Source organism: Marinomonas arctica (assembly GCF_003259225.1).
Classification (GTDB): domain Bacteria; phylum Pseudomonadota; class Gammaproteobacteria; order Pseudomonadales; family Marinomonadaceae; genus Marinomonas; species Marinomonas arctica.
Window position 1 is genome coordinate 1 of the sequence record NZ_QHJF01000032.1, and the last position, 57671, is coordinate 57671.

The 57671-nt window shown below is 45.1% G+C and carries 60 protein-coding genes and 4 tRNA genes (1 of these 64 running past the window's edge); 57 read left to right on the forward strand and 7 right to left on the reverse strand.

The genetic code is table 11. From position 1 onward, the window contains the following. Window positions 1-847 precede the first annotated feature (847 nt). A complete protein-coding gene (locus DK187_RS17375) occupies window positions 848-2083 on the reverse strand; it encodes a uracil-xanthine permease family protein (RefSeq protein ID WP_111608608.1) in 1236 nt (411 codons plus the stop codon). An 82-nt stretch (window positions 2084-2165) separates the two neighbouring features. Beyond that, complete coding sequence (locus DK187_RS17380; RefSeq protein ID WP_223232261.1) at window positions 2166-4265, reverse strand: EAL domain-containing protein; 2100 nt, start codon at window positions 4263-4265, stop codon at window positions 2166-2168. Between the two features lie 472 nt (window positions 4266-4737). On the opposite strand from DK187_RS17380, the gene DK187_RS17385 reads away from it, so the two are divergent. Then, window positions 4738-6405, forward strand: a complete 1668-nt coding sequence (locus DK187_RS17385; RefSeq protein WP_223232260.1) for an OpgD/OpgG family glucan biosynthesis protein — start codon at window positions 4738-4740, stop codon at window positions 6403-6405. A gap of 96 nt (window positions 6406-6501) precedes the next feature. Here DK187_RS17385 and DK187_RS17390 read toward each other — a convergent pair whose 3' ends face one another. After that, entirely contained in the window at window positions 6502-7845 is a 1344-nt protein-coding gene (locus tag DK187_RS17390; RefSeq protein WP_111608611.1) for a GH1 family beta-glucosidase, read from the reverse strand. A gap of 139 nt (window positions 7846-7984) precedes the next feature. After that, entirely contained in the window at window positions 7985-8368 is a 384-nt protein-coding gene (locus tag DK187_RS17395; protein WP_223232259.1) for a GNAT family N-acetyltransferase, read from the reverse strand. Between the two features lie 155 nt (window positions 8369-8523). Between DK187_RS17395 and DK187_RS17400 the strand changes: the two genes are divergently transcribed. From DK187_RS17400 to rplQ, 49 genes are all read left to right on the forward strand, one after another. Then, window positions 8524-9720: an alpha/beta hydrolase gene (locus tag DK187_RS17400; protein WP_111608613.1), complete on the forward strand. Its 1197-nt coding sequence runs from the start codon at window positions 8524-8526 to the stop codon at window positions 9718-9720. Window positions 9721-9731: 11 nt separating this feature from the next. Next, window positions 9732-10619 carry a phytanoyl-CoA dioxygenase family protein gene (locus tag DK187_RS17405; protein ID WP_111608614.1) on the forward strand — a complete coding sequence of 296 codons (888 nt, stop codon included), beginning with the start codon at window positions 9732-9734 and terminating at the stop codon, window positions 10617-10619. A gap of 32 nt (window positions 10620-10651) precedes the next feature. Continuing rightward, window positions 10652-11605 carry a biotin--[acetyl-CoA-carboxylase] ligase gene (locus tag DK187_RS17410; protein ID WP_111608615.1) on the forward strand — a complete coding sequence of 318 codons (954 nt, stop codon included), beginning with the start codon at window positions 10652-10654 and terminating at the stop codon, window positions 11603-11605. Beyond that, window positions 11589-12323, forward strand: a complete 735-nt coding sequence (locus tag DK187_RS17415) for a type III pantothenate kinase (protein WP_111608666.1) — start codon at window positions 11589-11591, stop codon at window positions 12321-12323. The genes DK187_RS17410 and DK187_RS17415 overlap by 17 nt, the downstream gene beginning before the upstream one ends. Then, window positions 12320-13024, forward strand: coding sequence for an SPOR domain-containing protein (locus DK187_RS17420; RefSeq protein WP_111608616.1), 705 nt, complete (start codon window positions 12320-12322; stop codon window positions 13022-13024). Before DK187_RS17415 ends, DK187_RS17420 begins: the two co-directional genes overlap by 4 nt. Before the next feature lie 74 nt (window positions 13025-13098). After that, a tRNA-Tyr gene (locus DK187_RS17425) sits at window positions 13099-13182 on the forward strand. A gap of 3 nt (window positions 13183-13185) precedes the next feature. Next, window positions 13186-13260, forward strand: a tRNA-Gly gene (locus DK187_RS17430). A 1-nt stretch (window position 13261) separates the two neighbouring features. After that, a tRNA-Thr gene (locus DK187_RS17435) sits at window positions 13262-13337 on the forward strand. Between the two features lie 116 nt (window positions 13338-13453). Next, window positions 13454-13529: transfer RNA gene (locus DK187_RS17440), tRNA-Trp, on the forward strand. A 40-nt stretch (window positions 13530-13569) separates the two neighbouring features. Further along, complete coding sequence (gene secE, locus DK187_RS17445; protein ID WP_111608617.1) at window positions 13570-13938, forward strand: preprotein translocase subunit SecE; 369 nt, start codon at window positions 13570-13572, stop codon at window positions 13936-13938. 9 nt (window positions 13939-13947) lie between these two features. Continuing rightward, complete coding sequence (gene nusG / locus DK187_RS17450) at window positions 13948-14481, forward strand: transcription termination/antitermination protein NusG (RefSeq protein WP_012071948.1); 534 nt, start codon at window positions 13948-13950, stop codon at window positions 14479-14481. A gap of 49 nt (window positions 14482-14530) precedes the next feature. Beyond that, window positions 14531-14965, forward strand: a complete 435-nt coding sequence (gene rplK / locus DK187_RS17455) for a 50S ribosomal protein L11 (protein ID WP_111608618.1) — start codon at window positions 14531-14533, stop codon at window positions 14963-14965. Further along, on the forward strand, window positions 14965-15666 hold the full coding sequence (gene rplA / locus DK187_RS17460) for a 50S ribosomal protein L1 (RefSeq protein WP_111608619.1): 702 nt from the start codon (window positions 14965-14967) through the stop codon (window positions 15664-15666). Before rplK ends, rplA begins: the two co-directional genes overlap by 1 nt. 229 nt (window positions 15667-15895) lie before the next feature. After that, window positions 15896-16396 (forward strand): 50S ribosomal protein L10, encoded by a 501-nt coding sequence (rplJ, locus tag DK187_RS17465; protein ID WP_111608620.1) that lies wholly within the window; start codon window positions 15896-15898, stop codon window positions 16394-16396. An 82-nt stretch (window positions 16397-16478) separates the two neighbouring features. Next, the gene (gene rplL / locus DK187_RS17470) at window positions 16479-16850 is read left to right on the forward strand and encodes a 50S ribosomal protein L7/L12 (RefSeq protein ID WP_111608621.1); all 372 of its coding nucleotides are present in this window, start codon (window positions 16479-16481) and stop codon (window positions 16848-16850) included. Window positions 16851-17038: 188 nt separating this feature from the next. After that, the gene (gene rpoB, locus DK187_RS17475; RefSeq protein WP_111608622.1) at window positions 17039-21139 is read left to right on the forward strand and encodes a DNA-directed RNA polymerase subunit beta; all 4101 of its coding nucleotides are present in this window, start codon (window positions 17039-17041) and stop codon (window positions 21137-21139) included. 65 nt (window positions 21140-21204) lie between these two features. Next, complete coding sequence (gene rpoC / locus DK187_RS17480; protein ID WP_111608623.1) at window positions 21205-25407, forward strand: DNA-directed RNA polymerase subunit beta'; 4203 nt, start codon at window positions 21205-21207, stop codon at window positions 25405-25407. A 137-nt stretch (window positions 25408-25544) separates the two neighbouring features. After that, window positions 25545-25916, forward strand: coding sequence for a 30S ribosomal protein S12 (rpsL, locus tag DK187_RS17485; protein WP_111608624.1), 372 nt, complete (start codon window positions 25545-25547; stop codon window positions 25914-25916). Window positions 25917-26015: 99 nt separating this feature from the next. Further along, entirely contained in the window at window positions 26016-26489 is a 474-nt protein-coding gene (gene rpsG / locus DK187_RS17490) for a 30S ribosomal protein S7 (protein WP_111608625.1), read from the forward strand. Between the two features lie 21 nt (window positions 26490-26510). After that, the gene (gene fusA / locus DK187_RS17495) at window positions 26511-28604 is read left to right on the forward strand and encodes an elongation factor G (RefSeq protein WP_111608626.1); all 2094 of its coding nucleotides are present in this window, start codon (window positions 26511-26513) and stop codon (window positions 28602-28604) included. A gap of 35 nt (window positions 28605-28639) precedes the next feature. After that, window positions 28640-29863 carry an elongation factor Tu gene (tuf, locus tag DK187_RS17500; protein WP_111608627.1) on the forward strand — a complete coding sequence of 408 codons (1224 nt, stop codon included), beginning with the start codon at window positions 28640-28642 and terminating at the stop codon, window positions 29861-29863. Window positions 29864-30070: 207 nt separating this feature from the next. Continuing rightward, entirely contained in the window at window positions 30071-30382 is a 312-nt protein-coding gene (gene rpsJ / locus DK187_RS17505) for a 30S ribosomal protein S10 (RefSeq protein WP_012071937.1), read from the forward strand. A gap of 128 nt (window positions 30383-30510) precedes the next feature. Continuing rightward, complete coding sequence (rplC, locus tag DK187_RS17510; protein ID WP_111608628.1) at window positions 30511-31149, forward strand: 50S ribosomal protein L3; 639 nt, start codon at window positions 30511-30513, stop codon at window positions 31147-31149. A 12-nt stretch (window positions 31150-31161) separates the two neighbouring features. Then, the gene (rplD, locus tag DK187_RS17515) at window positions 31162-31767 is read left to right on the forward strand and encodes a 50S ribosomal protein L4 (protein ID WP_111608629.1); all 606 of its coding nucleotides are present in this window, start codon (window positions 31162-31164) and stop codon (window positions 31765-31767) included. After that, window positions 31764-32060: a 50S ribosomal protein L23 gene (gene rplW, locus DK187_RS17520; RefSeq protein WP_012071934.1), complete on the forward strand. Its 297-nt coding sequence runs from the start codon at window positions 31764-31766 to the stop codon at window positions 32058-32060. Before rplD ends, rplW begins: the two co-directional genes overlap by 4 nt. 14 nt (window positions 32061-32074) lie before the next feature. Continuing rightward, window positions 32075-32899, forward strand: a complete 825-nt coding sequence (gene rplB, locus DK187_RS17525; RefSeq protein WP_111608630.1) for a 50S ribosomal protein L2 — start codon at window positions 32075-32077, stop codon at window positions 32897-32899. A 15-nt stretch (window positions 32900-32914) separates the two neighbouring features. Then, window positions 32915-33190, forward strand: a complete 276-nt coding sequence (rpsS, locus tag DK187_RS17530) for a 30S ribosomal protein S19 (RefSeq protein WP_012071932.1) — start codon at window positions 32915-32917, stop codon at window positions 33188-33190. Window positions 33191-33204: 14 nt separating this feature from the next. Continuing rightward, window positions 33205-33537 (forward strand): 50S ribosomal protein L22, encoded by a 333-nt coding sequence (rplV, locus tag DK187_RS17535; RefSeq protein ID WP_110577367.1) that lies wholly within the window; start codon window positions 33205-33207, stop codon window positions 33535-33537. 14 nt (window positions 33538-33551) lie between these two features. Then, window positions 33552-34232, forward strand: a complete 681-nt coding sequence (gene rpsC / locus DK187_RS17540; protein WP_111608631.1) for a 30S ribosomal protein S3 — start codon at window positions 33552-33554, stop codon at window positions 34230-34232. A gap of 10 nt (window positions 34233-34242) precedes the next feature. Then, a complete protein-coding gene (gene rplP, locus DK187_RS17545) occupies window positions 34243-34656 on the forward strand; it encodes a 50S ribosomal protein L16 (protein WP_012071929.1) in 414 nt (137 codons plus the stop codon). Further along, window positions 34657-34848 carry a 50S ribosomal protein L29 gene (rpmC, locus tag DK187_RS17550; protein ID WP_012071928.1) on the forward strand — a complete coding sequence of 64 codons (192 nt, stop codon included), beginning with the start codon at window positions 34657-34659 and terminating at the stop codon, window positions 34846-34848. Between the two features lies 1 nt (window position 34849). Further along, entirely contained in the window at window positions 34850-35110 is a 261-nt protein-coding gene (gene rpsQ / locus DK187_RS17555) for a 30S ribosomal protein S17 (RefSeq protein ID WP_111608632.1), read from the forward strand. Between the two features lie 51 nt (window positions 35111-35161). Further along, a complete protein-coding gene (gene rplN, locus DK187_RS17560) occupies window positions 35162-35530 on the forward strand; it encodes a 50S ribosomal protein L14 (RefSeq protein WP_067020125.1) in 369 nt (122 codons plus the stop codon). Window positions 35531-35547: 17 nt separating this feature from the next. Beyond that, complete coding sequence (gene rplX / locus DK187_RS17565) at window positions 35548-35865, forward strand: 50S ribosomal protein L24 (protein WP_111608633.1); 318 nt, start codon at window positions 35548-35550, stop codon at window positions 35863-35865. Window positions 35866-35882: 17 nt separating this feature from the next. Then, window positions 35883-36422: a 50S ribosomal protein L5 gene (gene rplE / locus DK187_RS17570; RefSeq protein WP_111608634.1), complete on the forward strand. Its 540-nt coding sequence runs from the start codon at window positions 35883-35885 to the stop codon at window positions 36420-36422. 12 nt (window positions 36423-36434) lie between these two features. Then, window positions 36435-36740, forward strand: a complete 306-nt coding sequence (gene rpsN / locus DK187_RS17575; RefSeq protein WP_012071923.1) for a 30S ribosomal protein S14 — start codon at window positions 36435-36437, stop codon at window positions 36738-36740. A 129-nt stretch (window positions 36741-36869) separates the two neighbouring features. Continuing rightward, window positions 36870-37262 (forward strand): 30S ribosomal protein S8, encoded by a 393-nt coding sequence (gene rpsH, locus DK187_RS17580; RefSeq protein WP_111608635.1) that lies wholly within the window; start codon window positions 36870-36872, stop codon window positions 37260-37262. Window positions 37263-37270: 8 nt separating this feature from the next. Continuing rightward, complete coding sequence (gene rplF / locus DK187_RS17585; RefSeq protein WP_111608636.1) at window positions 37271-37804, forward strand: 50S ribosomal protein L6; 534 nt, start codon at window positions 37271-37273, stop codon at window positions 37802-37804. Window positions 37805-37814: 10 nt separating this feature from the next. After that, window positions 37815-38165 (forward strand): 50S ribosomal protein L18, encoded by a 351-nt coding sequence (gene rplR / locus DK187_RS17590; RefSeq protein WP_111608637.1) that lies wholly within the window; start codon window positions 37815-37817, stop codon window positions 38163-38165. A 10-nt stretch (window positions 38166-38175) separates the two neighbouring features. Further along, complete coding sequence (gene rpsE / locus DK187_RS17595) at window positions 38176-38676, forward strand: 30S ribosomal protein S5 (RefSeq protein WP_111608638.1); 501 nt, start codon at window positions 38176-38178, stop codon at window positions 38674-38676. 6 nt (window positions 38677-38682) lie between these two features. Then, the gene (gene rpmD / locus DK187_RS17600) at window positions 38683-38868 is read left to right on the forward strand and encodes a 50S ribosomal protein L30 (RefSeq protein WP_111608639.1); all 186 of its coding nucleotides are present in this window, start codon (window positions 38683-38685) and stop codon (window positions 38866-38868) included. Window position 38869: 1 nt separating this feature from the next. Then, window positions 38870-39304: a 50S ribosomal protein L15 gene (gene rplO / locus DK187_RS17605; protein WP_111608640.1), complete on the forward strand. Its 435-nt coding sequence runs from the start codon at window positions 38870-38872 to the stop codon at window positions 39302-39304. Then, complete coding sequence (gene secY / locus DK187_RS17610; RefSeq protein WP_111608641.1) at window positions 39305-40636, forward strand: preprotein translocase subunit SecY; 1332 nt, start codon at window positions 39305-39307, stop codon at window positions 40634-40636. 20 nt (window positions 40637-40656) lie between these two features. After that, a complete protein-coding gene (gene rpmJ, locus DK187_RS17615; RefSeq protein WP_012071915.1) occupies window positions 40657-40770 on the forward strand; it encodes a 50S ribosomal protein L36 in 114 nt (37 codons plus the stop codon). Between the two features lie 128 nt (window positions 40771-40898). Beyond that, window positions 40899-41255, forward strand: coding sequence for a 30S ribosomal protein S13 (rpsM, locus tag DK187_RS17620; RefSeq protein WP_111608642.1), 357 nt, complete (start codon window positions 40899-40901; stop codon window positions 41253-41255). Between the two features lie 64 nt (window positions 41256-41319). Next, window positions 41320-41712, forward strand: a complete 393-nt coding sequence (rpsK, locus tag DK187_RS17625; protein ID WP_009836290.1) for a 30S ribosomal protein S11 — start codon at window positions 41320-41322, stop codon at window positions 41710-41712. Window positions 41713-41728: 16 nt separating this feature from the next. Further along, window positions 41729-42349, forward strand: a complete 621-nt coding sequence (rpsD, locus tag DK187_RS17630) for a 30S ribosomal protein S4 (protein ID WP_111608643.1) — start codon at window positions 41729-41731, stop codon at window positions 42347-42349. 33 nt (window positions 42350-42382) lie between these two features. After that, on the forward strand, window positions 42383-43387 hold the full coding sequence (locus tag DK187_RS17635) for a DNA-directed RNA polymerase subunit alpha (protein WP_111608644.1): 1005 nt from the start codon (window positions 42383-42385) through the stop codon (window positions 43385-43387). 42 nt (window positions 43388-43429) lie between these two features. After that, entirely contained in the window at window positions 43430-43807 is a 378-nt protein-coding gene (gene rplQ / locus DK187_RS17640; RefSeq protein ID WP_111608645.1) for a 50S ribosomal protein L17, read from the forward strand. A gap of 136 nt (window positions 43808-43943) precedes the next feature. On the opposite strand, the gene uvrA is transcribed toward rplQ, so the two are convergent. Beyond that, complete coding sequence (uvrA, locus tag DK187_RS17645; protein ID WP_111608646.1) at window positions 43944-46766, reverse strand: excinuclease ABC subunit UvrA; 2823 nt, start codon at window positions 46764-46766, stop codon at window positions 43944-43946. 157 nt (window positions 46767-46923) lie between these two features. Between uvrA and DK187_RS17650 the strand changes: the two genes are divergently transcribed. The 7 genes from DK187_RS17650 (at window position 46924) to DK187_RS17680 (ending at window position 56294) form a co-directional block, all read left to right on the forward strand. Then, a complete protein-coding gene (locus DK187_RS17650) occupies window positions 46924-48282 on the forward strand; it encodes an MFS transporter (protein ID WP_111608647.1) in 1359 nt (452 codons plus the stop codon). Between the two features lie 38 nt (window positions 48283-48320). After that, window positions 48321-49058: a single-stranded DNA-binding protein gene (gene ssb, locus DK187_RS17655; RefSeq protein WP_111608648.1), complete on the forward strand. Its 738-nt coding sequence runs from the start codon at window positions 48321-48323 to the stop codon at window positions 49056-49058. A gap of 369 nt (window positions 49059-49427) precedes the next feature. Then, entirely contained in the window at window positions 49428-50381 is a 954-nt protein-coding gene (locus DK187_RS17660) for an NYN domain-containing protein (RefSeq protein WP_162623551.1), read from the forward strand. Between the two features lie 272 nt (window positions 50382-50653). Next, window positions 50654-51232, forward strand: coding sequence for a DNA endonuclease SmrA (gene smrA / locus DK187_RS17665; protein WP_308422571.1), 579 nt, complete (start codon window positions 50654-50656; stop codon window positions 51230-51232). Between the two features lie 168 nt (window positions 51233-51400). After that, on the forward strand, window positions 51401-54328 hold the full coding sequence (locus tag DK187_RS17670) for an insulinase family protein (protein WP_111608650.1): 2928 nt from the start codon (window positions 51401-51403) through the stop codon (window positions 54326-54328). Window positions 54329-54413: 85 nt separating this feature from the next. Then, entirely contained in the window at window positions 54414-55520 is a 1107-nt protein-coding gene (locus DK187_RS17675; protein WP_111608651.1) for a 1-acyl-sn-glycerol-3-phosphate acyltransferase, read from the forward strand. 3 nt (window positions 55521-55523) lie between these two features. Beyond that, window positions 55524-56294, forward strand: coding sequence for a lysophospholipid acyltransferase family protein (locus DK187_RS17680; RefSeq protein ID WP_223232258.1), 771 nt, complete (start codon window positions 55524-55526; stop codon window positions 56292-56294). Window positions 56295-56366: 72 nt separating this feature from the next. Here DK187_RS17680 and fabB read toward each other — a convergent pair whose 3' ends face one another. Both fabB and fabA read right to left on the reverse strand, forming a co-directional pair. Further along, window positions 56367-57581 carry a beta-ketoacyl-ACP synthase I gene (fabB, locus tag DK187_RS17685; protein WP_111608652.1) on the reverse strand — a complete coding sequence of 405 codons (1215 nt, stop codon included), beginning with the start codon at window positions 57579-57581 and terminating at the stop codon, window positions 56367-56369. A gap of 26 nt (window positions 57582-57607) precedes the next feature. Further along, window positions 57608-57671, reverse strand: the 3' end of a protein-coding gene (gene fabA / locus DK187_RS17690) for a bifunctional 3-hydroxydecanoyl-ACP dehydratase/trans-2-decenoyl-ACP isomerase (RefSeq protein ID WP_111608653.1). 452 nt of this gene lie beyond the right edge of the window; 64 of the gene's 516 nt are visible here — the last part of the coding sequence; its start codon lies beyond the right edge, outside the window; its stop codon occupies window positions 57608-57610.

Here is a 57671-nt window from a genome sequence, read left to right on the forward strand (position 1 = left end):
GCTTTATATTAAGAGAAACCCCATCCTACTCAGTAGGGTGGGGTTTTTTCGTTTCAGGGACGTAACATGATCCTTCCCACATGCGTGTGGGGCTCTTTATCACAGACAAGCATGTGATAATCCCGCAAGGGGATAAGCATCCCGCAAGGGGATAAGCATAGGTCGTCATCAAGCTTTACATTTAAGAAGCCCTGATAGCTAACGCTGTCGGGGCTTTTTTTCGTCTGTAGAAAATGCCATCTTGTCATTGCATTTGCTTGCGCCTGTTTCGCACGCTCAACGCGTCAGCGCGACTCCAACACCAAGGTGAAAATAAAGCCTCGCTGCTTTTTGTCGGCTTACTATTTTTCAGGGTAAATCACGGCCTATATTAATGAAGGTGAAGGCTTCAATAAGCGCCCGTTTTTCGTTAAATTCATTTTGTTACGATCAAAAAAATGAAATGAACAAAAGAGGCCTATGGATACTTTGAAAACTAAATTTAGCTCAAACGCAAGTTGTGGTTGATCAGCTAACTGTCGTGGTCTAATAAAACCGCCCAACCTGATGACTTAAAGAAGTCCATGGAGATAGTGTTCAAGAGTTTGATGAGGTCTGAGCGATCCGCCTATCTTGAAGCTGCTCAATCCGGTAATAAAGCCAATGGCTATCGTCCTATCATTTGTATGGATTCGGTATCGGATTCATTGGGACTGCAAATACCAATTGACTGTCTGAGTCTCTTTGAAACGAGGTTACTCGATACTAATTATTGCATAATGAATGTCTTGTTAACGCTTATTTGTATAAAAATCGCATAAAAAACGGCCCATTTAGGACCGTTGAATTTGAACTGTTTCTTATAGTGCTAGTTTTCTATTTGTGCTTTATCGACGATGTGGTTATCACCAATGTCTTTTGGCAGTATTAAGTTCAGCACAATGGCGACGATACCACATAGGCTGATGCCTTGTAGGCTGAATTCGCCAATGCCAAAGGCCATGCCGCCGATACCAAATACCAGCGTTACACCAACAATAATTAAGTTGCGTGATTTATGAAGGTCGACTTGATTTTTGATTAGGGTGTTTAGACCCACTGCAGCGATAGAACCAAACAATAGAATCATAATGCCACCCATGACAGGTAATGGTATCGTTTGCAGGGCTGCGCCTAGTTTCCCTACCCAAGCCAGTACAATAGCGGCAATGGCGGCCCATGTCATGATGACAGGGTTGAATGCCTTGGTGAGCATCACTGCGCCAGTGACTTCACTGTAAGTCGTATTTGGTGGTGCGCCTACCATAGCGGCTGCCATGGTAGCGATACCATCACCGGTAATGGTGCGATGTAGTCCCGGCTTTTTAAGATAGTCTTTTCCCGTTACGTTCGAGATGGAGAGAATATCACCTACGTGTTCAACCGCTGGTGCAATTGCAACAGGTAGCATGAATAATATAGCGTTAATGTTGAACTCGGGTGCGGTAAAGTTTGGCATAGCAAACCATGCTGCATTATGAATGGGTTGGAAGTCGACAATGCCGAAGAATAAACTTAATGCGTAGCCGACGATAATACCACCGAAAACAGGCAGTAGCCTAAATAGCCCTTTTGCAAAAACACTTATTAGTATGGTGGTCAACAAAGAAGCAAGGGCTATCCAAATAGCAATGTCAGCGTCAATAGCTTGTACGTCACCTGCTTTTCCAAGGGCCATATTGACCGCAACAGGCGCTAAACCAAGACCTATTACCATAATGATTGGGCCGATAACAACGGGTGGTAGTAGGGTGTGAATGAAGCCTGCACCTTTCAGTCGAATCAAGCCACCGAGTACAACATAGACAAATCCTGCTGCGATTAATCCTCCCATTGTAGCTGGGATTCCCCATGTTTGAACGCCGTACATGATGGGGGCAATAAAAGCAAAAGAAGAGGCTAGAAAAATGGGGACAGTGCGTCGTGTGGTTAATTGAAATAACAGTGTTCCAACGCCTGCACCAAAAAGAGCGACGCTAGGGTCCAGGCCCGTTAATAGCGGGACAAGCACAAGAGCGCCAAATGCAACAAACAGCATTTGAATGCCTAAGACGGCATTTTTCATAATTTTAATCCTTGGAATGGTTTAAGTACGGGAATTTTATAGACAAGTCGATGCGAGCGCCATGGCGATTTAATCCCATCTGTCAATTCTTGGATTTGATATTTGCTTCAAGAAAGTGGCGGGTAAATTCGTCGGCAGGAATGGGACGACTAATGTGGTAGCCTTGAATGTCATCACAGCCAAGCTGTTTGAGTAAATCGAGCTGTTCTTTAGTTTCGACGCCTTCTGCAATGGTGGTCATCTCTAACTGTTGAGCCAAAAGAATAATAATGCCAACAATAACATAGTCATTTTTATTGGTTGTCATATTGCGTATAAAAGATTGATCTATTTTGAGTTTATAAACAGGGAAGCGTTGTAGGTAGCTTAAGGATGAGTAACCTGTACCAAAATCATCAATGGCAGTTTTTATACCGTATTGCTGGAAAGATTCTAGTATTGTAATAGTGTGCTTGGGGTTTTTGGTGGCAATACGTTCTGTTAGTTCCAGTTCTAGATATTTTGCAGATACGTCGTATTCATTGAGAATAGCGCTCACAATCAAAGGAAGGTCATTTGCTTGGAATTGGGCATAAGATAGGTTGACTGCTATTCTAACAGGCTCGATTCCGTCATCGAGCCATTGCTTAATCTGACGGGCTGTTTCTCGTAACACCCATTCACCAATGGCCAAAATTTGTCCACTTTCTTCTGCAAGCGGAATAAATTCAGCAGGGCTTACATCACCAAGTGTCTTGCTATGCCATCTAATGAGAGCCTCTGCGCCTATTATTTTGCCTGTTGATAGGGAGACTTGTGGCTGGTAATACAAGGAAAACTCAGCTTGATCTAAGGCGTCATGGAGAGCGTTGCCTAGAGTGAGGGCGCGTGTGGAAATAGCCTGCATTTCTTCGCTAAAAAAAGCGTACTGATTTCGGCCCGAGCGTTTTGCATAGTACATTGCTGTGTCTGCTCGTTTATACAAGGTATCGAAGTCTTTGCCGTTTTTTGGGTAAAGACTCACACCAATTGAAGGTGTGATGAAAAATTGATGTTGATCAATATGATAACGAGCAGCCAAGCTCTCTTTAATTCGAGTGATTCTTGTGATGAGTTGTGTTTCTTGTTCAGCGGGTAGCAGAATAATGAATTCATCTCCACCTTGCCGAGCAACATAGCCGTCAGAAGCGACTAAGATACGCATCCTGTCTGCCGCGGCAAGTAAAAGTTGATCACCGATCGAATGACCAAGGGAATCGTTGATGTTTTTAAAGTGGTCTAAATCGATAAACAGTAAGGCCAGCTTGGTATCAGGCGTCATAATTTTATGGAAGGTCTTATGGAGTGCGACTCTATTGAAGAGTTTGGTTAGGGGGTCATGATGAGCCAGCCATTCTACTTGAGAGTGTGCTTTTTGAATATCGTCAATATCGATACGAACACCCAGCATACGTGATGGTTTGTCTTCTTGATCAAACTCAGTCACGATACAGCGTACGCTAATCCAGCGATAGTCTCCGTTATTGTGTCGAATTCGGGCTTCGTATTTGTAATAGTTCGGAGTGGCTTTGCTGTTTAAGATACTTTTAATGGTATTGAATACGCGCTCACGATCGTCTGGGTGAATTTTTTCCAATTCAGCTTGTCTATCTGCTGGACCTTTAATCGGTACATAGCCAAGCATGGTAAAATAAGAAGGCGTTGCAAACCAAACATCTGTTGCCACGTTCCACTCCCAAATGCCAACTTTGGTGAGTTTGAGTGCTTCATTTACTCGAATCTCTGCTTCAATAAGTTCACTTTCTCTTTCTTTGAAAGAGGTGGTTTTTTGCGCGTGGCCGATGGATGAAAAAAATTGTCCGGATGCATTGTAGGTTTGAGCGATTTTTATTTGAAAATAATCTATTCTTCCGCAGGGTAAGCAGACATATTCTTCCGTTGTGCCTGTTGTCTTTTTTGAGGTTATATTAGGAATGATGTGTTGGTTGTTCTGGGAGTAAATATCTTCGTCTTTATAGCCGATTATCTCGGTTTTTGAGAGATCAAGTAGGCGTTCAAATGACGCGTTACAATATAGATAGGCTTGGTTTTCATCTTTGATCCAAATCGGATCAGAAAGACTATCGAGAGACGATGTTAATTGGTTTGCATAATGCTCGTAGTGCGCAAGCTTTTGCAGAATAGTACCATTGTGCGTTTTCATCCTAAGGTAGGTTTTTACAAATGTAAATATAAAACATAAGGTTAAAAAGCAACCTAATATTGCTATCCAATGATATAGCGTCATTTTTCACCTTAAGGATTTAATTGTATAGTAGAAGCCGTGTTCGAAGTGCCTACTTGAATGATTTTGTGGTCAGTTTAATCTAAAGTAGGCTTATCGGTTGTATAGCATGTGATGCTACTCTGTAGTCTTATGTAACCTGAGTGGCTGTTTTGAATTAATAAGAGCGTGTTGTCATAAAACATAATATTGATTAGCACAGACAAAGATCCCAAACAAACTGTAAGGTTTTATGCTGAATTTTCCATATGAATATATTAAATATTTACTCTATCTGAACACTCGGTATGGTCGTAATTAGCTAATATAGATATTAATTTTTTAATTGATAGGGTCATGTTATATGCTTCCTCATTGTTTCTCTGAGTCCACGAAGGATTCAAGTTCGGTTGTGCCACAGATAATGCATAATCCCCATAAAATAGATGCCTCTAATCGTTTACAAAGATTAGTGAGTCGGTCACTGGTTGCCGTTGGCGTGTTGTTTAGTCTCACAGCTTGCGCCGCTCAGTCACAAACGTCACTGTCTCAGGCCTCACAATCTGCCGCTCAGCCGGAAGAAGGGCAGGCATTCAGCTATGCTTGGTTAAAAGGATATGCCCGCCAATTGGCGACAAAACCCTATCAAAGTCACCAAGGTGAATTGCCAGATAGCTTAAAGCGCCTTGACTGGGATGATTACCAAGAGATTCGTTTTAACAAGGAAGCGGCACTTTGGCGTGATCAAAAGTCAGAATTTCGTACAGAGCTTTTTCATCTTGGTTTAGGTTTTGATACGCCCATTCATATGAATGAGTTGGAAAATGGTAAATCAACGCCGATTCCTTACATGCCTTCTGAATTTACCTACGGTAAGTCTAAAGTGGATGGTAATAAGCTTCCTAAGGATCTTGGCTTTGCCGGTTTTAGAATGCAATTTGCCACAGACTGGCAGCGTGATGTTGTCGCCTTTTTAGGGGCGAGTTACTTCCGTGCGGTAGGTAGCGAAATGCAATATGGCCTTTCTGCTCGTGGTCTAGCGATTGATACGGCGATGCCGCACCCTGAAGAGTTTCCAATTTTTACGGACTTTTGGTTAGAGAAGCCAACGCCAGGCTCGGATCTAGTGACGGTGTACGCATTAATGGACTCTCCAAGTGTGACAGGTGCCTATCGTTTTGATATGTCACCAGGTGAACCGTTTAAAATGCGAGTAGATTCGGCCGTTTACCCACGTAAATCGGTTGAGCGTTTGGGTGTTGCGCCAATGACCAGTATGTTTATGGTCGGCGAAAATGATCGTAGAACCAATTACGATTGGCGTGCAGAAATTCATGACTCCGATGGCCTTGCTATGCAAACAGGAAGTGGGGAATGGATCTGGCGCCCGTTAGCGAATCCTGCCAATTTGCAGTTTAATGCTTACAGTGATGAAAATCCTAAAGGGTTTGGGTTATTGCAACGTGATCGTAACTTTGACCATTACCAAGATGACGGTGTTTTCTATGAGAAGCGCCCAAGTTTGTGGATTGAACCGATTGGTAATTGGGGGAAAGGATCTGTGCAATTGGTAGAGATTCCAACGCTCGATGAAACGTTCGACAATATTGTCGCTTTCTGGAATCCAGCGGCACCAGTTGAAGCCGGACAAGAGTTGCTTTACAGCTATAATATGTATTGGGGCAGTCATCCTCCTGTACAATCTAACCGCGCTCGTGTTGTCGATACCTTTACAGGTATTGGCGGTGTGATTGGTAAGAAGCGTCAGTATTACAGCAAGCGCTTTGTGGTCGACTTTGCTGGCGGCTCTTTAGCAATGCTAGGCAATGACACGAAAGTAAAAGCCGTTATTACCTCTTCTGAAGGACGAGTAGAGATTGAATCTGCTCGACCGCTGCATTCTATTGATGGTTATCGAGCGATGTTTGATTTGGTGCCACCAAAAGGTGAGCCTAAGCCGATTAACTTGCGGGTTTATTTAGAAGCCAATGGTCAGCCGTTGACTGAGACTTGGCAGTACCAATGGACTCCGCCAGCAGAGAATGACAGAGAGCTTCATAATGCAGGCCATTTGAAGTAGTTTTCTATCAAATACTCATTGCTAATGAAGTGATAAATAAAAACGCCCGATGTCATACGTCGGGCGTTTTTTATTCAATAATATGTGCCTTAATTGCTAACCTTTGCGGCTATTTAGAAAATCACGGTATGCATAACCACTCTGTTTTATGGTTCTTTCCTGAGTTTGATAATCAACGTAGATGAGGCCAAAACGCTTGCTGTAGCCCTCAGCCCATTCAAAGTTATCCATCAAGCTCCAAGCAAAATAACCTCGAATATCAACACCATTTTCAATGGCTTTATTCACCGCGTTTAAATGGCCATCTAAATAGCGTACGCGTTGCTCGTCGTTGACTTCGCCATCCACTATGTGATCCGCGCAAGCGGCGCCATTCTCGGTAATGTACATAGGCGGTAAGTGATATTGTTTGTGTAGATTCACTAATAGTTCGGTAAAAGCGTGTGGTGCGATTTCCCAGCCGATATCAGTGTACTCAACCGCTTGGCTATTTTTTACATTTTTGAACAGGTTATCCGCGTCGTAAGCGTTATGATTACAGGTGTAGAAGTTCATGCCCAAGAAATCAATCGGTTGAGCAATGATGTCCATGTCACCTGGCAAAACCGTTGGTAGGTACTGCGGTGCGACGGTCTTGAGTAATTTTGGGTACTGGCCTGTCATCAGAGGCTCAATGAAGAATTGGTTGTCCAAAGTGTCACGCATTAAGCAAGCGAATTGATCTTCGGCCTTTTCGCTGGCGGCATAGGAGCGATTCATATTGAGCACAATGCCCACTTGTGAGTTTGGGGCGTTTTTACGGATGACGGGTAAAGCCAAACCATGGGCCAGTAAAATATGGTGAGCGGCTTGTCTGCCGTATTCTGGCTTGCTTAAACCGGGGGCGTGTATGCCCAGTTCATAACCTAAAATGGCAGCGCAGAAAGGTTCATTGAATGTCGCCCAACTGTCGACCCATTCAGCGAGTTCTTGGGTCACTAAATCGGCGTATTTTTTGAATTGATAGGCGGTTTCTCTATTTAACCAGCCACCTTTGTCTTCTAAGTGTTGTGGCAGGTCCCAATGGTAGAGAGTGACAAAGACGGTTAGTCCTTCTTCTTTAAGTTTTTTGAGTAAATGGCGATAAAAGTCGAGCCCAGCTTGATTCGCTTTGCCGTTTTCGTCCATGACGCGAGGCCATGCAATCGAGAGCCGATAAGCATCAACACCGAGTCGTTTGATCAACTGGATATCTTGCTCCCACAATTGGTAGTGATTGCAGGCTATGTCGCCATTATCCATGTCTTTTACTTTGCCGGGCGTAGCGCAAAATGTGTCCCAAATAGAGGGCAGACGATTATCAGATTGGGTCGCGCCTTCGATTTGAAACGCCGCTGTCGCTACGCCAAAAATAAAATCTTGGCTTAGCATTTTCGAGTTTGTAGGTAAGGTGATAGACATGATTTCCTCGGTATTCTTATTGGTTTCTTATGGCAAGGTCAGTAATGTTCTCAAAGGTACTGGAGGATAGGAAAAAGGGTCAACAATGATCGAAGTATTTTAGTAATTTAAGGTATTTTAAGTGCTTTTTAAGTCTGTTTTAGCGGAGAATATAGCGCATAGGTGTAATGCTTCTGCCTTGAGCTGTGTAGGCTTGAAAACGTTTTTGGAGTTCTGCTGGTAACATTTCGACGCTGATAGTCGTAAAATGATTTGCATGATAAAAAGGCACCAAATGGGTGAAGGCGAAGCAATAAGTCGGTCTGTCACTTAACGCAGAATGAATGTTGTTGATTAGGTGACTGCCGAGGCCGATGTTTCGATGGCTTGGTTCGGTCACCATGGCGGTGAGCAGTTGATATTCTGCAATCCGTTTGAGCCGAAGGGCACAAAGAATGGCGTTTTTATGGTTGCGTATGACCCAAATTGGGTCTGCTTTATTAGGTTTTCCACTTGGGTAATGGGACTGGTAAAATTTTTTCACCAGTGGAAACCAAAGAGAAAGTACTTGTTCAGCATCAGGGTAAGGTCTTTTCATATGGAATAGATGTGATGATCAAATATTGAATGTTAGCATAGTTTGCTGTGTGCAAAAAAAACATGGGTTAGATTGAATTACTTAATAATGAGAGGATTGGTATGTGGCAAAAAGTTATGTTGTGGAGCGTGTGTCTTTTGACATTGCCCATTTCTGGGATGTTAAATGCGGCGGAGAAACAAACAGCATTTGTTTTTGCAGCAGGCGAGTCATTTGAGCAATACCTAGTGCGTGCAGAAGAGTATCTTATAAAAAATAAGCGATGGCTCAATCCTGCTAATAAGTTTAGAGAGCTGGATGCTGTGATGCCTTTTGAATTGCTACCGGACCCAGAGTTGTGTGCTGGACGAGCTAATATTGGTGTACTTTTATCTCATGGCTTATCGGATTCTCCTTTTTCGATGCGTGACCCAGCCATTGCGTTACAAGCGGCTTGTTATCATGTTCGTGTGATTTTATTGCCAGGACATGGTACGAAAGCAGAAGATTTATTGGATATATCCCGTGATGATTGGCGTGCTACCTTCCAAAATGCGGCTGATGGATTCAGTAAGGAAGTAGATACCTTATATGTGGGCGGCTTTTCTACAGGTGGTGCATTGGCGACAGAGTACGCTTGGCAGCATGCTGATCAAGTTGCAGGGACTATCTTGTTTTCGCCCGTATTCAAAGTAAACAGCAGTATAGATTGGCTTGCGCCTTGGTTGGCGTTAGTGAAAGACTGGTTAGACAATGACCCCAGTGATGATTTTGCAAAATACGCTTCAATCCCTCTACCAGCCATTGCCGAGGTGTACGAATTATCAGCGGAAGTGCGTGATTTAGTGTTGGATCAACCTAAGCGTTTACCCGTATTCATTGCCTTGTCTGAAGATGATCAGACAGTTGATTCCTCTGTCACCGAGGAGGTATTTAATGAAGGGATGATAAGCTCCAAGAGTCAAATGGTGCTGTACAGTAAAGATCAAATGGGTGCGAATACTGACCGAATCAAGGTTTACAATACCAATTGGCCTAAGGATAGAATTCTCGGTCTGTCACATATGGCCGTACATGGTAATCCTGAGAACACGTATTATGGTGAGTCTGGTGTCTATCGTGTCTGTGGCTGGTACGTGTCGGATGAGGATTTATATCAGAGTTGTCGTACTGATCAAGCGAATTGGTTTGGCGAAAAATCGGATGCTTTGCTAGAAAAAAGCCCCCATGCCGCAAGGGTTTCTTGGAATCCTCATTTTAACACATTAATGCAAGAAATCGTGTTCTTCATAAAAGCCAATGCAGACAGCAATGGGTAAAGGGAAGGTATATGATGAATCAAATAGATCGTAAGCTTAACGCTATTAAACTTACTCAGTTCCAAGTGGATCAATATCATAATAACGGATACCTGGTATTGGAATCGGTTGTACCGGAGTCAATCTGTGATGCATTGAAATCCCGTATGGCACAGCTAATGACAGCGTTTGAGCCAGAAGTGGTGCGCTCTATTTTTACAACGAATCAACAGTCTCGTCATACCGATCGTTATTTTATGGAGTCAGCCGATAAAGTGTCTTTTTTCTTTGAAGAGGAAGCCTTTGACGAAAGGGGGGAGCTGAAACAGCCGCTCGAATTGTCTATCAATAAAGTGGGCCATGGTTTGCATTCCCAAGATACCTTGTTTAGCGCGTTTTCATTGTCTCCGGTATGGGCGGCTCTGTTACAACAGTTAGGCATGAAAGATCCGCGAGCAGCACAATCTATGTACATCTTTAAGCAGCCTGGAATTGGGGGAGAAGTCAATTGTCATCAAGACAGCACGTTTCTTTATACCTCGCCAATGAGTGTGATTGGGCTGTGGTTTGCTATCGAAGAGGCGACACTGGAAAATGGCTGTCTTTGGGGAATACCAGAAGGGCATAAGCAAGGGTTATTAAAACGATTTGAGCGTACGCATCCGAGGGCAATTGAAACCCAAATGGTGACGCTGAAAGAACATAGTTGGGATTCTGATTCCCTAGTAGCACTACCTGTCCCTAAAGGGTCTTTGGTCATCCTCAATGGTGAGTTTCCACATCTTAGCTATGCAAACCGTTCCGATCGCTCTCGTCATGCTTATGCTATACATGCTGTTGATCACGTTTGTGAATACCCTGAATTGAATTGGCTACAGGCACAACAGGGCCAATCGTTTTTGCCCTTTCGGCAGGTTTAGCCCTTAATATACAGACAAATTGGAGAGCGTCGATGCAAGCCGTTTTAGCGCTGCTTAGTGATAACGAATTTCACTCTGGTGAAGAGCTTGGGGCCGCATTAGGCGTGACTCGTGCTGCCGTGTGGAAAAAGCTGAAAAAGCTTGAGTCTATAGGGGTGAACGTTCACTCCGTAAAGGGACGTGGCTATCGGTTGCCATCACCTTTTGAATTATTGTCGGAAGAGGCGCTGCGTAAGAATGGTGTGCCGGATGAGGTCGCGATTAACCTAGCGTTTGAAACGGAATCTACAAATGGTGATGCAAAGCGTTATATTTCGCAGGGGGCTTCATTACCTGTGTTGATTTCGGTTGAGCGTCAGACTCAGGGAAAAGGGCGTCGTGGTCGACAATGGGAATCCGGTGTTGCTAAAAATATTACCTTTTCGTTTGTGTGGCGTTTTGATAATGGTCCAAGCGTTGTGGAGGGATTAAGCCTTGCGACAGGAGTGGCTGTTGCTCGGGTGTTAAAAAAACTAGGCGTACCAAACCCTGGATTAAAGTGGCCAAACGATGTTCAGGTTGATGGTCAGAAAATCTGCGGAATCTTACTAGAAATGGTTGCGGATCAGGATGTTTGCCATGTCATTATTGGCATCGGTCTTAATGTCGAGATGGATAAGAGTGTGATGACGCACGTCGATCAGCCATGGACAGATCTTGTTTCTCGATTAAAATCAAGGCCTAGCCGAAACCTGATATTGGCTGAGCTTACTAGGGAGCTTATCGATGTTTGTAAGCTCTTCGAAGAGGGGCACGGCATGAAGCACTTCCAACACCATTGGCAAGCATATGACGTGTTATTTAATCAATCAGTCACAGTAAGCAGTGTGTCTCAGCAACGCCAAGGCATTGCCAGAGGGATTGATCAAAAGGGTGCGCTGCTACTGGAAGAAAATGGTGAGCTGGTGGCGTTGCATGGGGGAGAAATTAGTGTCCGTCGAGTCTAATTTACTGGTGGTTGACGCAGGTAATACGAGTATTAAATTTACTGCTTTATTGGGTGGCCAAGTGTTATGGGTTAGTCGCGGTGACACTTATCCTGTTGATACAGACTTTGTGCCAGATGTGATTTATTTTGCCAGTGTTCGCTCCAAAGAGTTGAGCGCTTTGTTGCGTGCCGACATTCAGGCAGAGTTTCCGCAAAGCCAGTGGTTGACATTAAAGAGCCAAGATTACGCGTGTGGTGTTCGCAATGCCTACGTTGAGCCTGAGCGCTTAGGCATAGATCGTTGGTTAGGTGTTATTGCGGCACATCATTTGGTAAAAGGTGATGTGGTAATCGTCGATGCGGGAACCGCGATTAAAGTGGATGTCGTTAACCAGGCTGGTGTGCACCTTGGCGGCTACATTGCTCCAGGGCTCGCTATGATGGAAGATGCCCTACTTTCTAAAACAGCGCGTATTCGTTATGAGGCGCATGAAGTGGTCGCTGGGCAAGGCTTACCTAATTCAACGGCCAGAGCGGTAACGGAGGGATGCCATGAAATGGCACTAGGTTTCTTGGAGCGTATTTATCGTCGTTACTCTACCTTCAAATGGGTGGTGACGGGGGGAGATGCCCAAAGATTACTGGATGTATTGGGTGTTGCGTTGGAGTGTCAGCCCAATCTTGTCGCTCTGGGTGCGAAGCTGGTGGGTGATGAGCGTTTGAGAGGCGATAAATGAAGTGGCTATTTTTGTGTGTGGTGTTGCTTAATGCGGGTTTTCTTAGTTGGCATGGTTTTGTAAAAGATAGGCCAAAGGTGGCTCAAGAATCTATTTACGGTCCACCAGTAAGCGAGAAAATTCATTTATTGTCCGAGACGCCAGTGATTCATGAACAAGATTCCAGTGCGAATACGACTTCGAATGAAAGCTTAGAAGAGGCGCTGAATCGAGTCATAGATCAAACAGTTGCGAAGTCGCCTGCATTATTGTGCCCGCGTCTGGAGACAGAGCGACAAGAGGATAAAAAACAAATCACCCAAGTGCTGACAGATTTTGGTTGGGCTTATAAAGAGCAAGAAGCGACAGGTAAGCGCCCTAAGTTTTGGCTGTACATTGCGGCACCTGACACACCTGCCACAGCGGCAAAAATTGTCAAAGATCTTGCGTCCAAATCGGTTGATAGTTTTGTTATTAACCGTGCTGAGATGAAAAACCGCATATCGTTAGGTTTGTATTCTTCGCAGGAGAGAGCGGATCAAGCGAAGCAGCGAATACAAAATATTTCTGGTTACACTGTTGATGTCTATGAACATATGCGAAATGTATCCATTCAGCAGATTGATATAGCTCAGCCGGTCAGTGAGAAAGACTGGGAACGGTTTGTCTCACGCTTGGATCTGACCAAGATGATGATAAAATTAGAAAAAAATCCTTGCTAGTGCTTGCAATTGGCAAAGCGATTCATATAATGGCTCCCACCTTTTGGGGTGTTGCGTTGTAGCGCTGAGTACGTGGAGGGGTTCCCGAGTGGCCAAAGGGAGCAGATTGTAAATCTGCCACGAAAGTTTCGGTGGTTCGAATCCACCTCCCTCCACCAATTGCGGGTATGGTATAGTGGCTATTACCTCAGCCTTCCAAGCTGAAGAGGCGGGTTCGATTCCCGCTACCCGCTCCAGGCTCATGTAGCTCAGTTGGTAGAGCACACCCTTGGTAAGGGTGAGGTCGGCAGTTCAAATCTGCTCATGAGCTCCAGCATTTTCAATGCAAAAGATAGGTGGGTTAGCCGCCTTTTTTATTGTCTGTTTTTTGGGCAGATACCCTTGCTAAGTTTAGCTTGTTCAGGTATCATCCTCCGCCCATATGAATGTAGGCCAATAGTTCAATTGGTAGAGCACCGGTTTCCAAAACCGGCTGTTGGGGGTTCGAGTCCCTCTTGGCCTGCCATCTTTCGTATCCTATTTCTTAGTTAGGGATCACCTGAAGTATGAGTTCGAGTACTGAAGCTCAAGCGTCTCGCGGAGATGTGTTTAAGTGGGCAATTGTTGTTCTACTAGTTGCGGTAGGCGTGATTGGTAATAACTATTATTCTGCTGAGTCACTATTGTATCGTTTAATCGCTATTTTGGTGTTGGCCGGTGTCGCTGGTTTCGTTGCGTTACAAACTGTTAAAGGTAAGGCTTTTTTTACTCTTGCGAAAGAAGCTAAAACTGAAATTCGCAGAGTTGTATGGCCAACAAGACAGGAAACTGTGCAAACGACCTTGATCGTGTTAGCGGTTGTTGTTTTTATGTCTCTCGTGCTATGGGGGGTGGATTCGCTCCTTGGCTGGATCGTTTCCTCGGTAATTAGTTAGGAGTTGCTCGTGACCAAACGATGGTATGTAGTACAGGCGTACTCAGGGTACGAAAAGCACGTAATGCGTTCGCTTATTGAGCGAGTGCAGGTTATGGGGCAGGAAGAGAATTTTGGTGACATTTTGGTGCCGACCGAAGAAGTGGTTGAAATCCGAGATGGTAAAAAGCGCAAGAGTGAAAGAAAGTTCTATCCAGGTTATGTGTTGGTTCAAATGGATATGAATGATGCCTCTTGGCATTTGGTTAAAGGCACATCTCGCGTATTGGGTTTCATTGGTGGTACGGCTGATAAGCCATCACCCATTACCAGTCGCGAAGCGGATGCCATTCTGCAACGTGTTAGTGACGGTGTTGATAAGCCTCGTCCTAAAACCTTGTTTGAGGTGGGTGAGGTTGTTCGTGTTAACGAAGGCCCATTTGCTGATTTTAATGGTGTTGTGGAAGAAGTGGATTACGATAAAAGTCGAATCAAGGTGGCAGTGCTTATTTTTGGGCGCTCAACGCCAGTTGATTTGGAATTTAGTCAGGTTGAAAAAGCCTGATTTTGTTGAACGGGTAGCCTTCGGGCTGTGACCCAATTGGAGTTAAAAAATGGCTAAGAAAGTCCAAGCTTATATCAAGCTGCAAGTTAAAGCGGGTCAAGCGAACCCAAGTCCACCAGTTGGTCCAGCACTTGGTCAACACGGTGTGAACATCATGGAGTTCTGTAAAGCGTTCAATGCGAAAACTCAAGGTCTAGAGCCTGGTCTTCCAACGCCTGTTATTATCACTGTATACAGTGACCGTAGTTTTACATTCGAAACGAAATCTACTCCTGCTGCCGTGTTGCTTAAAAAAGCAGCTGGCTTGAAGAGTGGTTCTCCACGTCCAAACACTCAAAAAGTGGGTACGGTTACTCGTGCTCAACTAGAGGAGATTGTTGTTGCTAAGCAGGCTGATTTGACTGCTTCTAACATGGATGCAGCAGTTCGTACTATTGCTGGTAGCGCACGCGCTATGGGTCTAGAAGTTGAGGGTGTTAACTAATGGCTAAATTAACGAAACGCGCTCGCTTGATCGCTGAAAAAGTAGAAGCAACTAAGTTTTACTCTGTTGAAGAGGCTGTTGCTCTATTGTCTGAGCTTTCTACTGTTAAGTTCAAAGAGTCTATCGACGTATCTGTTAACCTAGGCGTTGACCCACGTAAATCTGATCAGGTTGTTCGTGGTTCTACTGTATTGCCTCACGGTGCAGGTAAAGATGTTCGTGTTGCTGTGTTTGCACAAGGTGCAAATGCTGAAGCGGCGAAAGCGGCTGGTGCGGATGTTGTAGGTTTCGAAGATTTGGCTGAACAAGTTAAAGCTGGTAACCTTGATTTTGACGTTGTTATTGCTTCTCCTGATGCAATGCGTATCGTTGGTCAGCTAGGTCAGATCTTAGGCCCACGTGGTCTAATGCCTAACCCTAAAGTTGGCACAGTAACGCCTGATGTTGCGACTGCAGTTAAGAATGCTAAAGCAGGTCAAGCTCGTTACCGTACAGATAAAAATGGTATCATCCATGCTGCTGTTGGCTCTATCGAGTTTGCTGCGGATGCTATCAGAGGTAACCTTGAAGCGCTTCTAACCGACCTACGTCGTGCTAAGCCAGCGTCTTCAAAAGGTGTTTACCTGAAAAAAGTGACTTTGTCCTCTACAATGGGACCTGGTCTACAAATTGATCTAGGTGCGCTTAACTCAACTAAGTAAGCATCTAAATCATGAGCTTTGGGGTCTGCCTTCATTTTTTGTTGAGCAGGCCGTCAAAGACCGCAGGAACCTAACGGTTTAATAACAACGTTGAAAAATGTTTGTCCTGCGCAGATGGTGTGGCCCGATTCAGATATACTTGGATCTAACTCACCAGCAAGTACTTCGAGTAATCGGAGAGTTGGTAAAAATAGGGGAATTTATTCCCTGCTAATCCAGGAGAAAACCAGTGGCATTAGGTCTAGAAGACAAAAAAGCCATTGTCGCCGAAGTTAGCGAAGCTGCTAAAACTGCATTGTCTGCGGTAGTTGCTGATTCTCGCGGTGTTACCGTGAGCAATATGACAGCGCTACGTAAAGAAGCGCGCGAAGCAGGTGTTTATGTACGTGTAGTACGTAACACTTTGGCTCGCCGTGCAGTTGAAGGCACTGACTTCGAATGTCTAACTGAGAGCTTTGTTGGTCCTACGTTAATTGCTTTTTCTAACGAACACCCGGGTGCGGCTGCTCGTTTGTTGAAAGCATTTGCAAAAACGAACAGCAAGTTTGAAGTAAAGGCGTTGGCGTTCAACGGTGAGTTGATCCCAGCTGGCGACATTGATCGTTTGGCAACACTGCCTACATACAACGAAGCTATTGCGAAACTGATGAGTGTTATTCAGGGCGCAACAAGCAAGTTGGTACGTACTCTTGCAGCGGTTCGCGATCAAAAAGAGCAAGAAGCGGCTTAATACGGTTTACCGTATCCCTTCTTGATAAATATTTTGTTTTATTACCTTCGGGTAATTTTAAAGAATGCTAGGAATCTGAGTCATGGCTCTAACTAAAGAAGATATCATCAATGCAGTAGCAGAAATGTCTGTGATGGACGTTGTTGAACTAATTTCTGCAATGGAAGAAAAATTCGGCGTATCTGCAGCAGCTGCTGTAGCTGCGGGTCCAGCTGCTGACGCTGGTCCAGCTGCTGAAGAACAAACAGAGTTTGACGTTGTTCTTACTGCTGCTGGCGACAAGAAAGTAAACGTAATCAAAGCAGTTCGTGCAGCGACTGGCCTAGGCTTGAAAGAAGCTAAAGCAATCGTTGACGGCGCTCCAATGACTGTTAAAGAAGCTGCTTCTAAAGAAGATGCTGCTGCTCTTAAAGCGGCTCTTGAAGAAGCTGGTGCATCTGTCGAAATCAAGTAATGATACTTGCATTTCCAGATTTCGACCAATAGTCGAAATGGCTGGTGACATTATTGTCACCGGCCTTTTTGGGTTTCTGAAACTCAAATAAACCTTAAAAGAATTTTCAAATGGGAGATAATGCTCCCATATATGGTAAGGCCTGATTTGGGCCTTTTGCGTCAATGTGCACAAGCTGGGGAATGCTGATGGCTTACTCATACACTGAGAAAAAACGTATCCGTAAGGATTTCGGTAAACTGCCGCCCGTTTTGGATGTGCCATACTTGCTGGCAATTCAGCTTGAATCCTACCGTAATTTTCTGCAGGAAGGTAAAAGTCTTGCAGAGCGTGGGGAATTAGGTCTGCATGGGGCCTTTAAATCTGTCTTTCCAATGGTCAGCTTTTCCGGCAATGCGGCGCTAGAATACGTCGATTACCGTTTAGGTAAGCCAGTTTTTGATGTTAAAGAGTGTCAGTTGCGTGGCGTTACTTACGCGGCACCTTTACGTGTTCGTGTGCGACTCATCATTTATGATAAAGAGTCGTCCAACAAAGCAATCAAAGACATTCGCGAGCAAGAAGTCTACATGGGCGAAATTCCGCTGATGACAGACAATGGTACCTTTGTAATTAACGGGACTGAGCGTGTTATTGTATCTCAATTACACCGTTCTCCTGGTGTGTTCTTCGACCACGACCGTGGTAAGACACACTCTTCAGGCAAGTTACTACACTCTGCTCGTATTATTCCTTACCGCGGTTCATGGTTGGACTTCGAGTTTGATCCAAAAGATTGCGTATTTGTTCGTATTGACCGTCGCCGTAAGTTGCCAGCAACGATTTTGTTGCGCGCTTTGGGTTACGGAACGGAACAAATTCTAGATACTTTCTTTGATTCTACTCGTTTCTATTTGAAGCGTGATGGTTTTGAAATGGATCTAGTGGCAAATCGTCTACGTGGCGAGACGGCACTGTTTAATATTGCTGATGCGAATGGCGAGTTAATCGTTGAAGAAGGCCGTCGTATTACGGCTAAGCATATTCGTGTAATGGAAAAATCAGGTCTTGAGCGTCTTTCTGTGCCGCTTGAGTACATGCTTGGTAAAGTAACGGCGAAAAACTTAGTTCATCCTGCGACGGGTGAGTTGATTGCGGAAGCAAACACTGAGTTGTCTGTTGATTTGCTAGAGGCATTGGTTTCTTCTGGTATTACTGAAGTGGATACGCTTTATACGAACGATTTGGACAATGGTCCATTTATTTCTGACACGCTTCGTATCGATCCAACCAGCAATCAGTTGGAAGCTTTGGTTGAAATCTATCGCATGATGCGTCCTGGCGAGCCACCGACCAAAGAGTCGGCTGAAGGCTTGTTCCAAGGTCTGTTCTTCTCAGAAGATCGTTATGATTTATCTGGCGTTGGTCGAATGAAGTTCAACCGTCGTTTAGGTCGTGAAGAAGATACGGGCGCTGGCGTTCTTGATAATGACGACATCGTAGCTGTTCTAAAAACTTTGCTTGATATCCGTAACGGTAACGGCATGGTTGATGACATCGATCACTTGGGTAACCGTCGAGTTCGTTCTGTTGGTGAAATGGCCGAGAACCAATTCCGTGTTGGCCTTGTACGTGTTGAGCGTGCTGTGAAAGAGCGTCTGTCTATGGCAGAAGCAGATGGCCTTATGCCGCAAGATCTTTTGAATGCGAAGCCTGTTGCGGCTGCAATCAAAGAGTTCTTCGGTTCAAGCCAATTGTCTCAGTTCATGGACCAAAACAACCCGCTATCTGAAGTAACGCATAAGCGTCGTGTTTCAGCGTTAGGGCCTGGTGGTCTTACACGTGAGCGTGCAGGCTTTGAAGTGCGTGACGTACACGCTACTCACTATGGTCGTGTTTGTCCTATCGAAACACCGGAAGGTCCAAACATCGGTCTGATCAACTCGCTATCTACTTATGCGCGCACTAACAGCTACGGCTTCTTAGAAACGCCATACCGTAAAATTATCGACGGCAAGATGACGGATGAAACTGTCTACATCTCTGCGATCGATGAAGCGAAATATGTTATCGCCCAAGCGTCTGCCAATGTAGATGCAGAAGGTCGTTTGGTTGATGAGTTGGTTCAGGTGCGTCATATGCACGAAACCACTTTGATTCCAAAAGAAAAAGTAAACCTAATGGACGTGTCTCCTCGTCAGGTTGTATCTGTTGCGGCATCTTTGATTCCGTTCCTAGAGCACGACGATGCTAACCGTGCATTGATGGGTTCGAACATGCAACGTCAAGCGGTGCCAACACTTAAGGCAGATAAGCCTGTTGTGGGTACGGGCATGGAGCGAAATGTAGCAAAAGACTCTGGTGTTTGTATCGTTGCCAATCGTGGCGGTGTGATTGAGTCTGTTGATGCTAGTCGTATCGTTGTTCGTGTGAACTCAGAAGAAACGATCGCTGGTGAAGCGGGTGTAGATATCTACAACCTAACGAAATACGTGCGTTCTAACCAGAACACTTGTATTAACCAGCGTACTTTGGTGATGAAAGGCGAGAAGGTTGCTTCTGGCGACATTATGGCCGATGGTCCTTCTGTTGATATGGGTGATTTGGCTCTTGGTCAAAACATGCGTATCGCGTTCATGCCTTGGAACGGTTACAACTTTGAAGACTCGATTCTTGTTTCTGAGCGTGTTGTAGAAGAAGACCGATTTACTTCTATTCACATTCAAGAGTTAACGTGTGTTGCACGTGATACTAAGCTAGGGCCTGAAGAGATTACGGCCGACATCCCTAACGTGGGTGAAGGTGCGCTTTCTAAGTTGGACCAGTCAGGTATCGTTTATATCGGTGCTGAAGTTGAGCCAGGTGATATTCTAGTTGGTAAAGTAACCCCTAAAGGTGAAACGCAGCTGACTCCTGAAGAGAAACTTTTGCGAGCTATTTTCGGTGAAAAAGCCTCCGATGTAAAAGACACATCTCAACGCGTAAAAACGGGTACTCGCGGAACGGTTATCGACGTTCAGGTCTTTACTCGTGATGGTATTGAGAAAGACGAACGCGCTAAGTCTATTGAGAAATCGCAACTTGATCAGGTCCGTAAAGACTTGAATGAAGAGTTCCGTATTGTCGAAAAGGCAACGTTCGAGCGTCTGGCAGAAGCGCTAATTGGCCAGCAAGCCGAAGGTGGCCCTGGTTTGGCTCGTAATGCCATTATTACGGAAGAGTTCTTGGCGAATCTAGATCACCCAGAGTGGTTTAAAATTCGTGTGGCGAACGAAGAGGCGAGTGAGCAGCTTGAAAAAGCGCAAGCCGCTTTAATTGAGCGCCGTAAAGAGCTTGATGCAAAATTCGAAGATAAGAAACGTAAGCTACAAACCGGTGATGATTTAGCGCCTGGCGTTCTTAAAATCGTTAAAGTTTATGTTGCCATCAAACGTCGTATCCAGCCAGGTGATAAAATGGCCGGTCGTCATGGTAACAAGGGTGTAATTTCTAAAATTATGCCAGTTGAAGACATGCCGTACGATGAAAACGGTGATCCAGTTGATATCGTATTGAACCCACTAGGTGTTCCTTCACGTATGAACGTTGGTCAGGTCTTGGAGACTCACTTAGGTGCTGCTTCTAAAGGCTTGGGTCGTAAGATCAACGAAATGCTTGTTGCAGAGCGTGAGAAGGCTGAAGCAGTTGCAGAATTGCGTAGCTTCCTTGATGAAATCTACAACGGTTATGAAGGCGATTTGCGCTGTGCTCGTACGGAAGATCTTGACAGCTTTACAGACGAAGAAATCTTAACCTTGGCATCCAACCTAACGGGTGGTGTTCCAATGGCGTCTGGTGCCTTTGATGGTGCAAAAGAGTCTGAAATCAAACGTATGTTGCGCTTAGCTGGAATCAACGAAAGTGGTCAAGTTAAATTGTTTAACGGCCGTACTGGTGATGCTTTTGAACGTCCTGTAACCGTTGGTTACATGTATATGCTGAAGTTGAACCACTTGGTTGATGACAAAATGCACGCACGTTCTACTGGTTCTTACAGCTTGGTTACTCAGCAGCCGCTGGGTGGTAAAGCTCAGTTCGGTGGTCAGCGTTTCGGGGAGATGGAGGTATGGGCACTAGAAGCATACGGTGCTGCTTACACGCTTCAAGAAATGTTGACTGTTAAGTCCGATGACGTGAATGGCCGTACTAAGATGTATAAAAACATCGTAGATGGTGACCACCGTATGGAACCTGGCATGCCTGAGTCCTTCAACGTGTTGGTGAAAGAGATTCGTTCTCTTGGTATCGATATCGAGCTGGAAAACGAATAAGCACGAATCACATTTGACCTGCTGGGGAGCAAGACTCCCCAGCCTTACGAGTGGGGCGAATATCCATGAAAGACTTATTAGGTCTTCTAAAATCACAGGGACAATCTGACGAGTTTGATGCGATCCGCATTGGCTTGGCATCACCAGATATGATTCGTTCATGGTCTTACGGTGAAGTTAAAAAGCCAGAGACCATCAACTACCGTACGTTCAAACCAGAACGTGACGGGTTGTTCTGTGCAAAAATCTTTGGTCCTATCAAGGACTATGAGTGCTTGTGTGGTAAATACAAGCGTTTGAAACACCGTGGTGTTATCTGTGAGAAGTGTGGCGTTGAAGTGGCTCTGTCTAAAGTGCGTCGTGAACGCATGGGTCACATTGAGCTTGCATCGCCTGTTGCACACATTTGGTTTTTGAAATCTTTACCGTCTCGTATTGGTCTTATCCTTGATATGACACTGCGTGACATTGAGCGTGTTTTGTATTTTGAATCTTTCATCGTGATCGATCCAGGTATGACGACGCTTGATAAAGGCCAATTGCTAAACGACGAGCAGTACTTTGAAGCGCTAGAAGAGTTCGGTGACGAATTCGATGCCCGTATGGGTGCGGAAGCGGTTCAGATGTTGCTTCGCGATCTAGACATGCCTGTAGAAATCAACAGCATGCGTGAAGAGCTAAACAGCACGAATTCAGAAACTCGCATTAAGAAGCTTTCTAAGCGTCTTAAGCTGGTTGAAGCATTTTATCATTCTGGTAACAACCCAGAGTGGATGGTGCTTGACGTATTGCCTGTTCTTCCGCCAGATCTTCGTCCATTGGTACCACTTGAAGGTGGCCGTTTTGCGACGTCTGATTTGAACGATCTTTACCGTCGTGTGATTAACCGTAACAACCGTCTAAAGCGCCTGTTAGAGCTTTCTGCTCCAGATATCATCGTACGCAATGAAAAGCGTATGTTGCAAGAATCTGTTGATGCATTGCTTGATAACGGTCGTCGTGGTCGCGCCATTACTGGTTCTAACAAGCGTCCTCTAAAATCTTTGGCTGATATGATCAAAGGTAAGCAAGGTCGTTTCCGTCAGAACTTGCTAGGTAAGCGTGTTGACTATTCTGGTCGTTCTGTAATCACTGTAGGTCCATCACTGCGTCTACATCAGTGTGGTCTACCTAAGAAAATGGCACTTGAGCTATTCAAGCCATTCATTTTCTCTAAACTTGAACTTCGTGGCATGGCGACGACGATCAAAGCAGCGAAGAAAATGGTTGAGCGTGAAACGCCGGAAGTGTGGGATATCCTTGATGAGGTTATCCGCGAACATCCAGTGATGTTGAACCGTGCACCAACACTTCACCGTTTGGGTATCCAAGCGTTTGAACCAATGTTGATCGAAGGTAAGGCTATTCAGTTGCACCCACTAGTGTGTGCGGCATACAACGCTGACTTCGATGGTGACCAAATGGCGGTTCACGTTCCGTTGACGATTGAAGCACAGCTTGAAGCTCGTGCCTTGATGATGTCTACGAACAACATCTTATCGCCTGCCAACGGCGAGCCGATCATCGTGCCTTCTCAGGACGTTGTATTGGGTCTGTACTACATGACACGTGAGAAAATCAATGCCAAAGGCGAAGGCATGGCATTTTCTGACATCAAAGAAGTACACCGTGCGTATGGTGCGAAACAAGTTGAATTGCATGCCAAGGTAAAAGTACGTATCAGCCAAGTGGATACTACTCTTGATGGCGAAAAAGTGCCGTCTACTTTTATTGCCGATACAACGGTTGGTCGTGCTTTGCTGTTTGATATTGTTCCTGATGGCCTACCGTTCTCCGTGGTTAACCAAACCATGAAGAAGAAGGCAATCTCTAACTTGATCAACGAGTGTTACCGTAAAGTGGGCTTGAAAGAAAGCTGTATCTTTGCTGACCAATTGATGTACACAGGTTTTGCTTACGCAACGGCGTCAGGTTCTTCTGTAGGTGTTGATGACTTTGTTATCCCGCCAGAAAAAGCCGCGATTATTGCCAAAGCGGAAGCGGAAGTTAAAGAAATTGAATACCAATACGCGGATGGTCTTGTAACGCAAGGCGAGAAGTACAACAAGGTAATCGATTTATGGTCTCGTACTAACGAAACCGTAACAGAAGCCATGATGAAAAACTTGGCGAAAGAGATGACTGTCAACAAAGCAGGTGAAACGGTTGAACAACAATCCTTCAACTCTGTATACATGATGGCTGACTCTGGTGCCCGTGGTAGTGTTGCTCAGATGCGTCAGTTGGGCGGTATGCGTGGTTTGATGGCGAAACCAGATGGTTCCATCATCGAGACGCCAATCACTGCAAACTTCCGTGAAGGTCTATCTGTACTTCAGTACTTTACCTCCACTCACGGTGCTCGTAAGGGTCTTGCTGATACGGCGTTGAAAACAGCGAACTCCGGTTACTTGACGCGTCGTCTCGTAGACGTAGCGCAGGATTTGGTTATCACTGAAGTAGATTGTGGCTCTACAAACGGTATTTCCGTTGCGGCCATGATTGAAGGCGGTGACGTTGTTGTTCCGCTCGGTCATCGCGTATTGGGTCGTGTTGTGGCTCAAGACGTTATTGACGGTAAAGGCGACTTCGTCCTCGCTGCTGGTACTTTGATTGATGAGCATGATGTTCGTACTATCGAAGCGGCTGGTGTCGACGAAATGATCATTCGTTCTGTTATCACTTGTAATACGCGTCATGGTGTATGTGCCAAGTGTTACGGTCGTGACTTGGCTCGTGGTCATCAGGTTAACATTGGTGAGGCGATTGGTGTTGTTGCAGCACAGTCTATCGGTGAGCCAGGTACACAGTTAACAATGCGTACCTTCCACATCGGTGGTGCCGCTTCTCGAGCGTCTGCCGTTGATAGTGTTCAAGTGAAGAGTGCAGGTACGGTTCGTTTTAACAAGATGAAGAGTATCGAGCGCCACACAGGGCATCTAGTGGTTGCCTCTCGTTCTTCTGAGTTGGCTATTGCTGACGAAGCGGGTCGTGAGAAAGAACGTTATAAACTTCCTTATGGTGCGGTATTGAGTGTACGTGAAGGCGATCAAGTAACGGCGGGTCAAATCGTCGCTAACTGGGATCCACATACACACCCAATCGTATCTGAGATGGAAGGTCGTCTTGAGTTCAGTGGTATGGAAGAGAACGTGACTATTCGTCGTCAATCTGACGAAATGACGGGCTTGACTACGATTGAAGTTATGGAGATGCGTGACCGTCCTGCTGCTGGTAAAGACATACGTCCGATGATTGCCGTTGTTGATGCAGAGGGTAACCCTGTATTAATTCCTGGTACTGAATCTCCAGTACAGTACATGCTTCCTGAAAAAGCATTGTTAAGCCTAGATCATGGTGCGACAGTGAAATCCGGTGAGGTTCTTGCGCGTATTCCTCAAGAATCTATTGGTAACAAGGATATTACCGGTGGTTTGCCACGTGTGGCCGACCTATTTGAAGCGCGTCGTCCGAAAGATCCTGCTGTTATGGCAGAGACAAGCGGTGTGGTTAGCTTCGGCAAAGAGACAAAAGGTAAGATTCGTTTGGTGATCACACCACAAAATGGTGATGAGCCAGTTGAGACATTGATTCCTAAATGGCGTCAAATCAACATCTTTGACGGCGAAGAAGTGGCAAAAGGTGAAATTATCGCCGATGGTCCATTGAGCCCTCATGACATTTTGCGTCTTCAAGGTGTAGAGGCTTTGGCTGATTACATCACGAATGAAGTGCAAGAAGTTTACCGCTTACAAGGCGTAGTAATTAACGATAAGCATATCGAAGTTATTGTTAACCAAATGTTGCGTAAAGTGGAAGTTGGAGAGTCTGGTGATACGGATCTTATCCAAGGTGATCAGGTTGAGTTTACTCACCTGCTAGATGCAAACGAAAAAGCAATCGCTGAGGGTAAATTCCCAGCGAAGTATGAGCGCGTGCTTCTAGGTATCACGAAAGCTTCTTTGGCTACTGAGTCCTTTATATCAGCAGCATCTTTCCAAGAGACAACTCGTGTTCTTACGGAAGGTGCGGTAACTGGTAAGAAAGATCACTTACGTGGCTTGAAAGAAAACGTTGTTGTAGGTCGTTTGATACCAGCAGGTACAGGCTTGGCTTACCACAATGAGCGCAAGAGAAAGAAAGAGCTTGCGCAAGCAGCAAAAGAAGGAAGTTCAACAGTGAGTGCATCCGATGTGGAAGAAGCATTGAGTGCCGCACTGAAAGACTAGTTATTTGCTGTTAAATCGTAAGGGAGGTGATTTTTTAGTCGCCTCCCTATTGACTGTTTTATAGGCGCAAATTAAACTTGCGCCTCCTTAATTTTGGCGATTTCCGTCATAAGAATTGGATTTGTGGAGCTTGTCTAATGGCAACCGTTAACCAGTTGGTTCGTAAACCACGTAAACGTAAAGTGGCAAAGAGTGACGTTCCTGCGTTACAAGCTTGTCCGCAACGCCGCGGTGTCTGCACTCGCGTATATACTACTACTCCTAAGAAGCCTAACTCGGCTTTGCGTAAAGTATGTCGTGTTCGCTTGACCAACGGCTTCGAAGTTACTTCCTACATCGGTGGTGAAGGTCACAACCTGCAAGAACACAGCGTCGTGCTGATTCGTGGCGGTCGTGTAAAAGACCTTCCTGGTGTTCGTTACCACACAGTACGTGGTAGCTTGGATACTTCAGGCGTACAAAAACGTAAGCAAGGCCGTTCTAAATACGGTACTAAACGTCCTAAGTAAGCAAAAGCTACTTAATTCATCGTTTAGACATAATTTTTTAATACAGTAAGGCCGAGCAATAATTAAATTGTCTCGGGCGAACCTGAAGAGGATGTAGATATGCCTAGAAGACGTGTCGTCGCTAAGCGTGAAATCCTTCCGGATCCTAAACACGGAAGCCAACTTCTCGCTAAATTTATTAACCATGTAATGGTTAGTGGTAAAAAATCTGTAGCAGAAAGCATTGTTTACAATGCGTTGAACACTGTTGCAACACGCGCTAAAACAGAAGAGCCGATGGCTATCTTCGAAAAAGCACTAGAATCTATCCAGCCAATGGTTGAGGTTAAATCTCGCCGTGTTGGTGGTGCTACTTACCAAGTTCCTGTTGAAGTACGTCCTGCTCGCCGCGCAGCATTGTCTATGCGTTGGTTGGTTGATGCTTCTCGTAAGCGTGGTGAAAAATCCATGGCTCTACGTCTTGCAGGCGAAATCTTAGATGCTGCCGAAAACAAAGGTTCTGCTGTTAAGAAACGTGAAGACGTTCATCGCATGGCAGAAGCTAACAAAGCATTCTCTCACTACCGTTTCTAATCATCCAGAGAAGGATACACAGTGGCACGTAAAACCCCTATCAACCGCTACCGTAATATCGGTATTTGTGCGCATGTTGATGCAGGTAAGACGACGACAACTGAACGCGTTCTTTTTTACACTGGTCTGTCTCATAAAATTGGTGAAGTGCACGATGGTGCCGCCACCATGGATTGGATGGAGCAGGAGCAAGAGCGTGGTATCACGATAACTTCAGCGGCAACAACGTGCTTCTGGAGTGGAATGAACAAGCAGTTTGAAGAGCACCGTATTAATATTATTGATACACCTGGGCACGTAGACTTTACTATCGAAGTAGAGCGTTCTTTGCGTGTTCTAGATGGTGCTGTTGTTGTGCTTTGTGGTTCTTCGGGTGTGCAGCCTCAAACTGAGACGGTTTGGCGTCAGGCGAATAAGTATGAAGTGCCTCGTATGGTCTTTGTTAATAAGATGGATCGTACGGGTGCTAATTTCTTTTCGGTCGTGCGTCAGTTAAAAACGCGACTCGGGGCAAATGCTGTTCCCATTCAGATTAACATTGGTGCTGAAGAAGATTTTAAAGGCGTCATTGATTTAGTCTTAATGAAAACAATAATGTGGAATGAAGAAGATCAGGGGATGACTTTCTCTTTAGAGGAAATTCCTGAAGATTTGCTTGATGAAGCGTTAGAGTGGCGTGAGCAGATGGTGGAGGCCGCAGCGGAAGCGAATGATGAATTGATGGATAAGTACCTTGAAGAAGGTGAATTATCTGTTGATGAGATTAAAAGCGGCTTGCGAATTCGTACGTTGTCCAATGAGATTGTCTTGGTTACGTGTGGTTCGGCCTTTAAAAACAAAGGTGTTCAGGCTGTTTTGGATGCGGTTGTTGAATATTTACCTTCTCCGCTTGAAGTAAAAGCGATTGAGGGGACGCTTGAAGATGGTGAAACGGTTGTGACTCGAGTGGCAAATGATGAAGATCCTTTTTCGTCATTGGCTTTTAAGATCGCAACGGATCCATTTGTGGGCACATTGACATTTATTCGTGTGTATTCAGGTGTGTTGCGTTCTGGTGATGCGGTTTATAACTCTGTTAAGCAGAAGCGTGAGCGTATCGGTAGAATGGTACAGATGCATGCAAATAATCGTGAAGAGATCAAAGAGGTTTTAGCGGGTGATATTGCTGCTCTCGTAGGTATGAAGTTTGCAACTACGGGTGATACTCTTTGTGATATGAATGATGTTGTTGTGTTAGAGCGTATGGAGTTTCCTGAGCCAGTTATCTCTGTTGCGGTTGAGCCTAAATCTCAAGCGGATCAAGATAAAATGGCTGTTGCGTTAGGTAAATTGGCGCAAGAAGACCCTTCTTTCCGTGTGGAGACGCATGAAGAGACGGGGCAAACTATTATTTCTGGTATGGGTGAACTGCACCTTGATATTCTTGTTGACCGTATGCGTCGTGAGTTTAAGGTGGAGGCTAACATTGGTAAGCCTCAGGTTTCCTACCGGGAGAAAATTCGCAAAGAAGTGGTGGTTAATCACAAGTTTGTGCGTCAATCCGGTGGTCGTGGTCAATACGGTCACGTCGTAATGAAGCTAATCCCAACTGAAAAAGATGGGCTTGAGTTCGTTAACGAGATTGTTGGTGGTGCTATTCCTAAAGAATACATCCCTGCAGTAGAAAAGGGTGTTTCAGAGCAAATGAAGAATGGTGTAATCGCTGGTTACCCATTATTGGGTATCAAGGTTGTACTGATCGATGGTTCATTCCATGATGTTGACTCTAACGAAATGGCCTTTAAAATTGCAGCTTCTCAGGGGCTAAGAAAAGGAGCGGTAGATGCTGATCCTTGCGTTCTTGAACCTGTAATGAAAGTGGAAGTTGTAACTCCTGAAGAATACATGGGTGATGTGATGGGTGACCTGAATCGTCGTCGTGGTCTTGTTCAGGGGATGGACGATTCCCCGTCAGGGAAAATTATTCGTGCTGAAGTTCCTCTCGGGGAGATGTTCGGATATGCAACTGACGTGCGTAGCTTGTCGCAAGGGCGTGCAAGTTATGCAATGGAGTTTGAGAAATACGCTGAAGCACCGGCTAGTGTGGCAGACGCGATCATCAAAAATGAAGATTAATCATCATACTTACTAATTCTTAAGGTGTATGTATCATGGCAAAGAGTAAATTCGAACGTAATAAACCACACGTTAACGTTGGCACTATCGGTCACGTTGACCATGGTAAAACAACACTAACAGCAGCATTGACTCGTGTATGTGCAGAAGTATATGGCGGTACAGCCGTTGCTTTTGACGGTATCGATAATGCTCCTGAAGAGCGTGAGCGTGGTATCACAATCTCTACTTCTCACGTAGAGTACGATTCTCCAGTTCGCCACTATGCGCACGTAGATTGTCCTGGACACGCCGATTATGTTAAAAACATGATCACTGGTGCTGCTCAAATGGACGGCGCGATCCTAGTTTGTGGTGCGACTGACGGCCCAATGCCTCAGACTCGTGAACACATCCTTCTTTCTCGTCAAGTAGGTGTTCCTTACATCGTTGTTTTCTTGAACAAGTCTGACTTGTTGGCTGAAGACTGTGGTGGTGCGGATTCTGAAGAATACGCAGAGATGCTAGAATTGGTTGAGATGGAATTGCGTGACCTTCTATCTGAATACGACTTCCCAGGTGATGATACTCCAATCATCCCAGGTTCTGCGCTAATGGCGTTGAAAGGCGAAGACGACAACGAAATGGGTACAACGGCTGTTCGTAAACTAGTTGAAACACTAGATTCTTACATTCCTGAGCCAGAGCGTGCTATCGACGGTGCATTCTTGATGCCTATCGAGGACGTATTCTCTATCCAAGGTCGTGGTACAGTTGTTACTGGTCGTGTTGAGCGCGGTATCATCAAGATCCAAGAAGAAGTTGAAATTGTTGGTATCGTGAATACTATCAAGACTACTTGTACTGGTGTTGAGATGTTCCGTAAGCTTCTTGACGAAGGTCGTGCTGGTGAGAACTGTGGTATTCTTCTGCGTGGTACTAAGCGTGAAGACGTTCAGCGTGGTCAAGTATTGGCTAAGCCTGGTTCAATCACTCCTCACACTACGTTTGAAGCAGAAGTGTATGTGTTGGGTAAAGATGAAGGTGGTCGTCACACTCCATTCTTCAAAGGTTACCGCCCACAGTTCTACTTCCGTACAACTGACGTAACTGGTGCATGCTCTCTTCCAGAAGGCGTAGAAATGGTTATGCCTGGTGATAACATTCAAATGACTGTTGAACTAATTCACCCAATCGCGATGGACGAAGGTCTACGTTTCGCGATTCGTGAAGGTGGTCGTACAGTTGGTGCCGGTGTTGTAGCTAAAATCCTTAAGTAATTAGATAGTAATATCTGCTTACTTTGATTTGGAAAAGGCCACTCGCATATCGGGTGGCCTTTTTATTTTATGGTTTATTTTGTTTGTTCAGAAATTGGTTACTTGACAACCAGTTTTTGAATGGCTAATATTCGCCGTCCTTAAAAAAGGATTGTGGCTTAATAAATGTACAGTTAAGTCATTAAAACATTGTATTTGGAGTTGGAAATGCAAAGCCAAAAAATCCGTATTCGTCTGAAAGCGTTTGATCACCGTCTGATCGATGCTTCAACACAAGAAATTGTGGACACAGCGAAACGTACAGGTGCGCAAGTGCGTGGACCGATTCCACTTCCTACTCGCAAAGAGCGTTATACAGTATTGATTTCTCCACACGTAAACAAAGATGCGCGTGATCAGTATGAAATCCGTACACACAAACGTGTTCTAGACATTGTTGAGCCAACTGAAAAAACAGTTGATGCGCTAATGAAGTTAGATCTTGCGGCAGGCGTGGAAGTACAAATTTCTTTGGGTTAATAGCTCAAAGTTTGGGGTGCGACAACCGGCTGGTTATCAGTCGGCTATATGCACAATAGTGGAATGATCTGGAATGATCAGCCGTAGCGGGTGATAGCCCCATACACAACTGGCAAATGAGGTAAAAAATGGCTATTCAATTAGTCGGACGCAAAGCCGGAATGACACGTATCTTCACTGAAGAGGGTGTATCCGTGCCAGTAACCGTCATCGAGGTTGAACCGAACCGCGTTACTCAGGTGAAAACAGCAGAAACTGACGGCTACCAAGCTGTTCAAGTGACTGTAGGTTCTCGCCGTTCGAGCCGCGTTAACAAAGCTGCTGCGGGTCATTATGCAAAAGCGAATGTTGAAGCAGGTCGTGGTTTGTGGGAGTTCCGCCTGTCTGGTGATGAAAAAGAAATCAATGTTGGTGATGAGCTAACTGTTGCTGATTTCGAATCTATCCAAATGGTTGATGTAACTGGTCAATCAAAGGGTAAAGGGTTTCAAGGTGCCATTAAGCGTCACAATTTCCGTACGCAAGATGCTACACATGGTAACTCATTGTCTCACCGTGCACCTGGTTCTATCGGCCAATGTCAAACACCTGGTCGTGTTTGGAAAGGCAAGAAGATGGCTGGCCATATGGGTGCTGCACAAGTCACTACGCAATCACTAGAAGTGGTTCGTGTAGACACAGAACGTAACCTTATCCTTGTGAAAGGTGCCGTACCTGGTGCAGTAAATGGTGATGTTATTCTTCAATCAGCTGTTAAAGCTCGCTAAGAGGGGTAGACAATGAACTTGAATCTAACAGGCGCTGAAGGAACTGTTGAAGTTTCTGATGTAGCCTTTGCTCGTGAATATAACGAAGCGTTGGTTCACCAAGTAGTTACATCTTACTTGGCAGGCGCTCGTCAAGGCTCACGTGCACAGAAGACACGCTCTGAAGTAGCAGGTGGTGGACGCAAACCTTGGAAACAAAAAGGTTCTGGTCGTGCACGCGCAGGTACTATCCGTAGCCCTCTATGGCGCTCTGGTGGTGTTACTTTCGCTGCTAAACCACAAGATCACTCTCAGAAAGTGAACAAGAAGATGTACCGTGCAGCAATGCGCACCATCTGGTCTGAACTTGTACGTCAAGACCGTCTTGTTGTTGTTGAAGAACTTAAATTGGAAGCTCCAAAAACTAAGCTCTTCATAGCAAAAATGGCAGAATTGAATATTGAGAACGCTTTGATTGTTTCTGATCAATTAGATGACAATTTATTCTTAGCGGCTCGCAACATTCCTAACGTAGATGTACGTGATGCAGCGTCTATCGACCCTGTTAGCTTGATTGCTTACGACAAAGTGTTGGTGACAGTTGGTGCTCTGAAACAAGTTGAGGAGGCACTAGCATGATCGGCGAACGTATTTATAAAGTTCTGTTGGGTCCGCACATTTCCGAAAAAGCAACGATCGTAGCCGAAGGCAATGGTCAGTATGTTTTTCGCGTAACTGGTGATGCAACGAAACCTGAAATCAAACAAGCTATCGAAGCGCTTTTTGAAGTCAAAGTTGAGTCTGTTCGCACGTTGAACCATAAAGGTAAAACAAAGCGTACAGTTCGTGGTCTAGGTAAACGTAAAGACGTGAAAAAAGCGTATGTACGTTTGGCTGAAGGTCAAGACATTGATTTCATGGTCGCTGAATAAGGGGAGATAGGTCAATGGCTGTTGTTAAAAGTAAGCCAACGTCTGCAGGCCGTCGTCACGTTGTTAAAGTTACCAACAACGATTTGCACAAAGGCGCGCCATATGCACCTTTGCTAGACACAAAAAGCAAATCTGGTGGACGTAACAATAACGGACGCATCACTACGCGTCACGTAGGTGGTGGTCATAAGCAGCATTACCGTATGGTTGATTTCCGTCGTAACAAAGATGGGATTTCTGCGGTAGTTGAGCGTTTGGAATATGATCCAAACCGTTCTGCAAATATTGCATTGATTAGATATGCTGATGGTGAGCGTCGTTACATTATCGCTTCCAAAGGTATGGTTGCTGGCAATGTTGTTTTTAGTGGTGCAGATGCGCCTATCAAATCAGGTAATACTTTGCCTCTGCAAAATATTCCAGTTGGTAGTACCGTACACTGTGTCGAGCTTAAGCCAGGTAAGGGTGCACAAGTTGCGCGTTCCGCTGGTGCTTCTGCTCAGCTAGTTGCTCGTGAAGGTCGTTACGTTACTCTTCGCCTACGTTCAGGTGAAATGCGTAAAGTATTGACAGAATGTCGCGCTACTTTAGGTGAAGTATCAAACTCTGAGCATAGCTTACGAGTTCTTGGTAAAGCTGGTGCTACGCGTTGGCGTGGTGTTCGTCCTACCGTTCGCGGTGCGGCGATGAACCCAGTGGATCACCCACATGGTGGTGGTGAAGGTCGTAGCAAAGGTGGTCGTCACCCAGTTACGCCATGGGGTGTGCCTACTAAAGGGTACAAAACGCGCAGCAACAAGCGTACTGATAAACTTATTGTACGTCGCCGTACTAAGTAATAAGAGGAAACGACTGTGCCACGTTCACTAAAAAAAGGTCCTTTTATCGACCTTCATTTGTTGAAAAAGGTAGAGGCTGCGGTAGAGAAAAATGATCGTCGTCCAATTAAAACTTGGTCACGCCGTTCTACTATCTTCCCTGATTTTGTAGGGTTGACTATCGCTGTCCATAATGGTCGCCAGCATGTTCCAGTTCTAGTAACTGAAGATATGGTCGGTCATAAATTGGGTGAGTTCGCTCCGACCCGTACATATCGTGGTCATGCTGCGGACAAGAAAGCCAAACGGTAATAAGGGGTATTAACATGAGTGAAGTAAGCGCTTCATTGAAGGGTGCTCGCCTCTCAGCGCAGAAGGCCCGTTTGGTTGTAGATCAAATCCGCGGCAAATCTGTTAGCGAAGCACTGAACATTTTAACGTTCAGTCCTAAAAAGGCGGCAGTAATTGTCAAGAAAGTACTAGAGTCTGCTATAGCTAACGCTGAGCATAACGAAGGTGCTGATGTAGATGACTTGCGTGTGTCTACGGCTTACGTTGATGAGGCAATGACTCTGAAACGTATTATGCCACGTGCCAAAGGCCGTGCTGACCGTATTCTAAAACGCGGTTGCCATATTACAGTTAAAGTCGCTGACTAATTAGGAGAAACCCAATGGGTCAGAAGGTTCATCCAACTGGTATACGCCTAGGGATAGTTAAAGATCATACTTCTACTTGGTATGCGAATAATCAAAACTACTCTAAGCTGTTATTAAATGATCTTCGAGTTCGTGAGTACTTGGAGAAAAAATTGGTTCAGGCTTCTGTTTCTCGTATCGAGATTCAGCGTCCTGCTCAGACAGCCCGCATTACAATTCACACTGCCCGTCCGGGTATCGTGATTGGTAAGAAAGGCGAAGATGTTGAGAAACTACGTAATGCAGTTTCTGAAATGATGGGCGTACCTGTCCACATTAACATCGAAGAAATTCGTAAGCCTGAAATGGATGCGAAATTGGTTGCGCAAAATATTGCAAGCCAACTTGAGCGTCGCGTTATGTTCCGTCGTGCTATGAAGCGCGCAGTACAAAATGCTATGCGTGCAGGCGCAAAAGGGATCAAGGTTCAGGTAAGTGGTCGTTTAGGCGGTGCAGAAATTGCACGTGCTGAGTGGTACCGTGAAGGCCGTGTGCCTCTACACACTCTACGCGCTGACATTGACTACGCTACTTATGAAGCAGCTACAACTTACGGCATCATTGGTGTTAAAGTGTGGATCTTCAAAGGCGAAATCTTGGGCGGTATTGAACAAGTGCGAGCTGACAAAGGCGCACAAAAGAAGAAGTCTAAGTAGGGGGTAAGTCATGTTACAACCGAAACGTACTAAGTTCCGTAAGATGCAAAAAGGCCGTAACCGCGGTCTTGCTCTTCGCGGAAACCAAGTTAGCTTTGGTGAATTCGGATTGAAGTCCACTGAACGTGGTCGTCTTACTGCTCGTCAAATTGAAGCGGCGCGTCGTGCAATGACTCGTCACATCAAACGTGGCGGTAGAATCTGGATTCGTGTGTTCCCTGATAAGCCGATTACTCAGAAGCCTCTTGAGGTTCGTCAGGGTAAAGGTAAGGGTAGCGTAGAATACTGGGTTGCGCAGATCCAACCTGGAAAAATGCTTTATGAAGTTGAGGGCGTTTCAGAGCAGTTAGCACGCGAAGCGTTTGCGTTAGCTGCAGCTAAGCTTCCTCTGTCCACAACTTTCGTAACGCGTACGGTGATGTAGATGAAAGCAAAAGAAATGCAAGAAAAGTCTGTAGCTGAGCTACAAGCGACCTTGATTGAACTGCTACGTGAGCAATTTACTCTGCGTATGCAGAAAGCCACTGGTCAGTTAGCGCAAACTCATTTGCTCTCGCAAGTTCGCCGCAATATCGCACGTGTTAAAACCGTGCTAAATGATAAGGCAGGTAACTAAGATGGCAGAAACAAAAGCGCGTACCGCTACTGGTAAAGTAGTTAGCGACAAGATGGATAAAACCATTACGGTACTAGTTGAGCGTACAGAGAAACACCCTTTATACGGTAAGTTTGTCCGTCGTTCGACTAAATTACACGCTCATGATGAAAACAATGAATGTCAGATCGGTGATATCGTTAAGGTTGTGGAAACACGTCCTTACTCTAAGTCTAAGACTTGGAATCTGGTTCAAGTTGTTGAGAAAGCAGCAGCTGTATAAGCTGCTCCTTCCTTCGTGAGACTTGTTATCTAATTTGATTGGAGAGCAGAAATGATTCAAACAGAATCGATGCTTGATGTTGCAGATAACAGCGGCGCAAAGCGTGTTCAGTGTATTAAAGTACTGGGTGGCTCACATCGTCGTTATGCTGCTATCGGTGACATTATTAAGGTCACAGTGAAAGAAGCGATCCCTCGTGGTCGTGTTAAAAAAGGGCAGGTTCTTAACGCAGTTGTCGTTAGAACTAAGAAAGGTGTTCGTCGTTCTGATGGCTCAGTAATCCGTTTTGATGTAAACTCTGCGGTTCTATTGAATGCTTCAGGACAGCCTATTGGTACTCGTATCTTTGGCCCTGTAACACGTGAATTGCGTACAGAGCAGTTCATGAAAATTGTTTCTCTTGCACCTGAAGTGCTGTAAGAGGGAGAGGGGACATTATGCGTAAAATCAAACGTAACGACGAAGTTATCGTGATTGCTGGCAAAGACAAAGGCAAGCGCGGTAAAGTTGTTAAGGTAGTAGACGAAAACCGAGTTCTAGTTTCTGGCATTAATACTGTTAAGAAACACGAGAAACCAAACCCTATGAAGGGTTCAACTGGTGGTATCGTTGAACAAGAAGCACCTATCCAGGTTTCCAATGTAGCCATTTTTAACAGTGCTACGGGTAAAGCGGATCGCGTCGGCTTTAAATTGAACGAAGACGGTACGAAAGTGCGTGTTTTTAAATCAAATAGTGAAGCGATCGACGCCTAAGAGCGAGAATTATAGCCATGGCGAGACTTAAGCAAGTTTATAAAGATCAAGTTGTAGCAAAACTTACAGAAGAGTTTGGTTACAAAAACGTGATGGAAGTGCCTAAAATCACTAAAATCACTTTAAATATGGGTGTTGGTGAAGCTATCGCAGACAAGAAACTTCTTGAGCATGCGGTAAATGATCTTCAAGCACTTAGCGGCCAGAAAGTAGTAGTAACTAAGGCTCGTAAATCAGTAGCAGGCTTTAAAATCCGTGACGGTTACCCGATCGGTTGTAAAGTAACGCTACGTGGCGACCGTATGTGGGATTTCTTTGACCGTTTGGTTGATGTAGCTATCCCACGTATTCGTGACTTCCGTGGACTTAATCCTAAGTCTTTCGATGGTCGCGGTAACTACAGTATGGGTGTTAAAGAGCAAATCATCTTCCCTGAAATCGACTACGATAAAGTGGACCGTGTACGTGGTATGGATATTACCATTACAACGACTGCTCGTACCGACGAAGAAGGTCGTGCTTTGCTAGCCGCCTTTAGTTTCCCTTTCAAGAAATAAGAGGTAGGAATCATGGCTAAAGTATCAATGATTCAGCGCGAAGCAAAACGTACCAAATTAGTAGCTAAGTTCGCTGAAAAGCGTGCAGCTCTAAAAGCGATCATTAGCGACGTTAATGCATCGGACGATGAAAAGTGGGAAGCAACGCTTAAATTGCAAGCGCTTCCACGCGATTCATCTTCTTCTCGCCAGCGTAATCGTTGCCAAATTACAGGTCGTCCGCACGGTGTATACCGTCGCTTCGGTCTGTCTCGTATCAAACTGCGTGAAGCAGCGATGCGCGGTGACGTACCAGGCTTGAAGAAAGCTAGTTGGTAAGCAAGTAGAGCGCGATCATAATACATGGCAGTGAGTGGGGTGTCTAAATACTGGACATTCTGCTCGCTGCTGTGTACTATGCGCGAGCTCTATTTGCTGCACAATGGTTTTTAAATTAGGAGCTCTTAAATGAGTATGCAAGATACCCTTGCGGATATGTTCACACGTATTCGTAATGCTCAGATGGCTGCAAAGTCTTCTGTGAGTATGCCTTCATCAAAAATGAAGGCATCGATTGCTGCGGTTCTACGCGAAGAAGGTTACGTAGGTGACTTCTCTGTAGATGCAGCGGTGAAACCAACGCTTACAATCGAGTTGAAATACTACGAAGGTAAGCCAGTTATCGAACAAATCAAACGCGCATCTCGTCCAAGTTTGCGTCAATACAAAGGCACAGCGACTCTACCTAAAGTAGAAGCTGGTCTTGGTGTTGCAATCATCTCTACCTCTAAAGGTGTGATGACAGACCGTGCAGCTCGTGCTGCTGGTATCGGTGGCGAAGTAATCTGCACAGTATTCTAGGAGTTAGTATGTCTCGAGTTGCTAATAGTCCCGTGACGCTTCCTAGTGGTGTAGATTTGACCCTAAATGGACAAACTGTCGTTGTTAAAGGCGGTAAAGGTTCTTTAGAGTTTAATGTTCACACAAGCGTACAAGTGTCTAAAGAAGAAAATGTTATTACCTTCGCTGCGCGCGATGGTGCAAAACAAAGCCGTGCCTTAGCTGGTACAACTCGTGCATTGGTTAACAACATGGTTGTTGGTGTTAGCCAAGGTTTCGAGAAAAGATTGCTTCTTCAAGGTGTTGGTTACCGTGCTGCGCTGAAAGGCAACGTGCTTAACCTATCTCTGGGTTTTTCTCACCCAGTTGATTACGAACTACCTGAAGGCATAACAGCTGAATGTGCTTCTCAAACAGAAATCGTGATCCGTGGCGTTGATAAACAAGCCGTTGGTCAGGTTGCTGCAGAAGTTCGCGGTTTCCGTCCACCAGAGCCATACAAAGGCAAAGGTGTTCGCTATGCTGACGAGATTATTCGTCGTAAAGAAGCTAAGAAGAAGTAGGTAGGCATTCATGAACACTAAAAAACAATCTCGGATTCGTCGTGCACGTCGTGCTCGTTTGCATATTCGTGACTTAGGTGCGAATCGTCTTACTGTACATCGCACACCACGCCATATGTATGCTCAAGTGATTTCTCCTTGTGGTAGCAAAGTGCTAGCAAGCGCTTCTACACTTGAAGAGGCTCTTCGTGGCTCAGCGACTGGTAACAAAGCAGCGGCTAAAGAAGTCGGTACTTTGATTGCTGCTCGCGCTAAAGAAGCAGGTGTCACTTCGGTCGCTTTTGACCGTTCTGGCTTCAAATATCATGGTCGCGTTCAGGTTCTTGCTGACGCTGCACGTGAAGCCGGTCTAGAGTTCTAAGGGGTAGCAAATGGCAGTTAATGATCAACAAACTAGCGACCTCCAAGAGAAGCTAGTACAAGTAAACCGCGTTGCTAAAGTAGTGAAGGGTGGTCGTATCTTCTCTTTCACAGCTTTGACAGTCGTTGGTGATGGTAAAGGTAAGGTTGGCTTCGGTCGCGGTAAAGCACGTGAAGTTCCTCAAGCTATTCAAAAAGCTATGGAACAAGCTCGTCGTAACATGATTTCTGTTAAGCTTGATGGTGATACGCTTCAGTATCCAGTTAAAGCAAATCATGGTGCGTCTAATGTTTACATGCAGCCTGCGTCTCAAGGTACTGGTATCATTGCCGGTGGTGCAATGCGTGCGGTTCTAGAAATCGCTGGCGTTCACAACGTGTTGGCAAAATGTTACGGTTCTACAAACCCAGTAAACGTAGTTCGCGCTACGATCAAAGGTTTGCAGGATATGAAAGCACCTGAGCAAATCGCGGCTAAACGCGGTAAGTCAGTCGATCAAATTTTGGGGTAATGTGTTATGGCGAATAATACCATCACAGTTCAACTAACCCGCAGCCCGATCGGTCGTCTTCCAAAGCACCGTGAAACTGTTAAAGGCTTGGGTTTGCGTAAAGTTGGCCAAACTCGTCAGTTGGAAGATACTCCTTCTGTACGCGGTATGGTTAATAAAGTTTATTACATGGTTAAAGTGGTAGGGGAATAACATGTTCTTAAATACACTTCGTCCTGGCGAAGGTAGCAAACATGCTCCTAAACGTGTTGGTCGCGGCATTGGTAGCGGCTTGGGCAAAACCGGCGGACGAGGCCATAAAGGTCTTAAATCTCGCTCTGGTGGCTCAGTAAAACCTGGTTTTGAAGGTGGTCAAATGCCTTTGCAGCGTCGTCTGCCAAAATTCGGTTTTACTTCACGTCAGGCAAAGTATGTTGCTGAGGTTCGTTTAAACGAGCTTGCTGCTGTAAATGCTGAAGTTGTAGATTTGGCTGCTCTTAAAGGCGCCGACATTCTTGGTCATCAGATTAAGACAGCTCGTGTAATCTTGTCAGGCTCAATCGACAAAGCGGTTACCGTTCGTGGTCTTAAAGTGACTAAAGGTGCTCGTGCCGCTATTGAAGCAGCTGGCGGAAAAGTCGAGGAATAAATGGCAAAGCGTGGCTCACTACCAGCTGGAATGCAAAACGGATTAGGCGAGCTTTGGGCTCGTATCCGTTTCGTATTTTTAGCGATTATTGTATACCGAATTGGTGCACATATTCCTGTTCCGGGTATTAACCCTGATAGGTTATCAGCACTGTTTGATCAAAATGAAGGCACTATTCTGAGTTTATTTAACGTATTCTCAGGGGGCGCGCTCGAACGCATGAGTATTCTTGCGCTTGGGATTTTGCCCTACATTTCTGCTTCTATTATCATGCAGTTATTGACGGTTGTGAGTCCGCAGCTAGAGCAGCTTAAGAAAGAGGGTGAAGCGGGTCGTCGTAAGATTACTCAGTACACTCGTTACGGTACGGTGCTTCTTGCTCTGATCCAGTCCGCCAGTATGGCGGTTGGTTTAGCAAGTCAAGGTATCTCGTTTAGCAGTGGTATGGAATTCTATGCTGTTGCTGTCGTGACGCTTGTTGCTGGTACTGTTTTCTTAATGTGGTTAGGTGAGCAGGTTACTGAGAAAGGGATTGGTAATGGTATTTCCATATTGATCTTTGCTGGTATCGTTGCTGGCTTGCCTTCTGCTTTAGGTCGTTCGTTTGAATCGGCTCGTCAAGGCGATATTAATATTTTAGCTTTGTTGCTGATTGGTATATTGGCCATTGCGACGATTGCGTTCGTTGTTTTCATCGAGCGTGGTCAGCGTCGTATAACGGTTAATTATGCTAAGCGTCAGCAAGGCAAAAAGGTGTTTGCCGCACAAAAGAGTCATTTGCCACTTAAAGTGAATATGGCCGGTGTTATTCCGCCTATCTTTGCTTCAAGTATCCTTCTATTTCCTGCTTCGATTGGCCAATGGTTCGGTCAAGGTGAGGGGATGGAATGGTTGCAAAATACCTCTTTGGCTCTAGCTCCTGGGCAACCGCTCTATGTGCTGTTGTTTGCGATAGCAATTGTATTCTTTTGCTTCTTCTATACAGCGCTAGTGTTCAATCCTAAAGATGTGGCAGATAACTTGAAAAAATCCGGTGCGTTTTTACCGGGTATTCGTCCAGGCGATCATACAGCTCGATATATTGATGGTGTAATGACTCGTTTGACACTGTTTGGTGCTTTATACATCACGCTTGTGTCACTGATGCCTCAGTTCTTTGTTGTTGCGTGGAATGTCCCATTCTACTTTGGCGGTACCTCTATGTTAATCGTAGTGGTTGTTGTCATGGACTTTATGTCGCAAGTTCAAAGTCATTTGATGAGTCAGCAATACGAATCATTAATGAAGAAATCTAATCTGACTGGTTATGGTCCAAATGGCCTAATGCGCTGAGCGTAAGGTTGGAGTTGAACATGAAAGTACGTGCATCTGTAAAGAAAATCTGTCGTAACTGCAAAATCGTTCGTCGTAACGGTTCAGTTCGAGTGATTTGCGTTGAACCTCGTCACAAACAGCGTCAAGGTTAATCGCGAGTTTGCTTGATGACAGGAAAGGGTGGTTGATTTATGGCCTAAAGATAGGCATAATCAGCCGCCCTCATGAAAGTAAAGTGATGAATTATCATTTAATCATCAATAACAACGGAGTAAAATGAATGGCTCGTATAGCCGGTGTCAATATTCCTGACAATAAACATGCGGTCATTTCTCTGACTTACATCTTCGGAATTGGTCGCACACGTTCGCGCGCTATTTGCGCCGCTACAGGTGTTGCAGAGACTGCTAAAATCGGTTCTCTAAGCGATGACACGCTTGACCAACTTCGTGGCGAAGTTGCTAAGTATACTGTAGAGGGTGACTTACGTCGTGAAGTCAGTATGTCCATCAAACGTTTGATGGATTTAGGTTGCAACCGCGGGATTCGTCATCGCCGCAGCCTACCAGTTCGTGGTCAACGTACCAAAACGAACGCCCGTACACGAAAAGGCCCTCGTAAGCCTATTCGTAAGTAATTTAAACGCGTTTCGCTCTAGTCACAAGTTCACTAGAGCTGAGCATTAAATAGGAAAGTGCAATATGGCTAAGCCAGCTACGCGCAACACCAAGAAAAAAGTCAAAAAGACGGTCGTCGACGGTGTTGCTCATGTACACGCGTCATTTAATAATACGATCGTGACTATCACTGACCGCCAAGGCAATGCTTTGTCTTGGGCTACTGCCGGTGGTTCTGGTTTTCGCGGATCTCGTAAAAGTACTCCTTTCGCAGCTCAAGTAGCCGCGGAACGTGCCGGTGCTGTCGCACAAGAGTTCGGCCTTAAAAACGTTGACGTAATGATTAAGGGCCCAGGTCCTGGTCGTGAGTCCGCAGTTCGTGCATTGAATGCATTGGGCTTGCGTATCAATAACATCACAGATGTGACGCCAATTCCGCACAACGGTTGCCGTCCACCTAAGAAACGTCGCGTTTAATTGAGGAGACAGATACATGGCTCGTTATATAGGTCCAACTTGTAAGTTGTCTCGTCGTGAAGGTACCGACTTGCAATTGAAGAGCGGTTCACGCGCTCTTGAGTCGAAATGTAAAGTAGAGACGGTTCCTGGTGTGCATGGTGCACGTCGCGGTCGTCTTTCTGATTACGGCTTGCAGTTACGTGAGAAACAAAAAGTACGTCGTATGTACGGTATTCTAGAAAAGCAATTCCGTAACTACTACAAATCTGCTGCTCGTCTTAAAGGCGCAACAGGTGAAAACCTTCTGCAACTTTTAGAATCGCGTCTAGACAACGTTGTATACCGCGCAGGTTTTGGTTCTACACGTGCGGAAGCTCGTCAGCTAGTAGGCCATAAAGGCATTCTAGTAAATGGCGCTACGGTTAACATTCCGTCTTACCAAGTGAAAGCTGGTGACGTTGTGTCAATTCGTGAAAAAGCTAAGAAGCAATTGCGTGTACAAAGCGCATTAGAGCTATCTAAAGGTCGTGCACCGATCCATTGGATCGAAGTTGATTCAACTAAACTGGAAGCAACTTACAAAGCTGTTCCAGAACGTGCCGATTTATCAGCTGAAATTAATGAGAACCTAATTGTCGAACTTTACTCTAAGTAAGTTGGTAATTAGGATTAAGAAATAGGTGGATCTATGCAGCGTTCAGTGAGCGAATTGTTAACCCCACGCAACATTGAAGTTCAGGAACTAGGCAACTGTCGCGCTAAAGTTACACTACAACCGCTAGAGCGTGGTTTTGGTCATACTTTGGGTAACGCTTTGCGCCGTATCCTGCTTTCTTCAATGCCAGGTTGTGCGATTGTTGAAGTTGAAATCGACGGTGTATTACACGAATACAGCGCAATCGAAGGGGTTAAAGAAGATGTAATTGAAATTCTTCTTAACCTGAAAGGAGTTGCGATCGCTCTACACGGGCAAGATGAAGCAACTCTTACTCTAAGTAAAAAGGGTCCCGGTATCGTAACAGCTGGAGATATCCAGTTAGTTGCTGATGCAGAGATCGCTAACCCGGATCATGTTATTGCGCACTTAGATGATACTGCTGAGTTAACCATGCAGATCAAAGTCGCTCGTGGCCGTGGTTATGAGCCTGCTGATGCTCGTGTTGCTGGCGACGATGAGACTCGTCCAATCGGTCGCTTGCAACTGGATGCCTCATTCAGCCCTGTTCGCCGTGTTGCGTACAGTGTCGATAATGCTCGTGTTGAGCAGCGTACAGATTTAGATAAGTTAGTCTTAGACATCGAATCTAATGGTACAATCGATCCTGAAGAAGCAATCCGTCGTGCAGCGACTATTTTGCAACAGCAAATTGCTGTGTTCGTCGCCCTTGAAAGCGAGAGCGAAGCGCCTGTTGTAGAAGAAGAGGATGAGATTGATCCAATTTTGCTACGCCCGGTTGATGATCTTGAATTGACCGTTCGCAGTGCTAACTGTTTAAAAGCAGAGAACATTTATTACATCGGTGATTTGATTCAACGCACTGAGGTTGAGCTTCTTAAGACGCCTAACCTAGGTAAGAAGTCGTTAACTGAAATCAAAGATGTTTTAGCACAGCGTGGTTTGTCTTTGGGAATGCGTTTAGAGAATTGGCCACCGGCTAGTTTGAAAGACGATAGCAAAGTTCTAGCTCGCTAGGTCATTGTTCCCTGACCACCGTAGTTTGGTAAGGAATGTAAAATGCGTCATCGTAAGAGTGGACGTCACTTAAACCGTACTAGCTCACATCGTAAAGCGATGTTTAAGAACATGGCTGCTTCTTTGTTCGAACACGAAGTTATCAAGACTACGTTGCCGAAAGCCAAAGAACTACGTCGTGTTGCTGAGCCGTTAATCACATTGGCGAAAGTTGATTCTGTTGCGAATCGTCGCCTTGCCTTTGCTCGTACTCGTAGCAAAGACGCAGTAGGTAAATTGTTCACTGAGCTTGGTCCTCGTTACCAAGCTCGTCCTGGTGGTTATGTTCGCATTCTTAAATGTGGCTTCCGCTCAGGCGACAATGCGCCTATGGCTTATGTTGAATTGGTCGATCGTCCAGTTACAGAAGCCGCTGAGTAATATCAGTTTGTAATAAAAAGCCGAGCTAGATAACTAGCTCGGCTTTTTTTTGCATATAAATTAACGCTTTGTCAGCAGATAAAAAAACACCCAATAAACTATGTCTTATTGGGTGTTTGTCTTTAACCGGCAGTCATTAGTTGAGCATCAGTTTTAAAAATCGCCCTGTATGTGACTTTTCTGCTTTTGCAATGTCCTCAGGGGTGCCTTCTGCGATGATATAGCCACCGCCACTGCCTCCTTCCGGTCCTAAATCGACAATCCAGTCAGCGGTTTTTATGACATCAAGATTATGTTCAATGACCACCACCGTATTACCATGGTCTCTTAAGCGATGAAGGACCTTCAAGAGCTGTTCTATGTCGGCAAAGTGCAGTCCTGTTGTTGGTTCGTCAAGGATATAGAGCGTCGTTCCAGTGTCTCTTTTAGACAGCTCTTTGGCGAGTTTGACGCGCTGCGCCTCGCCACCAGACAATGTTGTCGCGGCTTGGCCAAGACGAATATAGCCTAAACCGACATCCATTAAGGTTTGTAATTTTCGAGCGATAGAGGGGACAGGGTCAAAGAACTCACGTGCATCCTCGATGGTCATTTCAAGACATTCGTGAATGTTTTTGCCTTTATAGTGTATTTCTAAGGTTTCACGGTTATAACGTTTCCCTTTGCAGGTATCACATGGGACGTAAATATCCGGCAAAAAGTGCATTTCTACCTTGATGACACCGTCACCCTGACAAGCCTCACAGCGTCCACCTTTGACGTTAAAGCTGAAGCGGCCTGGTTTGTAGCCCCGTGAGCGCGATTCTTGCGTTCCTGAGAATAGCTCTCTCATAGGGGTGAAAATACCAGTATAAGTCGCTGGGTTTGATCTTGGGGTGCGTCCAATTGGGCTTTGATCAATATCGACGCATTTATCGAATAAATTGAGCCCTTCAATACGCTCATGCGGTGCCGCTTTAAGTGTTGTGGCGCCATTAAGCGCGGTAGCGGCAAGCGGATACAAGGTGCCATTTATTAACGTTGACTTGCCTGAGCCAGATACACCAGTAATACAGGTCATTACCCCGACAGGAATCTTTAAATCGACGGTATTTAAGTTGTTGCCTGTGGCGCCAATAAGAGTAAGAAACTGTTTGTCTTTGGCGGTGTGTCGAATGGCAGGGATTTCAATTTTTCTTTTGCCAGTTAAAAACTGTCCTGTTATGGATTCTGGGCAGTTCATTATGTCTTGTGGGGTGCCGCTGGCGATAATTTGTCCACCATGAACCCCTGCGCCAGGTCCGATGTCAACGACGAAATCCGCAATACGGATGGCGTCTTCGTCATGCTCGACCACAATGACGGTGTTACCCAAGTCTCTGAGTCTGGTTAATGTGGCAATGAGTCGTTCGTTGTCTCGTTGGTGTAAGCCAATTGAGGGTTCATCTAGTATGTACATTACACCGACAAGGCCGGCACCTATTTGGCTGGCAAGACGAATGCGCTGCGCCTCCCCTCCAGACAGTGAGTCGGCTTTACGATCTAGTGTTAGATACTCTAAGCCAACGTTTACTAAGAAGGTTAATCGGTCACGAATCTCTTTAAGAATTTTAGAGGCGATCTCTCCGCGTGATCCTGGTAGTTCAAGCGCTTCGAAATATTTTAAGCATTCGGCAATCGGATAGGTCACCACTTCTGGTAATGTTTGTTCCGCAATAAACACATTTCTGGCGGACCGATTGAGTCGAGATCCATGACAATCTGGACAAGGCTGAATGCTAATGTATTGCGAAAGATCGTCACGTACACTGTCAGATTCTGTTTCATGGTAGCGGCGTTGTAGATTAGGGATAACACCTTCAAACGCATGCGCACGCGTCATTTTGTCGCCGCGTTCATTGATGTAAACAAAATCTATCTTGTCTTTCCCCGAGCCTTGCAGAATGCGTTTTTTGAACTCGCTCGGTATGTCTTTGTATTTTGCTTCTATATCAAAGCCGTAATGTTTTGCTAGGGCGGTAAGCTGTTGATAGTAGAAAATGCTACGTCTGCCCCAGCCTCGGATAGCGCCTTCCGCTAAGGTCAAGGTTTCATCTTGAATGATGCGTTCAGGATCAAACATTTGATGTGTGCCAAGGCCATCACAGGTCTGACAAGCACCATTCGGATTGTTAAATGAAAAGAGGCGGGGTTCCAACTCGGTCAGGCTGTAACCGCAAACGGGGCAGGCGAACTTACTGGAAAAAATGTATTCCTCTTTTTCATCATCCATATTGATGACTTTGGCAATGCCATCGGATAAGCCAAGACAGGTTTCAAACGATTCTGCCAAGCGCAATTGCAGGTCAGAGCGAACTTTGAAACGGTCAATGACGACTTCGATGGTGTGCTTTTTGTTTTTTTCTAAGGTAGGTGCATCATCAAGATCGACAACAATGCCATTGATTCGCGCGCGAATGAAACCTTTTGAGAGTAAATCGCTGATAGTGTGTAGGTGCTCGCCTTTACGATCCTTTATAATAGGCGCAAGCAGCATCATCTTTGTGTCTTCTGGTAGCGATATAACTTTATCGACCATTTGTGATATGGTTTGTGCCTCTAGCGGTTCGCCATGATCTGGACAGCGAGGTTGCCCTGCACGAGCAAATAACAATCGTAGATAATCATAGATTTCTGTTATTGTACCGACTGTTGATCGAGGGTTATGGGACGTTGATTTTTGTTCGATAGAGATAGCAGGGGAAAGGCCTTCAATGTGGTCTATGTCTGGCTTCTCCATCATCGACAAAAATTGTCGAGCGTAAGTAGACAATGATTCTACATAGCGACGTTGACCTTCCGCATAGAGTGTATCGAACGCAAGAGAGGATTTACCCGAGCCGGATAGGCCAGTAATCACCACTAGTTTGTCTCTTGGTATGTCTAGGTCCACATTTTTTAGATTGTGAGTGCGGGCCCCGCGTATGGTAATGGTATCCATGAGTCTCCAATGTGAAGTCGATCAACAGAAAGTAATCTGCTAATAAATTAAATAACTGTCTATTTTTACAGTAGTTGAAATGGAGCTTCAACGGTATTTTTTGTAAAATTGACAATCTTTTTTCTTAATACCCAAGTTAAACGGTTTAAACCACTTTATGGATCTACTCGAACGTCGTTCAGTTCTTGCTTTAGCGCTGATTTATTTGTTCAGAATGTTGGGCTTATTTCTCATTATGCCTGTTATAAGTGTCGCCGCCGATGGTCTAACTGGCGCGGACGCCGCTTTAATTGGAGTCGCGATTGGTATTTATGGTTTGACTCAGGCGAGCCTGCAAATTCCGATGGGTATGTGGTCTGACAAGATAGGCCGTAAACGCGTCATTATTATCGGGCTGCTATTGTTTGCCGTAGGGAGTTTGATTTGTGCCAATGCGAATGACATAACGACTTTAATTGTTGGGCGAGCGGTTCAGGGAGCCGGCGCGATTGCTAGCACCTTGATGGCATTATTAAGTGATGTGACAAGAGAGCAAAATCGAACGAAGGCGATGGCTATCGTTGGTATTAGTATCGGCGCGTCGTTTATGTTGTCTTTGGTGTTAGGGCCTTGGATTTTCGCTTTAGTTGGTCTTTCAGGACTCTTTTACTTATCTTTCGCGCTTTCTTTACTGGGTATTGCCTTGATCGTTTTTGCTGTGCCCAATATTGTACAGCATACCTTTAGGCGGGATACGACACCCAGCCTTCAGGCGCTAGGTTTGGTGTTAAAAGATGCAAAACTGCGCTTCTTGAACGTGAGTGTGTTGTTGCTGCATGCAAGCCTGACGGCGCTATTTGTCACTGTGCCAAATTTACTGATTCAGCAGTTTGGCTTGCCTTTGTCGCAACATAGCTGGCTATACTTAGCCATCATGGGTTTTGCTTTCGCAGGTATGCTACCATTAGTGATTATTGCTGAATCCAAAGGTAAGACAAAAGCCATCCTTATTACGGTGATGATACTGTTGGGGTTGAGCGCGATATTATTGCAATGGGCGCCCTACTTATGGGTATTTGGCGGATTATTATGGGTGTATTTTGTCGGCTTTAACTCACTAGAAGCGGTGTTGCCTTCGCTTCTTAGTAAATTGGCACCAGTCGGTTATCGCGGTACGGCAATGGGCGTGTTTTCTACCCATCAATTTATGGGGTCATTTTTGGGTGGTGTTGGCGGCGGTTGGCTGCTTCAGAATTACTCGAATAGCGGTGTCTTTTGGGTCGTTGGTGTGGTGTTCTTGGCTTGGTCACTTGTATGTATGGCTCAGCCTGCACCGCGCCAATTGAGTAGTCTAGCGTTTAGCTTGCCCAATATGACGGATGAAGAAATAACGAAGTTGGCGGATCAACTTTATGACATTCAAGGAGTAGAAGGTATGCAAATTTTTAAAGATGAGCAAACGGCTTATCTGAAAGTCGATAAGAAAGTATTAGACAAAGAAGCTCTTGTGCGCATAGCACCGCAAGTGCGTCTTTAATTAAACACTATTCTATCTTTTAGTTGGAGAAAAACGTCATGGCACGTGGAATAAACAAAGTAATCTTGATCGGTAACGCAGGCAACGATGCCGAAGTGCGTTTTATGCCGTCCGGCGCCGCCGTTGCAAACGTTAACTTGGCAACAACAGAGAGCTGGCGCGATAAGCAGACCGGTCAAATGCAAGAGCGCACAGAGTGGCACCGTGTGGCTTTTATGGATCGTGGTAACTTCCGTCTTGGTCAAATTGCAGGCGATTTTATTAAGAAGGGCTCTAAGGTATACGTTGAAGGTTCGTTGCGTACTCGTGAGTGGGAAAAAGATGGCATTAAGCGCTATACCACTGAGATCGTTGCGAATGAAATGCAATTGCTAGATGGTCGTGGCGATGGTGCTGGACAGCAAAGTGGTGGCTACGACTCTATGCAAGGTGGTGGCGGTTATGGCAGTGCTCCACAACAATCTGCTGCCCCACAACAAGGCGGCTACGGTCAAGCGCCTGCGCATCAGGCGCCACAACAGCATGCACCTCAAGGCGGGTTTAATCAGCCTCAAGGTGGTTATGGTCAAGCACCACAACAACCCGTGCATCAACCAGCGGCGCCACAAGCACAACCACAATCTTTTGGTAGCTGGGGCAATGCGCCACAGCAAGCGCCCGCTCAAGCCGCACCGCAACAACGCGCGCCTCAGCAGCCAGCGCCACAGCGTGCCCCTGAGCCAAAACCTCAGCCAGCGCCAAACTTTGATGACTTCGACGACGATATTCCGTTCTAGGTCCTACATAAATTAGAACTGTTGATTTTGACTTCAAAGCCTCATATACACGGGGCTTTTTTTGCTCTGATAAATATAGGTTGGTCTCTAGTCCAACAGCAAACTACGCATTTTAAGGCGTAGGGCAGTATGAGCGAGGTACGAGCGTAATCTGCCGTTCTGAAAGCAATCAGAACGGTTGTAATAGCTTCTTTTATTTCTCGCTTTTAATTGTGTCTGGCGAAAAATAATATACTTGACAAATAAGTCGAATAGATTAGTATTTAAGGTAACAACTAATCCTATGCAGGTGGTGAGGCTTGACCCCATTTCATAGGAAGAAAAAGCCGACTCATGTCGGTTTTTTCGTATCTGAAGGATTGGAAAAAGTTGAAAACGAGAGTTTATATTGATGGTTATAATCTTTACTATGGCTGTTTAAAAAATACACCGTATAAGTGGTTAGATCTTAAAGCATTATTTGTAAATCACGTTTTGCCCAGTGTGTATCATGAAAACTCTCATCCTCAGTTACTTCCTCAAGGTGTTAAATTTTTTACTGCTAAAATTGTGGAAAAGGCTGCACTTGGTACCAATTCAACTAAAGACCAACAAACTTACCACAATGCCCTCAAAAAACATCTCGGGGATGGCCTTTGCTTATATGAAGGCTACTATGCTATCAATAAAGTGCATGCTTTTCAGGTTCAAGGAAACAATCTGCCGCGTGACTGCGATAGAGTAGAAATCTGGAAATTAGAAGAGAAGCAAAGTGATGTAAATCTTGCAACGGAAGCCCTTTTTGATTCCGTCGTTGAGCAAGAGTTAGAGCAAATTGTTTATGTTAGCAATGATACTGACATTGCTGCCTCAATGATAAAGGTCCGCGAGTATAACTCTGTACGGCTTAGTAAAGGGTGGAATTCGATCAGAATTGGTCTTGTTATTCCTACCAAGTCGTCTGAGTCTAATGATGATGAGGCTAGACGTGCAAATAAAACCCTCTCCGATCTTGCTGATTGGACTGTTAAGTGCATCACACGAGATTGGTTAGAAAAGTCTCAACTTCCTCACAAAGTTCCAAATGGTCGTAGGCCAGCCTTAATACCAATTTCTTGGCATCCTGAATCAGAAATATTTAAACTTATCATGTTAGAGCTAGGTAAGGTTCATAAACTCAGTGAGTCTTGGCAATGGTTGGAACAAACAAAGCCCTATGTAGATGGTCTTATGGATCTTACATCGACTACACCTTTAGAAGCATTGTGTACTTCAGATGGGGCTGTTGGTGTTTATGAGCATGCAAAGGCATACATTAGCTGGAAACTTTCTTTACCAGAATAAAGTTAAATTCGGAGTGAGTGCAGTTTTTTTAATCATACTTTCCCTGTTCTATTTCCTTATCGTCTTTTAACTTACATATAACGTGTATCTGTAAAGTGCCGTCACGTCGCTATGCTGCTATAATCCACTCATATTAAGGTATGTAGGCTACTAAGACAGGTTGAAGTGACTACGAACTGAAAAATAAAAAATGTGTGTGGGCTCTTTCGGGAGCCTTTTTCATACTTGGTAGTCTTAGTATGCATGGTGAATGGGTTTTGAGGTGAGTGATTATGGATGAAGATGAAACGTCTTTGTTTGCTCAAGAAGTGGCGGGTATTAAGCCGCTTGAAAAAAGCGAAGTATATCTAGGCAAAAAAGGCCCCATGGTCGACTTTGCGGCTCGCCAAAAAGCGGCGTTGATCGCGAAGGAGGCGGACCGGAATCACTTGTCGCAGGATTATGTGGAGAAAGTGGAGCCTAATGATGTGCTTGAGTATAAGCGCTCTGGTGTTCAAGACGGGGTGTTTAAGCGTCTTAGGCAGGGCAAGTATGGTATTGAGGCGCGCTTAGACTTGCATCGTCATACGGTGGCTCAGGCACGGGAGCACGTCTATCAATTTACAGATGATTGTATGCGTCATGATATCCGCGTCGCTATCATAGTGCATGGTAAGGGGGATCGTACACCGGATCCAGATAGCCAAGCGATGATCAAAAGTCATATCAATAAATGGCTCAGAGAGTTGGACGCTGTGATGGCCTTTCATAGTGCTCAGCGGCATCATGGTGGTTTGGGGGCGGTGTATGTATTGTTTAAAAAAACAGAAAAAGCGCGTTTAGATGATTGGGAAAAACACCAAAAGCGTTGATGCTTTGTGTGGTTTGAAATGGGCGTGTCTACGTTAGTTCGTGCAGTAAAAGCCATATTTTTGCTATAATCCCGCCACTTTGCAGTCTTGGGCTTATGTTGTCTTGAGTGTACCCAAGCTGCCCCAAAACATTGTAATGATCGTATTCTAATTCTATCGAGGTAGAGAATGGCAAATAGCACCGCGCACCATCCTGCGTTTACGTTTCTTCGCAGTGAATATATCGATGCTCTTAACGTTACCGTTCAAGAGTTTGAGCACGCCGTAACGGGTGCTAAGCATTTTCATATCGCGTCTGAGAATGACGAAAATGTTTTTTTAGTGGGTTTAAAAACGGTTCCGATGGATTCGTGTGGTGTGGCGCATATTCTTGAACACACCGTACTATGTGGTTCTGAGCGATTCCCAGTACGTGATCCGTTTTTTATGATGATTCGTCGTTCGTTAAACACGTTTATGAACGCGTTTACTTCTTCAGACTGGACGGCTTATCCGTTTGCTAGCAAGAACAAAAAAGACTTTCATAATCTTTTGGATGTGTACTTAGATGCGGTGTTCTTTTCGCGTCTAGATGAGTTGGACTTTTCACAAGAAGGCCATCGTTTAGAGTTTGCTGAGCCTGATAATGCAGAGTCAGATTTGACCTTTAAGGGTGTGGTGTTCAATGAAATGAAAGGAGCAATGAGCTCTACCACGTCCGTATTGTGGCAAACGCTCACCAAATATTTGTTCCCAAATAATACGTATCACTTTAATTCTGGTGGCGAGCCAACAGACATTCCAGATTTGTCCTACCAGGACCTACTGGCATTTTATCGTACCCATTACCATCCTTCTAATGCGGTATTTATGACCTTTGGCGATATTCCGGCTGAAACATTACAGGCTGAATTTGAAGCGAAAGTATTGAGCCGTTTTGAGCGCTTGCCAGTTGAAGATCAAGTGAGCGTACCGAATGCCAAACGTTACTTCTCGCCTGTGCGTGTGGAAGAAGGCTATGCGGCTGACGAAGTGAAAGAAGATGGCAGTCATGTGGTAGTGGGCTGGTTATTGGGTGAAAGCACAGACTTAAACCAACAGTTTGAAGCACAATTGCTGTCTAGTGTTTTGCTGGATAACAGCGCGTCGCCTTTATTGCGCGTATTGGAGAACAGCGACCTTGGCCGTGCACCCTCACCAATGTGTGGTCTTGAAGACAGCAATAAAGAAATGAGCTTCATGTGTGGCTTGGAAGGCGTTAAACGAGAAGATGCACCAAAGGTAGAGGCATTAGTCTTGTCGACATTAGAGAGCATTGTCGAAAAAGGCGTGCCACAAGACATGGTGGATGCCATGCTGCATCAATTAGAATTAAGCCAGCGCGAGATCGGCGGTGGTAGCTATCCTTATGGCTTGCAATTAATATTGGCCGGTTTGTCGACCGCCGTGCATGCTGGTGATGTAATTGCTCAGCTTGACCTTGATCCTGTTATCAATGCGATGCGTGAAAAAGTGCAAGATCAACAATATATTCCAAATTTGATCAAGAGCTTGCTGCTAACGAATGCGCACCGAGTGACGTTAACGTTAAGCCCTGATGATGCGCTTGAAGCACGTCGCAATCAGGCGGAAAAAGACCGTCTTAGTAAAATAAAAGCCGCCTTGTCGGATGCCGAGAAACAGCAGATTATTGCTCGTAGTGCCGCCTTAAAAGCGCGTCAATCGCAAGTAGATGACATGAGTATTCTGCCGAAAGTAGGCTTGGAAGATGTTCCAGCGCGTTTGCCAGAATATGAAAATGACAAAGTAGCGGGTGAATTGCCAATTACCTTTTATCCACAAGGTACAAATGGTTTGGTTTATCAGCAACTGGTTATAGACCTGCCCGAATTAGATGAAGAAGAAACCGAGCATTTGCCTCTGTTTTCTTCGATGATGACGGAGCTGGGGATTGGTGAGGCAGACTATCTTGCTGTTCAAGAACGCCAAGCTCAGGTCTGTGGTGGTCTAGGTGCGTCTAATTCTATTCGTGCGACGATTGAAGATCGCCAAGCACTAAATGGCTATTTTATTTTGTCATCCAAAGCCTTGGTGCCAAATGTGAAAGCCATGAGCGAGTTGTTGAAAGACACTATGCTGAATGTGCGCTTTGATGAAGCCAGTCGAGTAAAAGAGCTGGTGGCGCAACGTCGTGCTCGTCGTGAACAGTCGATCACAGGTCAAGGACACTCGCTGGCGATGACCGCGGCTTCAAGTGCAATCTCTGGTTTGGCGGCACAGCAGGAAAAATGGAGTGGTATGTCTGGCATTCGTGCTGCGATTGCATTGGATGATGCGATAAAAGCGGATGGCAAAACAGCGGACAATATTTTGGCTATTTTTACGCGTTTGCATGAAAAATTATTGCAAGCGAACAAGCAGCTTTTATTGGTTGCAGAACCTCAGCATGAGGTCAATGTATTGCAAGAGGTTCAGTCTGTTTTTGCCGACTTGCCTGCTGGTCGTGTACAAACTAAGTTCGCTATGCCATCCGTTGACGCTAAAGTAAATGTCGCTTGGTTGACATCAACTCAGGTGAGTTTCTGTAGTAAAGCGTTCCGTACTGCGTACGGAGATCACCCTGATGTCGCGGCTTTGACCGTGTTGGGTGGCTTTCTGCGCAATGGCTTTTTGCACCGCGCAATCCGTGAGCAGGGTGGTGCTTACGGTGGTGGTGCATCATTTGATGGCAGTACTGGGTCGTTCCGTTTTTACTCTTATCGTGACCCTCGTTTGACAGAAACCTTGTCCGATTTCGATGCGTCTATTGAGTGGGTGTTAAACGAAACACATACTGAAGAGGCGTTGGAAGAGGCCATTTTGGGCGTGATTGGCTCCATGGATAAGCCAAGTTCACCAGCGGGAGAAGCACAAAGTGACTTCTATGTGCATTTGCATGGTCGTAGTTTGGCTTATCGAGAAGCGTTCCGCGCTAAAATTTTAGCGGTCACGATTGAGCAGTTGAGACAGGTTGCTAAAACATACTTAACGAAAGAGAATGAAAGTGTTGCTGTGGTGACCTCAACGTCAAAACGTGGAGAACTAGAAGCATTGGGCTTTGACATTCAAACCCTTTAAAAATATTGAGACCTGTGCGTACTCGTTGTGCGCAGGTCTCATTTGATAACAAAAAAACAAAACAGTTTTACTGACGGAAAATTAAATGGATCAGTTTCACGATATACGCCCCTACAACGACGATGAGGTCGCCGAGGTGTTGAACAATCTGGTCGAAACACCAGATTTTATAAATACAATTATTGGTTTTCGTTTCGCGCAATGGCCTAAGTTTTTACGTGCGCCCTTGGCGTTCTGCGTTAAATTGGCGTTAAAACGCCAAATTGCCAATATATCAAATGTTCATGCGTTTCAAATGCGCGTCGCAAGCTATATGGAGCGCATGATAAAAACCACGACAACGAATGTTGAGTATCGGGGTATTGAAAAACTAGAAAAAGGTGTGGGTTATTTATTTTTGTCGAATCATAGAGACATTGCGATGGACCCTGCTTTTGTGAACTATGGTCTGTACCTAGCGGGATTGGATACGGTGCGGATTGCCATAGGTGATAACCTATTGCGTCGCCCATTTGTGTCTGATTTGATGCGCTTAAATAAGAGCTTTATCGTCAAGCGTTCAGCGAACGGCATTCGGGAAATGATGGCGGCCTTTGGGCAGTTGTCTGCTTATATCTCGGATTCGTTAATGAAAGATCAGGCTAACATTTGGATTGCTCAAAAAGAGGGGCGTGCGAAAGATGGCTTGGATCAGACTGATCCTGCGATTATTAAGATGTTCTTTATGAGCCAGAAAAAAGAAAAGATCCCATTTTCTGACGCTATGGCGAATTTGAAAATTGTGCCTGTTTCCATTGCTTATGAATACGATCCATGTGCCTTTGATAAAGCGCGTGAATTGCATCAAAAATCGACAACGGGCTCTTATGAAAAAGCCGAGTTTGAAGACATAGACAGCATTAAAAATGGCATTGTCGGTCAAAAGGGTAAAGTGGTGGTTACTTTTGGTGATGTCATCAAAGAGGGTTTTGAGACGCCAGAAGAATTTGTTGCGGAAGTCGACCGTCAAATCATTACCAACTATGCGATTCAGTCTACTAATAAAGCGGCGCTTGCTTTGCAGCAGGGTTTACCTTCGAGCGACAGTGCATTTTCGAATTATCTTGAGCGTTGTCCTGACAATCTAAAAGACACTGTGTTGGCAATGTATGCAAATCCATTGAAGCAGCAACAAAAATATCTTAATGAGTAGGTTATGGGGAGCAATCGATTAATGAATATCGGGGCGTTTTTACGATCTTGGGTCGGTTCAACAATATTCTCCATTTATTACATGGTATCCACCATCATATTTGGTGTGCTTGCGCCTTTTGCGACAGTCTTACTGCCAAAAAATTATCGTCAACCCGTTTTAAACTTGCACAATAAAGGTTTGTTGTTTGTTTTTCGTGTGTTTTGTGGCGTAAAAGTCGAGATTATTGGTGTAGAGCATATCAATAAAAGCCGTCCTGTGGTGTTGGTGGCGAACCATCAAAGTGAATGGGAAACCTATGTTCTGCAAGTGTTGATGGCACCGGTTTCAACGGTACTAAAGAAAGAGTTGTTGTCAGTGCCTTTCTTTGGCTGGGGATTGAGGATGGTGCAGCCAATTGCCATTGATCGTTCACAGCGTACCAATGCGTTGAAGCAAATAATCAGCCAGGGTAAAGAGCGTTTAGACGATGGCCGTTCGGTGCTGATTTTTCCGGAAGGCACGCGAATCGCACCGAATGAAGAGCAAGCCTTTAACAAGGGTGCTGCCATGTTAGCGACTTCGGCGGGCGTGCCCATTTTACCTGTGGTACATAATGCTGGTTACACTTGGCCTGGTAAGCGTTGGCGTAAATTTCCAGGATCCATTAGGGTGGTTATTGGGCCGATTATTGAGTCTGAAGGCAAGAAAACCTCAGCATTACATGAAGAAATGGATGTTTGGATGCGAGCAGAAATGGCGAAACTTCCGAAAGGAAATGACTTTCTGTTTTAGTTAAATCGCATGTTAAGTTGACATGAAAAAGCCGCATCAATGATGCGGCTTTTTTGTTGCTCAAGACTATTTTTACGCTGTGTATTTTTTGAATACTAAGCTGGCGTTGGTGCCGCCGAATCCGAAGCTATTAGACATAATCATGTTCAAGTTTGCATTGTCTTTGCGAGTGGTAACGACTGGAATGTTACCTGCCGCTGGATCAAGCTCATCAATGTTTGCCGATGCTGCAATGAAATCGTTTTCCATCATTAGTAAGCAGTAGATGGCTTCATGAACGCCAGCAGCGCCCAAAGAGTGGCCAGATAGCGATTTTGTTGAGCTGATTAATGGGATCTTGTCGCCAAACGTTTCATTAACCGCTTGAAGTTCTTTCATATCGCCAGCAGGTGTACTAGTACCATGAGTGTTGATGTAGTCAATGTCGCCATCAATCGTACTCATTGCCATCTGCATACAACGCACCGCGCCTTCACCAGAAGGGGCCACCATGTCATAACCATCAGATGTAGCACCGTAACCGACTAGTTCGGCATAGATCTTAGCGCCACGAGCTTTTGCATGTTCTAATTCTTCGATAACCAACATACCACCGCCACCGGCAATAACAAAACCGTCACGATTCGCATCGTAAGCACGAGACGCTTTCTCAGGGGTGTCATTATATTTAGAAGACAACGCGCCCATCGCATCAAACATACATGTTTGGGTCCAGCTTTCTTCTTCACCGCCACCGGCAAAAACGATATCTTGTTTGCCTAGCTGGATAAGTTCCATGGCGTTACCGATACAGTGTGCACTGGTAGAACAAGCAGAGGTGATAGAGTAGTTAACGCCTTTGATTTTGAACGGTGTCGCCAAACAAGCAGAAACGGTACTGCCCATGGTTTGAGTGACGCGGTATGGACCAACGCGTTTAACGCCTTTTTCACGTAGTGTGTCTGCAGAGTCAACTAGGTTTTTGGCTGAGGCGCCGCCAGATCCCGCGACTAGGCCTGTGCGAATATTGGATACTTGGTCTTCAGTTAAGCCAGCGTCAAGAATGGCTTGTTGCATGGAGACATAAGCATAGGTTGCCGCATCGCCCATGAAGCGACGAATTTTGCGATCAATACTTTCTGCATCTAAATCAATACGACCACAAACGTGGCTACGAAAGCCATGTTCTTTATAGTCTTCAGCGAAACGAATGCCTGACTGACCTTCACGTAAGGAGTTTAGAACGCTCTCTTTGTCATTGCCTAGGCAGCTGACAATGCCAAGACCTGTTACTACTACACGACGCATAAATGTGCCTCTTTCATTCTTAATCTTTAGAAGTTATCAGTTGAAGTGAATAAGCCTACACGCAAGTCTTTTGCGGTGTAAATTTCACGG

Coding starts and splice junctions, on each gene's coding strand:
- DK187_RS17375 (WP_111608608.1), bottom strand. CDS start 2,083: ATGAAAAATGCCGTCTTAGGCATTCAAATGCTGTTTGTTGCATTTGGC.
- DK187_RS17380 (WP_223232261.1), bottom strand. CDS start 4,265: ATGAAAACGCACAATGGTACTATTCTGCAAAAGCTTGCGCACTACGAG.
- DK187_RS17390 (WP_111608611.1), bottom strand. CDS start 7,845: ATGTCTATCACCTTACCTACAAACTCGAAAATGCTAAGCCAAGATTTT.
- DK187_RS17400 (WP_111608613.1), top strand. CDS start 8,524: ATGTGGCAAAAAGTTATGTTGTGGAGCGTGTGTCTTTTGACATTGCCC.
- DK187_RS17405 (WP_111608614.1), top strand. CDS start 9,732: ATGATGAATCAAATAGATCGTAAGCTTAACGCTATTAAACTTACTCAG.
- DK187_RS17410 (WP_111608615.1), top strand. CDS start 10,652: ATGCAAGCCGTTTTAGCGCTGCTTAGTGATAACGAATTTCACTCTGGT.
- DK187_RS17420 (WP_111608616.1), top strand. CDS start 12,320: ATGAAGTGGCTATTTTTGTGTGTGGTGTTGCTTAATGCGGGTTTTCTT.
- secE (WP_111608617.1), top strand. CDS start 13,570: ATGAGTTCGAGTACTGAAGCTCAAGCGTCTCGCGGAGATGTGTTTAAG.
- rplK (WP_111608618.1), top strand. CDS start 14,531: ATGGCTAAGAAAGTCCAAGCTTATATCAAGCTGCAAGTTAAAGCGGGT.
- rplA (WP_111608619.1), top strand. CDS start 14,965: ATGGCTAAATTAACGAAACGCGCTCGCTTGATCGCTGAAAAAGTAGAA.
- rplL (WP_111608621.1), top strand. CDS start 16,479: ATGGCTCTAACTAAAGAAGATATCATCAATGCAGTAGCAGAAATGTCT.
- rpoB (WP_111608622.1), top strand. CDS start 17,039: ATGGCTTACTCATACACTGAGAAAAAACGTATCCGTAAGGATTTCGGT.
- rpoC (WP_111608623.1), top strand. CDS start 21,205: ATGAAAGACTTATTAGGTCTTCTAAAATCACAGGGACAATCTGACGAG.
- rpsL (WP_111608624.1), top strand. CDS start 25,545: ATGGCAACCGTTAACCAGTTGGTTCGTAAACCACGTAAACGTAAAGTG.
- rpsG (WP_111608625.1), top strand. CDS start 26,016: ATGCCTAGAAGACGTGTCGTCGCTAAGCGTGAAATCCTTCCGGATCCT.
- tuf (WP_111608627.1), top strand. CDS start 28,640: ATGGCAAAGAGTAAATTCGAACGTAATAAACCACACGTTAACGTTGGC.
- rpsJ (WP_012071937.1), top strand. CDS start 30,071: ATGCAAAGCCAAAAAATCCGTATTCGTCTGAAAGCGTTTGATCACCGT.
- rplC (WP_111608628.1), top strand. CDS start 30,511: ATGGCTATTCAATTAGTCGGACGCAAAGCCGGAATGACACGTATCTTC.
- rplD (WP_111608629.1), top strand. CDS start 31,162: ATGAACTTGAATCTAACAGGCGCTGAAGGAACTGTTGAAGTTTCTGAT.
- rplW (WP_012071934.1), top strand. CDS start 31,764: ATGATCGGCGAACGTATTTATAAAGTTCTGTTGGGTCCGCACATTTCC.
- rplB (WP_111608630.1), top strand. CDS start 32,075: ATGGCTGTTGTTAAAAGTAAGCCAACGTCTGCAGGCCGTCGTCACGTT.
- rplV (WP_110577367.1), top strand. CDS start 33,205: ATGAGTGAAGTAAGCGCTTCATTGAAGGGTGCTCGCCTCTCAGCGCAG.
- rpsC (WP_111608631.1), top strand. CDS start 33,552: ATGGGTCAGAAGGTTCATCCAACTGGTATACGCCTAGGGATAGTTAAA.
- rplP (WP_012071929.1), top strand. CDS start 34,243: ATGTTACAACCGAAACGTACTAAGTTCCGTAAGATGCAAAAAGGCCGT.
- rpmC (WP_012071928.1), top strand. CDS start 34,657: ATGAAAGCAAAAGAAATGCAAGAAAAGTCTGTAGCTGAGCTACAAGCG.
- rpsQ (WP_111608632.1), top strand. CDS start 34,850: ATGGCAGAAACAAAAGCGCGTACCGCTACTGGTAAAGTAGTTAGCGAC.
- rplN (WP_067020125.1), top strand. CDS start 35,162: ATGATTCAAACAGAATCGATGCTTGATGTTGCAGATAACAGCGGCGCA.
- rplX (WP_111608633.1), top strand. CDS start 35,548: ATGCGTAAAATCAAACGTAACGACGAAGTTATCGTGATTGCTGGCAAA.
- rplE (WP_111608634.1), top strand. CDS start 35,883: ATGGCGAGACTTAAGCAAGTTTATAAAGATCAAGTTGTAGCAAAACTT.
- rpsN (WP_012071923.1), top strand. CDS start 36,435: ATGGCTAAAGTATCAATGATTCAGCGCGAAGCAAAACGTACCAAATTA.
- rpsH (WP_111608635.1), top strand. CDS start 36,870: ATGAGTATGCAAGATACCCTTGCGGATATGTTCACACGTATTCGTAAT.
- rplF (WP_111608636.1), top strand. CDS start 37,271: ATGTCTCGAGTTGCTAATAGTCCCGTGACGCTTCCTAGTGGTGTAGAT.
- rplR (WP_111608637.1), top strand. CDS start 37,815: ATGAACACTAAAAAACAATCTCGGATTCGTCGTGCACGTCGTGCTCGT.
- rpsE (WP_111608638.1), top strand. CDS start 38,176: ATGGCAGTTAATGATCAACAAACTAGCGACCTCCAAGAGAAGCTAGTA.
- rpmD (WP_111608639.1), top strand. CDS start 38,683: ATGGCGAATAATACCATCACAGTTCAACTAACCCGCAGCCCGATCGGT.
- rplO (WP_111608640.1), top strand. CDS start 38,870: ATGTTCTTAAATACACTTCGTCCTGGCGAAGGTAGCAAACATGCTCCT.
- secY (WP_111608641.1), top strand. CDS start 39,305: ATGGCAAAGCGTGGCTCACTACCAGCTGGAATGCAAAACGGATTAGGC.
- rpmJ (WP_012071915.1), top strand. CDS start 40,657: ATGAAAGTACGTGCATCTGTAAAGAAAATCTGTCGTAACTGCAAAATC.
- rpsM (WP_111608642.1), top strand. CDS start 40,899: ATGGCTCGTATAGCCGGTGTCAATATTCCTGACAATAAACATGCGGTC.
- rpsK (WP_009836290.1), top strand. CDS start 41,320: ATGGCTAAGCCAGCTACGCGCAACACCAAGAAAAAAGTCAAAAAGACG.
- rpsD (WP_111608643.1), top strand. CDS start 41,729: ATGGCTCGTTATATAGGTCCAACTTGTAAGTTGTCTCGTCGTGAAGGT.
- DK187_RS17635 (WP_111608644.1), top strand. CDS start 42,383: ATGCAGCGTTCAGTGAGCGAATTGTTAACCCCACGCAACATTGAAGTT.
- rplQ (WP_111608645.1), top strand. CDS start 43,430: ATGCGTCATCGTAAGAGTGGACGTCACTTAAACCGTACTAGCTCACAT.
- uvrA (WP_111608646.1), bottom strand. CDS start 46,766: ATGGATACCATTACCATACGCGGGGCCCGCACTCACAATCTAAAAAAT.
- DK187_RS17650 (WP_111608647.1), top strand. CDS start 46,924: ATGGATCTACTCGAACGTCGTTCAGTTCTTGCTTTAGCGCTGATTTAT.
- ssb (WP_111608648.1), top strand. CDS start 48,321: ATGGCACGTGGAATAAACAAAGTAATCTTGATCGGTAACGCAGGCAAC.
- smrA (WP_308422571.1), top strand. CDS start 50,654: ATGGATGAAGATGAAACGTCTTTGTTTGCTCAAGAAGTGGCGGGTATT.
- DK187_RS17670 (WP_111608650.1), top strand. CDS start 51,401: ATGGCAAATAGCACCGCGCACCATCCTGCGTTTACGTTTCTTCGCAGT.
- DK187_RS17675 (WP_111608651.1), top strand. CDS start 54,414: ATGGATCAGTTTCACGATATACGCCCCTACAACGACGATGAGGTCGCC.
- DK187_RS17680 (WP_223232258.1), top strand. CDS start 55,524: ATGGGGAGCAATCGATTAATGAATATCGGGGCGTTTTTACGATCTTGG.
- fabB (WP_111608652.1), bottom strand. CDS start 57,581: ATGCGTCGTGTAGTAGTAACAGGTCTTGGCATTGTCAGCTGCCTAGGC.